At 72.6% G+C, this 56,649-nt stretch carries 57 protein-coding genes (1 of these 57 only partly in view); 36 read left to right on the forward strand and 21 right to left on the reverse strand.

Annotated elements, in window-relative coordinates:
* From ACFPL3_RS28175 to ACFPL3_RS28190, 4 genes are all read left to right on the forward strand, one after another.
* Positions 1-135, forward strand: a 135-nt coding sequence (locus ACFPL3_RS28175) for an arginine deiminase family protein (RefSeq protein WP_379589748.1), incomplete at its 5' end; no start/stop codon positions are given.
* A 16-nt stretch (positions 136-151) separates the two neighbouring features.
* Positions 152-562 (forward strand): hypothetical protein, encoded by a 411-nt coding sequence (locus ACFPL3_RS28180; RefSeq protein WP_343944647.1) that lies wholly within the window; start codon positions 152-154, stop codon positions 560-562.
* Between the two features lie 3 nt (positions 563-565).
* Entirely contained in the window at positions 566-1,465 is a 900-nt protein-coding gene (locus tag ACFPL3_RS28185; RefSeq protein ID WP_343944646.1) for a YhjD/YihY/BrkB family envelope integrity protein, read from the forward strand.
* A 56-nt stretch (positions 1,466-1,521) separates the two neighbouring features.
* Entirely contained in the window at positions 1,522-2,694 is a 1,173-nt protein-coding gene (locus ACFPL3_RS28190; RefSeq protein ID WP_343944645.1) for an FAD-dependent monooxygenase, read from the forward strand.
* 1,036 nt (positions 2,695-3,730) lie between these two features.
* Here the strand turns inward: ACFPL3_RS28190 and ACFPL3_RS28195 are convergent.
* The gene (locus ACFPL3_RS28195) at positions 3,731-3,892 is read right to left on the reverse strand and encodes a hypothetical protein (protein WP_343944644.1); all 162 of its coding nucleotides are present in this window, start codon (positions 3,890-3,892) and stop codon (positions 3,731-3,733) included.
* Complete coding sequence (locus tag ACFPL3_RS28200) at positions 3,889-4,116, reverse strand: hypothetical protein (RefSeq protein WP_379589733.1); 228 nt, start codon at positions 4,114-4,116, stop codon at positions 3,889-3,891. The genes ACFPL3_RS28195 and ACFPL3_RS28200 overlap by 4 nt, the downstream gene beginning before the upstream one ends.
* A gap of 158 nt (positions 4,117-4,274) precedes the next feature.
* Between ACFPL3_RS28200 and ACFPL3_RS28205 the strand changes: the two genes are divergently transcribed.
* Both ACFPL3_RS28205 and ACFPL3_RS28210 read left to right on the forward strand, forming a co-directional pair.
* Complete coding sequence (locus ACFPL3_RS28205) at positions 4,275-5,681, forward strand: hypothetical protein (RefSeq protein ID WP_343944642.1); 1,407 nt, start codon at positions 4,275-4,277, stop codon at positions 5,679-5,681.
* The gene (locus ACFPL3_RS28210) at positions 5,681-6,163 is read left to right on the forward strand and encodes a hypothetical protein (RefSeq protein WP_379589749.1); all 483 of its coding nucleotides are present in this window, start codon (positions 5,681-5,683) and stop codon (positions 6,161-6,163) included. The genes ACFPL3_RS28205 and ACFPL3_RS28210 overlap by 1 nt, the downstream gene beginning before the upstream one ends.
* A gap of 16 nt (positions 6,164-6,179) precedes the next feature.
* Here the strand turns inward: ACFPL3_RS28210 and ACFPL3_RS28215 are convergent, their stop codons facing one another.
* Together ACFPL3_RS28215 and ACFPL3_RS28220 are read right to left on the reverse strand one after the other, a co-directional pair.
* Positions 6,180-6,977: a transposase family protein gene (locus tag ACFPL3_RS28215; protein WP_343944640.1), complete on the reverse strand. Its 798-nt coding sequence runs from the start codon at positions 6,975-6,977 to the stop codon at positions 6,180-6,182.
* A gap of 117 nt (positions 6,978-7,094) precedes the next feature.
* A complete protein-coding gene (locus ACFPL3_RS28220; protein ID WP_343944639.1) occupies positions 7,095-7,760 on the reverse strand; it encodes a class I SAM-dependent methyltransferase in 666 nt (221 codons plus the stop codon).
* A gap of 262 nt (positions 7,761-8,022) precedes the next feature.
* On the opposite strand from ACFPL3_RS28220, the gene ACFPL3_RS28225 reads away from it, so the two are divergent.
* Positions 8,023-8,478: a hypothetical protein gene (locus ACFPL3_RS28225; protein ID WP_343944638.1), complete on the forward strand. Its 456-nt coding sequence runs from the start codon at positions 8,023-8,025 to the stop codon at positions 8,476-8,478.
* Positions 8,479-8,850: 372 nt separating this feature from the next.
* On the opposite strand, the gene ACFPL3_RS28230 is transcribed toward ACFPL3_RS28225, so the two are convergent.
* From ACFPL3_RS28230 to ACFPL3_RS28250, 5 genes are all read right to left on the reverse strand, one after another.
* Positions 8,851-9,390 carry a tyrosine-type recombinase/integrase gene (locus ACFPL3_RS28230; protein WP_379589750.1) on the reverse strand — a complete coding sequence of 180 codons (540 nt, stop codon included), beginning with the start codon at positions 9,388-9,390 and terminating at the stop codon, positions 8,851-8,853.
* A 243-nt stretch (positions 9,391-9,633) separates the two neighbouring features.
* Positions 9,634-11,109, reverse strand: a complete 1,476-nt coding sequence (locus tag ACFPL3_RS28235; RefSeq protein WP_343944637.1) for an MFS transporter — start codon at positions 11,107-11,109, stop codon at positions 9,634-9,636.
* On the reverse strand, positions 11,106-12,506 hold the full coding sequence (locus ACFPL3_RS28240; protein ID WP_343944636.1) for a sensor histidine kinase: 1,401 nt from the start codon (positions 12,504-12,506) through the stop codon (positions 11,106-11,108). The genes ACFPL3_RS28235 and ACFPL3_RS28240 overlap by 4 nt, the downstream gene beginning before the upstream one ends.
* On the reverse strand, positions 12,503-13,204 hold the full coding sequence (locus tag ACFPL3_RS28245; protein ID WP_343944649.1) for a response regulator transcription factor: 702 nt from the start codon (positions 13,202-13,204) through the stop codon (positions 12,503-12,505). The genes ACFPL3_RS28240 and ACFPL3_RS28245 overlap by 4 nt, the downstream gene beginning before the upstream one ends.
* The gene (locus ACFPL3_RS28250) at positions 13,201-13,839 is read right to left on the reverse strand and encodes a TetR/AcrR family transcriptional regulator C-terminal domain-containing protein (protein ID WP_343944635.1); all 639 of its coding nucleotides are present in this window, start codon (positions 13,837-13,839) and stop codon (positions 13,201-13,203) included. Before ACFPL3_RS28250 ends, ACFPL3_RS28245 begins: the two co-directional genes overlap by 4 nt.
* 122 nt (positions 13,840-13,961) lie before the next feature.
* On the opposite strand from ACFPL3_RS28250, the gene ACFPL3_RS28255 reads away from it, so the two are divergent.
* From ACFPL3_RS28255 to ACFPL3_RS28335, 17 genes are all read left to right on the forward strand, one after another.
* Entirely contained in the window at positions 13,962-14,888 is a 927-nt protein-coding gene (locus ACFPL3_RS28255; RefSeq protein WP_343944634.1) for an ABC transporter permease, read from the forward strand.
* A gap of 1 nt (position 14,889) precedes the next feature.
* A complete protein-coding gene (locus ACFPL3_RS28260) occupies positions 14,890-15,771 on the forward strand; it encodes an ABC transporter permease (protein WP_343944633.1) in 882 nt (293 codons plus the stop codon).
* A gap of 71 nt (positions 15,772-15,842) precedes the next feature.
* Complete coding sequence (locus tag ACFPL3_RS28265; RefSeq protein ID WP_343944632.1) at positions 15,843-17,399, forward strand: ABC transporter substrate-binding protein; 1,557 nt, start codon at positions 15,843-15,845, stop codon at positions 17,397-17,399.
* A gap of 31 nt (positions 17,400-17,430) precedes the next feature.
* The gene (locus ACFPL3_RS28270) at positions 17,431-18,450 is read left to right on the forward strand and encodes an ABC transporter ATP-binding protein (RefSeq protein ID WP_343944648.1); all 1,020 of its coding nucleotides are present in this window, start codon (positions 17,431-17,433) and stop codon (positions 18,448-18,450) included.
* Positions 18,425-19,450, forward strand: coding sequence for an ABC transporter ATP-binding protein (locus ACFPL3_RS28275; protein ID WP_343944631.1), 1,026 nt, complete (start codon positions 18,425-18,427; stop codon positions 19,448-19,450). Before ACFPL3_RS28270 ends, ACFPL3_RS28275 begins: the two co-directional genes overlap by 26 nt.
* Positions 19,451-19,476: 26 nt before the next feature.
* Positions 19,477-20,517, forward strand: coding sequence for a LacI family DNA-binding transcriptional regulator (locus ACFPL3_RS28280; RefSeq protein WP_343944630.1), 1,041 nt, complete (start codon positions 19,477-19,479; stop codon positions 20,515-20,517).
* Positions 20,518-20,579: 62 nt separating this feature from the next.
* Entirely contained in the window at positions 20,580-21,959 is a 1,380-nt protein-coding gene (locus ACFPL3_RS28285; protein WP_379589734.1) for an FAD-dependent oxidoreductase, read from the forward strand.
* Positions 21,960-22,107: 148 nt separating this feature from the next.
* Positions 22,108-23,643 carry a PAS domain-containing sensor histidine kinase gene (locus ACFPL3_RS28290; RefSeq protein WP_379589735.1) on the forward strand — a complete coding sequence of 512 codons (1,536 nt, stop codon included), beginning with the start codon at positions 22,108-22,110 and terminating at the stop codon, positions 23,641-23,643.
* Between the two features lie 3 nt (positions 23,644-23,646).
* Positions 23,647-24,306 carry a response regulator transcription factor gene (locus ACFPL3_RS28295; protein ID WP_343944627.1) on the forward strand — a complete coding sequence of 220 codons (660 nt, stop codon included), beginning with the start codon at positions 23,647-23,649 and terminating at the stop codon, positions 24,304-24,306.
* A 187-nt stretch (positions 24,307-24,493) separates the two neighbouring features.
* Entirely contained in the window at positions 24,494-26,443 is a 1,950-nt protein-coding gene (locus ACFPL3_RS28300) for an amidohydrolase family protein (protein ID WP_343944626.1), read from the forward strand.
* Entirely contained in the window at positions 26,440-27,600 is a 1,161-nt protein-coding gene (locus ACFPL3_RS28305) for an NAD(P)-dependent alcohol dehydrogenase (RefSeq protein WP_343944625.1), read from the forward strand. Before ACFPL3_RS28300 ends, ACFPL3_RS28305 begins: the two co-directional genes overlap by 4 nt.
* A complete protein-coding gene (locus ACFPL3_RS28310; protein WP_343944624.1) occupies positions 27,597-29,252 on the forward strand; it encodes a bifunctional 3-(3-hydroxy-phenyl)propionate/3-hydroxycinnamic acid hydroxylase in 1,656 nt (551 codons plus the stop codon). Before ACFPL3_RS28305 ends, ACFPL3_RS28310 begins: the two co-directional genes overlap by 4 nt.
* A 5-nt stretch (positions 29,253-29,257) precedes the next feature.
* Positions 29,258-30,184 carry a VOC family protein gene (locus ACFPL3_RS28315; RefSeq protein WP_343944623.1) on the forward strand — a complete coding sequence of 309 codons (927 nt, stop codon included), beginning with the start codon at positions 29,258-29,260 and terminating at the stop codon, positions 30,182-30,184.
* 25 nt (positions 30,185-30,209) lie between these two features.
* The gene (locus tag ACFPL3_RS28320; protein ID WP_343944622.1) at positions 30,210-31,127 is read left to right on the forward strand and encodes a fumarylacetoacetate hydrolase family protein; all 918 of its coding nucleotides are present in this window, start codon (positions 30,210-30,212) and stop codon (positions 31,125-31,127) included.
* A 12-nt stretch (positions 31,128-31,139) separates the two neighbouring features.
* Positions 31,140-32,465 (forward strand): MFS transporter, encoded by a 1,326-nt coding sequence (locus tag ACFPL3_RS28325; protein WP_379589736.1) that lies wholly within the window; start codon positions 31,140-31,142, stop codon positions 32,463-32,465.
* Positions 32,466-32,488: 23 nt separating this feature from the next.
* Positions 32,489-33,550, forward strand: a complete 1,062-nt coding sequence (locus tag ACFPL3_RS28330; RefSeq protein WP_343944620.1) for an amidohydrolase family protein — start codon at positions 32,489-32,491, stop codon at positions 33,548-33,550.
* Positions 33,551-33,655: 105 nt separating this feature from the next.
* Positions 33,656-34,927, forward strand: coding sequence for an FAD-binding oxidoreductase (locus ACFPL3_RS28335; RefSeq protein ID WP_343944619.1), 1,272 nt, complete (start codon positions 33,656-33,658; stop codon positions 34,925-34,927).
* 164 nt (positions 34,928-35,091) lie between these two features.
* On the opposite strand, the gene ACFPL3_RS28340 is transcribed toward ACFPL3_RS28335, so the two are convergent.
* A complete protein-coding gene (locus ACFPL3_RS28340; RefSeq protein WP_343944618.1) occupies positions 35,092-36,072 on the reverse strand; it encodes an alpha/beta hydrolase in 981 nt (326 codons plus the stop codon).
* 196 nt (positions 36,073-36,268) lie between these two features.
* Between ACFPL3_RS28340 and ACFPL3_RS28345 the strand changes: the two genes are divergently transcribed.
* The 9 genes from ACFPL3_RS28345 (at position 36,269) to ACFPL3_RS28385 (ending at position 45,136) form a co-directional block, all read left to right on the forward strand.
* Positions 36,269-37,363 (forward strand): helix-turn-helix domain-containing protein, encoded by a 1,095-nt coding sequence (locus ACFPL3_RS28345; protein WP_343944617.1) that lies wholly within the window; start codon positions 36,269-36,271, stop codon positions 37,361-37,363.
* A gap of 168 nt (positions 37,364-37,531) precedes the next feature.
* Positions 37,532-39,175, forward strand: a complete 1,644-nt coding sequence (locus ACFPL3_RS28350) for a flavin-containing monooxygenase (protein WP_343944616.1) — start codon at positions 37,532-37,534, stop codon at positions 39,173-39,175.
* Between the two features lie 27 nt (positions 39,176-39,202).
* Entirely contained in the window at positions 39,203-39,652 is a 450-nt protein-coding gene (locus ACFPL3_RS28355; RefSeq protein WP_343944615.1) for a nuclear transport factor 2 family protein, read from the forward strand.
* Positions 39,649-40,482, forward strand: coding sequence for a mycofactocin-coupled SDR family oxidoreductase (locus ACFPL3_RS28360; protein ID WP_343944614.1), 834 nt, complete (start codon positions 39,649-39,651; stop codon positions 40,480-40,482). The genes ACFPL3_RS28355 and ACFPL3_RS28360 overlap by 4 nt, the downstream gene beginning before the upstream one ends.
* A 34-nt stretch (positions 40,483-40,516) precedes the next feature.
* Positions 40,517-40,960, forward strand: coding sequence for a nuclear transport factor 2 family protein (locus ACFPL3_RS28365; protein WP_343944613.1), 444 nt, complete (start codon positions 40,517-40,519; stop codon positions 40,958-40,960).
* Between the two features lie 74 nt (positions 40,961-41,034).
* Positions 41,035-42,516, forward strand: a complete 1,482-nt coding sequence (locus ACFPL3_RS28370; RefSeq protein ID WP_379589737.1) for a class I adenylate-forming enzyme family protein — start codon at positions 41,035-41,037, stop codon at positions 42,514-42,516.
* Positions 42,513-43,655 (forward strand): thiolase C-terminal domain-containing protein, encoded by a 1,143-nt coding sequence (locus ACFPL3_RS28375; protein WP_343944611.1) that lies wholly within the window; start codon positions 42,513-42,515, stop codon positions 43,653-43,655. The genes ACFPL3_RS28370 and ACFPL3_RS28375 overlap by 4 nt, the downstream gene beginning before the upstream one ends.
* 16 nt (positions 43,656-43,671) lie before the next feature.
* The gene (locus tag ACFPL3_RS28380) at positions 43,672-44,088 is read left to right on the forward strand and encodes a Zn-ribbon domain-containing OB-fold protein (RefSeq protein ID WP_343944610.1); all 417 of its coding nucleotides are present in this window, start codon (positions 43,672-43,674) and stop codon (positions 44,086-44,088) included.
* Between the two features lie 40 nt (positions 44,089-44,128).
* Positions 44,129-45,136, forward strand: a complete 1,008-nt coding sequence (locus ACFPL3_RS28385; protein ID WP_343944609.1) for a zinc-dependent alcohol dehydrogenase family protein — start codon at positions 44,129-44,131, stop codon at positions 45,134-45,136.
* 59 nt (positions 45,137-45,195) lie between these two features.
* On the opposite strand, the gene ACFPL3_RS28390 is transcribed toward ACFPL3_RS28385, so the two are convergent.
* The 3 genes from ACFPL3_RS28390 to ACFPL3_RS28400 are packed head-to-tail and all read right to left on the reverse strand — an operon-like array spanning position 45,196 to position 47,196.
* Entirely contained in the window at positions 45,196-45,789 is a 594-nt protein-coding gene (locus ACFPL3_RS28390) for a hypothetical protein (protein ID WP_343944608.1), read from the reverse strand.
* 19 nt (positions 45,790-45,808) lie between these two features.
* Positions 45,809-46,042: a hypothetical protein gene (locus ACFPL3_RS28395; protein WP_343944607.1), complete on the reverse strand. Its 234-nt coding sequence runs from the start codon at positions 46,040-46,042 to the stop codon at positions 45,809-45,811.
* Between the two features lie 17 nt (positions 46,043-46,059).
* Positions 46,060-47,196, reverse strand: coding sequence for an inorganic phosphate transporter (locus ACFPL3_RS28400; protein ID WP_343944606.1), 1,137 nt, complete (start codon positions 47,194-47,196; stop codon positions 46,060-46,062).
* 211 nt (positions 47,197-47,407) lie between these two features.
* Here ACFPL3_RS28400 and ACFPL3_RS28405 point away from each other — a divergent pair, with 211 nt between their 5' ends.
* The 3 genes from ACFPL3_RS28405 to ACFPL3_RS28415 all read left to right on the forward strand — a co-directional run bounded on the left by ACFPL3_RS28405 (position 47,408) and on the right by ACFPL3_RS28415 (position 49,560).
* Positions 47,408-47,950: a TetR/AcrR family transcriptional regulator gene (locus tag ACFPL3_RS28405; RefSeq protein ID WP_343944605.1), complete on the forward strand. Its 543-nt coding sequence runs from the start codon at positions 47,408-47,410 to the stop codon at positions 47,948-47,950.
* A gap of 176 nt (positions 47,951-48,126) precedes the next feature.
* Positions 48,127-48,864: a DUF4956 domain-containing protein gene (locus ACFPL3_RS28410; protein WP_343944604.1), complete on the forward strand. Its 738-nt coding sequence runs from the start codon at positions 48,127-48,129 to the stop codon at positions 48,862-48,864.
* 3 nt (positions 48,865-48,867) lie between these two features.
* On the forward strand, positions 48,868-49,560 hold the full coding sequence (locus ACFPL3_RS28415) for a histidine phosphatase family protein (protein WP_343944603.1): 693 nt from the start codon (positions 48,868-48,870) through the stop codon (positions 49,558-49,560).
* Positions 49,561-49,623: 63 nt separating this feature from the next.
* Here the strand turns inward: ACFPL3_RS28415 and ACFPL3_RS28420 are convergent, their stop codons facing one another.
* The 8 genes from ACFPL3_RS28420 to ACFPL3_RS28455 form a co-directional block, all read right to left on the reverse strand.
* Positions 49,624-50,400, reverse strand: a complete 777-nt coding sequence (locus ACFPL3_RS28420; protein WP_343944602.1) for an aspartate/glutamate racemase family protein — start codon at positions 50,398-50,400, stop codon at positions 49,624-49,626.
* Between the two features lie 26 nt (positions 50,401-50,426).
* Positions 50,427-51,497 (reverse strand): ABC transporter permease, encoded by a 1,071-nt coding sequence (locus ACFPL3_RS28425; protein WP_343944601.1) that lies wholly within the window; start codon positions 51,495-51,497, stop codon positions 50,427-50,429.
* Between the two features lie 26 nt (positions 51,498-51,523).
* The gene (locus ACFPL3_RS28430; RefSeq protein WP_343944600.1) at positions 51,524-53,020 is read right to left on the reverse strand and encodes a sugar ABC transporter ATP-binding protein; all 1,497 of its coding nucleotides are present in this window, start codon (positions 53,018-53,020) and stop codon (positions 51,524-51,526) included.
* A 22-nt stretch (positions 53,021-53,042) separates the two neighbouring features.
* A complete protein-coding gene (locus ACFPL3_RS28435) occupies positions 53,043-54,026 on the reverse strand; it encodes a sugar ABC transporter substrate-binding protein (protein WP_343944599.1) in 984 nt (327 codons plus the stop codon).
* Positions 54,023-55,009, reverse strand: coding sequence for an isopenicillin N synthase family dioxygenase (locus tag ACFPL3_RS28440; RefSeq protein ID WP_343944598.1), 987 nt, complete (start codon positions 55,007-55,009; stop codon positions 54,023-54,025). The genes ACFPL3_RS28435 and ACFPL3_RS28440 overlap by 4 nt, the downstream gene beginning before the upstream one ends.
* Positions 55,010-55,172: 163 nt before the next feature.
* The gene (locus ACFPL3_RS28445) at positions 55,173-55,325 is read right to left on the reverse strand and encodes a hypothetical protein (RefSeq protein WP_343944597.1); all 153 of its coding nucleotides are present in this window, start codon (positions 55,323-55,325) and stop codon (positions 55,173-55,175) included.
* A 26-nt stretch (positions 55,326-55,351) separates the two neighbouring features.
* Complete coding sequence (locus ACFPL3_RS28450; RefSeq protein ID WP_343944596.1) at positions 55,352-56,113, reverse strand: DUF4386 domain-containing protein; 762 nt, start codon at positions 56,111-56,113, stop codon at positions 55,352-55,354.
* 139 nt (positions 56,114-56,252) lie between these two features.
* Positions 56,253-56,649, reverse strand: the 3' end of a protein-coding gene (locus ACFPL3_RS28455; RefSeq protein ID WP_343944595.1) for a hydrogenase large subunit. Its footprint extends 1,154 nt past the window's final position; only the last 397 of its 1,551 coding nucleotides appear in the window; its start codon lies off the right edge, out of view; the stop codon is at positions 56,253-56,255.

A 56,649-nucleotide genomic window follows, 5' to 3' on the forward strand; every position in this document is an offset into this window, starting at 1 on the left:
AACACCTACACCAACTCGTTGCTGCGCAAGGCCGGCATCGAGGTCATCACGATCGTCGGTGCCGAGCTCGGCCGCGGCCGCGGCGGCGGCCACTGCATGACCTGCCCCCTGCAACGCGATGCTGTCGACTACTGAAAGGCGCGGTGTCCCGATGACCGACCCACAACCCGGCAAGGCACCCTCCGAACCCGGCCCGGCCGAGGAGCAGGACGGCCACCGCGCCGTGCCGACCCGGCTGCGCGAGAAGGGCACTGCCGCCACGAAGAAGGTCCAGTCCGGTGTCACGCACGCCCGCGAGGTCGCCTCCGAGAAGGCGCCCGCGGTGAAGGAGGCGCTGCGCGAGAAGCGCGCCGCCGCGACCGAGAGCGTCCACGCCAGGGCCACCCACGCGCGGGAGTTCGCCGCGGAGAAGGCCCCCGCGGTGAAGACGGCGGCGCAGGAGCACCGCGGGCTCGTGATCGGTGCGATCGCGACGGTGCTGGGCTGGCTGCTGCTGCGCCGTCTCCGGGGGCGCAGGCGGCGGACGCGCGAGGCCGCCGACACGGATGAGGCCCGCCCATAGCCCGTGAGCCGCTCCTCGCCCGCGGCATCCCTCCAGGCGGTCGTCACGGAGCTGCGCGTCCGTCACGACTGGTTCGACCACCTGGTGCGCGCGGGCGCTCGGTACCACGAGCGGCGCGGCAACCACTTCGCCGCCGCGATCACTTTCTTCAGCATCCTCAACGTGGTCCCGCTGCTGATGATCGCCTACGCGACGGCCGGGTACGTGCTCGTCCTCAACCCCGCGCTGCTCGCCGCCCTCGACGCGGCCCTCGCCCGCGCCGTGCCGCCCGAGCTGTCCGACACCGTCGACCCGGTCGTCGACGCCGCGATCGAGCAGCGCAACACGGTCGCAGGCCTGGGTCTGCTCGCCGCCCTGTGGGCCGGCACCTGGTGGATGTTCAACCTGCGCGAAGCGGTCTCCGCGCAGTGGGCGATACCGCCGCGCAGTGCGGTGTCGCTGTGGCGGCTGCTCTCCGACGTCGCCGCGCTGGCCGGCCTGTGGTTCGCCGTGATCGGCTCGCTCGCGATCAGCGCCGTCGGCACGAGCCTGGGGGAGACCGTCCTCTGGGCGCTCGGGTGGCCGGCCGCGGACTGGTCGCAGTTCACCCGCGGGGGCCTGGCTCTGCTGCTGAGCCTCGCCGCCGACTGGCTGATCCTCTTCTGGGTGCTCACCCGCCTGCCGCGGACGCGGCGGCGCATCCACGGCGCCGGGCGGGCGGCGCTGCTCGGCGCGATCGGTCTCGAGGTGCTGAAGCAGGGGCTGGCGATCTACCTGAGCCGGATCACCGGTTCCCCGGGCGGGACGATCTTCGGCACGGTGTTCGGGCTGCTGGTGTTCGCCTACCTCGTCTCCCGGTTCGTCCTCTTCATGACGGCCTGGGCCGCCACGGCGCGGGAGAACTGGTGCGGTTTGACGCCTTAACAAAGTTCAGGCAGGCTGATCACGGCATTGAACTTAGTTAAGGCCGGGGAGGACCCATGCAGAAGAGGGCGTTGGTGGTGGGGCTCGGGATCGCGGGCATGTCCGCGGCGATCGGGCTCCGCCGGGCGGGGTGGACGCCCGTGATCGTCGAACGGGCGCCGGAGCGCCGGACGGGGGGCTACTTCATCTTCCTGTTCCCGGAGGGCCGACAGGCCGCGGCCGACCTGGGCATCACCGACCACCTGCACACCCGCAACCCCGAGTGGGAGCCGGGCGGGATCACGTGGACCCTGGGCCGGCGGGGCAAGCGGAAGCCGACACTGGGCTTCCTGGACCAGCCCGGCCCGGCGGCGGTGCTGCGCGGCGACATCGAGGCCGCGCTGTGGCAGAGCATCACCGGCGTCGAGGTGCGGTTCGCGACCACGCCGGTCGAGATCGTCGAGGGCGCCGACGACGTGCAGGTCGTGCTCGAGGACGCCACCGGTGTGCGGCACCGCGAGAGCTTCGACCTGGTGGTCGGCGCGGACGGGTTGCGCTCTACGGTGCGGCGCATGGCGTTCGGCCCGGACGAGGACTACCTGACGAACTGGAACGCCATCGTCTGCGCCTTCCAGCTGCCGGAGCACGTGCCCTCCTACGAGCCCAGCCACACCGTCGTCTCCGTGCGCGCCGAGCGGGCCGTGTGGGTGTTCGGGTTCGCCGACCACCCGCCCACCACGCTGCTGACCTACCGCACCGAGGACATCCCCGCGCAGTTCACCGGGTCGCGGATCGAGCGGCTGCGCTCGGTGTTCGCCGAGATGGACGACCCCGTCGTCCGCCACGTCCTGGACTCCCTCGAGCACACCCCCGACCACCTGTTCGACTCCGTGCACCAGGTGAAGATGCCGCGGTGGAGCACGCGCCGCGTCGTGCTGATCGGCGATGCGGCGTGGTGCATGACCACCTACTCCGGCATGGGCGCCTCGTCCGCCATGCGCGGTGGCGCCGCCCTCGGCGCCGCCCTGCAGGAGCACCCCGACGACCTCGGCGCCGCCCTCGACGCCTGGGAAGCCGGCCTACGCCCCTTCATCACCGAGCAGCAGGACTCCGCGCGGGTCAAGCAGCAGAGGTTCGTGCCGTCCAACCGCGTGACCGAGGTGCTGCGCTCGGTCGTCCTCGATGTGGCCCGGAGGATCATCCACCGAAGGCGGGCGGCGGAGCCGGCCGCATCGCCGGTCCCGGCGTAGGCGAGCGCGGCCTCTCCGGGGGCCAGCGGGTTCCGCGGAACCCGCCGACTGGTGAGCGGCGTGGCGCCGTGAACCGAGACGGCCACCGCGTGATCTCGACGAGTACCGACCAAGGAACTCACCGAAAGGGATCACGACGATGGCCGCACCGCACCACATCGAGCCCGCCGAGCCGTTGAGCAGAACCTGCACGGCGCGTCGCCGGATCTACTCCGGCAGATGCTCGGCGCGTTCGCGAACGGGTTCCGCGGAACCTCCCGGGGTGCTGCGGCGGGTGCGCCGTTCCCGGTGTGGGGGCACGCCGGTTCGCGACCGACGGTCCTGTGGGCGGCAACTCGACTGGCTGTGGTGCCGTTCCGGGGCCGGTGAGATCCGGGATCATGGCCTCCCGGGAGCTGGTGGGTTCCGCGGAACCCGCCGGACCTCGCCCGCGGTGGGCGTCCTCGGCAGGCTGGGCGCCGCACACGTCGGGTCGGGACGGCACACAGCGCCCGGCATGTGTGCGGACCGGCGTGGGTGTGTGCGGTGCCATCGCGTTCCGCGGAACGCCGGTGGTGGCGTTCCGCACCGCTCGGGTGGGTGTTGCTGATCGGCCTCCCGGGAGCCGGCGGGTTCCGCGGAACCTCCCGGGGGTGCTGCGGCGGGCGCGCCGTTCCCGGCGGCCGGGCGGCCCGACAGCGAGAGACCCGCGCCGCTGCATCCCCGTTGATCGCCTACTCGTGGTGATCACTGATTCGCGGAGGATGACACCGCCATGTCCACAGACGATCACGCTCGTCGGGAGCTCGCGCCCGCCGAGCCGCGCACCGTCACGGCCTCACCATCAGCAAGTCCAACGGCCAGTACGTGATCCTCGATCAGCGTCTGAATGCAGTTGTTGCCGCTGGTCGGGTGGCATTGGTGCCTGTGCGGTGGCCACCAGACGTGATACTGCCGCGAGGACACCGGCGGATGCGGGCACGAGATGTTCGTCCCCCCGCTCGTGCGAGGGCGCTGCCGACCCCAACTCAGGGGTTCGCCGCCCCGTCATCGTGATCTACCGCGCGCGGTGCCGCCCGCGCCGCCCCGGCCGAACGGTTCCGCGCCCGCGCAGCTCCACCGACGAGCGGCGCAACGGCGGAGGGCGGCGCAGCATGTAGCCGACGCCCACCCCGAGCGTGAACGCGCCGACCGCCATGGCGGCCGTGACCGCGGTCACCGTTCTGGGCGATGGTGCAACTTGCGGGCGTTGTCCGCGACCCGCCGCAGCAGGCACGGCCACGGCAGATGTGGGGTTCCGGTTCCGGGGATGCCGCACGCGATGCACCGGCCGCGTGCGTCGGGCACGTGTTCGCGCACGAGCACGGCCACGACGTCGGGCATGGCGGCGAGGGCGACCGCGAGTTCGGACGGCGTGGAGTTCACAGTGGTCAGCGTCGGCATGAGCACGCGCAGCCCGGAGGGCAACGCGCAGGGCAAGCCGGGGCAGCCGGGGGCATCTTCCAACGGCGGGGGCAACCGGGGGCAGCCTCGCTCGCGGCCCCCTGAATCGTCCCGTGCCGGACTACGATCGCCCGGTCGGGAGCCCGGGAGGGGCGCGCGTGCGCGAGCACAACGCCTCTCTACGCGCTGCCCGCAAGCGGGTCCCATCGCGTGTGACGCCCGGTGAGTACATGACCCGCGCCGAACTCGCCGACGCGGTGAACGCGTGGTTGTGGATGAACACGGGCCGACGGTTCGAACTCGACGACCACCTGATCGGCAAATGGGAACGCGGCGTCGTCCGCTACCCCATCCGGGAGTATCGCGCCGCGCTTCGAGCCGTGCTCGCCGTGGACACCGACGACGAACTGGGGTTCCGCCCGCCCGGAACCCGGGAGGTCGACACCGTCGCCGGTGAGGCCATGCCCGCACTCGGCCCGTGGGCGCGGGGCACCATCGTCGCTGAGGCGTCGGCGGCTGCGGAGTGGGACTTGATCAATCGGCGGAAGGCTCTGCGAGGAGCGGCAACGGTCGTCGGCGCGAGCCTGGTCGGTCCCATGAGCGGATGGCTCGAACCACTCGCTGACGCCCCGCTGCCGTCCCGGTCGGGCGCGTTCGCGCTCACCGAGGTGCAGGCACTGGAGCATCTGGTGGCCACCTTCCGCGAGTGGCGTTCCACCGGTGGAGGACTCGGCCGAACCGCAGTCCTCGGGCAACTCAGCGACGTGACCGAGCGCCTTCGCGACGCGCCCGCCGAAGGGCTCACCGACCGTGTGTTCCTCGTGGCCGCCGAACTCGCCAAGATCGCCGCGTCCATGGCTTTCGACGGAGGGGCCCATCGGATCGCACAGCAGCACTACGTGACCTCGGCCCGTCTGGCGAAGGCGGGCGGCAACCCCTCGTTCGGAGCGGTCGCGCTCGCCGCGCTGGCCCGCCAATCGTTCGATCTCGGCGTTCCCGAGGACGGCCTCGCCGTCGTGCAACTCGCCCAGCGCGGAACCCGCGCGACGGCGACACCGCGCCTCAGCGCGATGCTCGCCACCCGCGAGGCGTGGGGGCACGCGCAACTCGGTGACGTCCGCCGCTTCCGCACGGCCGTCGAAACCGCCGAGGACGCCCACGCGACCAGCGACCCAGCGAGCGAGCCGCAATGGATGCGCGGTTTCGACACCGCCGAGCTGGTCGGCACGATCGGGGCGCGCTACCGCGACCTCGCCCGCCACGACCGACGTTACGCCCGACAAGCGGTCGCGTACCTCGGGCGCGCCCTCGAACGCCGCGACCCGACCCGCACGCGCAACCGGGCCTTCGATCTCGTGTCGCTCAGCCGCGCCCATCTCCTCATCGGAGAACCGGACCAGGCCGCCGCCACGGTGCGCGAGGCCCTGCCACATCTCGACCCGCACCGGCCCGGCCGCCTCGGCCGCAAACTCGCCGAATGGCACCGCGAGGCCACCCCGTTCGCGACCGTTGCGGCGGTCGCGGACGTGCGAGAACAGACACGCATAACCCTTGGGAGCGACTGATCGTGCGGATCGGGATCACCGGACACTCGAACCTCGCGCGCGAATCGGTGCCGCTCGTGGCGGCCGAGCTGCGCAAGGTACTTTCCGAGTACGCGACCCCACTCATAGGGGTGAGCTGCCTCGCACGGGGTGCGGACCAGGTCTTCGCGAGGGTCGTCCTCGAACTTGGCGGTGACCTGGAGGTTGTTCTCCCGGCCGCCGACTACCGGGAGCGGAAGGTCAAGCCGGACAACCGCACCGAATTCGAGGAGCTGCTCGGGCGGGCCGCCAGTGTGCGCGTGCTGCCGTTCGACACCTCGAACCGGGACGCTTACGCCGCCGCCAACGAGGATGTGCTCGGGGGCGTGGATGCGCTGATCGGAGTGTGGGACGGCGCGCCCCCAGACGGAAAGGGCGGCACCGGCGACACGGTGCAGGCGGCCCGCACGCGGGGGGTGCCGGTCGTCGTTGTGTGGCCCGACGGCGCCCAACGCTCGCAGTGAGCCTTTGCCAACCTGATCATGCGCTGGCGATCATGAGGGTCTGAACTGCGGCGATGAGCCGGTGAGCGGTGTTCGGGCTGGAGCGGATCTTCCGCAGGACCCGCCAGTTCTTCAGCTCGGCGTTGGCCCGCTCGCCGGGTCCACGGCGGCGGGCGTGGGCGGTGTTGACGTCCTTCTGGTTCCGGGACAGGCGCCGGTAGCGGCCGGTGCCCAGATCCTTCCGACGGCGCCGCTGCGGAACCGCGACCGTCGGCCCGGCGCCCTGATAGGCGGTGTCGGCCGCCGCGGGGATCTCGTGGGTGGCCAGCGCGTCGATGATCCCGTGCTCACGGGCAGCGCCCATGTCATGTCTCGCGCCGGGCAGCGGCGGCGAGATCCACACCAGCCGGCCGATCGGGTCGGCGACGACTTGCACGTTCAGCCCGTGGGCCTTGTGCTTGCCGGAGTAGAAGGCCCGGTCACAGCCCGATGTCATGCCTACCCGGTCGATGCGCAGCAGGGTGCCGTCGAGGATCACGAACGCCTTGCGGCGGGCGACCTCGATCCCCTGGGCCAGGGTGGGAGCCATCGCGGCGAGCAGTTCGAGCGCCTCACGGATGTACCGGTACACCGTCGAGGTCCCGATGCGGAAGCCGCAGGCCAGGTCGGCGTAGGTCTCGCCCTTACGCAGGTGCGCGACCACGAGCAGCGCCTGCCGGCCGGGCGAGAGCTTCCGCCACCGGGTTCGGCGCTGGTTGCGCTGCGCTCGCAGCGCATCGGAGAGCACGCCGAGGGCGCGGCTGGACACGGTCATCCCGGACGGGTAGGACAGCACGTTGAAGCTCCTGGTGGGACGTGTTGATCTAGGCAATCGCCCGTCTACCAGGAGATTCACCTATTCGAGGTCACGCCACGCTGCACACCGCTGACTGCCCGCCCAGGTCAGCAAAATTCATTCGTTACTTCTGGCGTCATGGCGCGCCAGCAGGTATCCGGCGGGGGGCTTGCCTGGCGCCGGAGCAACGATTCGCAGGCGTCCGAGCTCAGCGAAGTCGTGCTCGCGCAGTCGGTCGGCGAGCGCGTCGAGGGTCCACAGATACGCCGGTGAGGCTCTGTGGTCGTACGGGACCCAACCGTTGGCGTCTGCGGTGTCGGTGATCTGCACACCGATCAGCAGGGGTCCGCCCGGCTCTACCACTCGGGCGAACTCGGTCAGGACGCCCGGAAGCAGGTCCGGCGGCGTGTGGATCAACGAGAAGTGCGCCAGGATGCCCGCGATCGACTCGTCCCCTGCGTCGAGATGGAGCATAGAACCGACCTCGTAGCGCAGGTCCGGACGATACCGGCGGGCGATCGCGACCATGGCCGGTGACAGATCGATCCCGTAAGCCCGGATACCGGCTCGATCCAGGTGATCGGTCCACTGTCCGGGACCGCAACCCGCATCGACCACAGCACCCATCGACCCACCGGCGCGGACGAGGTCGGCGAAGGTGTTGATCATCCCTGCTGACAGCGCATCGATGACTTGGTCGCCCTGTCGCACCATGTCGTCGTACAACTCGGCGACCTCGTCGTAGTCTCGGCGGGTCCGATCCAACGCTTCGTTCTCACTCACCCGCCGGACTCTAGGGAACAGGTCGGACGTAGGAGTGTCGGACACTCCAACCGCGAAGGCGACGCGATCGATCCGTCCGCCCAGGACGGTGGGCACCACCTTTACCACCGCCCCCACCAAGCTGTCCACGACGGCCGCAGCGCTGTTCCCAGGTTCTGTCAGGGCCTACTGCCAGGCTGGCACCTGGTCAGGTGAGGTCGTCGCCCGGCACGCACTGCAACGACGCGCCGTGGCCATGGCGTCGTACCGCAGAGGATGATCAATGAGCCAACCGCACCGCCGCTTCGGCCGTACCCGTCGCTTCTCACGCACTGGCGTGTACCACACCAGGGAGAACGAGTGGGTTGCGTTCTACCTGCCGCCCAATGGCTACGGAGGCCGAGAGCATCCGCCACGTGCAACCCGCGCAGAGGCCGAAGCCGATCTGCAGAAGGAATATCAGTACTGGCACGACCTCATCGCCCAGGTGGAGGCGAACCCGAACCGCTACGTCGTGATCGACGGTACGTGTTACGGAATCGGCCCGGAAGAGGGAGTTCAGTTGCTCCGTAACAGCCCGAAACGGTGGCGAGGTTTCGAAGGGCGCGAATTCCGCATCCGCCGACAGGATGGAACAGAGGTTGTGATTCACAACCTCTGGCTGATCGGACTTGTCCCCGCCGAGGTACGGCATCGCCTTCCGGACAACGCGCGTTGGGTACCTCGATACGGCCGGTGATATAGCCAGGCGACGGCCACACCGTGGACGACATGACACCGGAGCAGTCCCATAACGTCGCACTGCCTGACAACGACACCGACCACGTACGCGCCGACTACCAACTCATTGCACGCGCGCTACCACTCGGACCTTTTGCATGTGTCGGATACGAAGGCAGAACATTCGCCGTGATCGACGGACCACATCACTACAAAGCGAGCATGACCACCGAACATGTTTCAGTAGCATTGCGCGAGGAACGATAAGAATGGTGGCGGCCACCGAGGCCCGCCAACGGCCATCGTCACGGAGGGTGGCGGGTGCCCCCGACACGCCGGGGCCGACACGCTCGAACTTTGACGAGAAGGGGCGCTTCACCTGCGCTCTGAGCTACGTTCCGGCAATGGCGACGACCGGGGCGGGCGTCGGGATCTGCACCGCCCGCAGCGCGGCCGACAGCTCGTCGGTGGTCACGTCGGGCATGTAGATGCGGGTCGTGTTGAGGCTCTTGTGGCCCATGAACGCCTGCAACGTGCGCAGATCGATCCCGGACCTCACGAGCCGGTGTGCGCAGGCGTGGCGCAGGTCGTGGAACGTGGGGCGGCCCGCCTTGAAGGCCGTCACCTTGGCGACCTGGTAGGCCCAAAAGGTCCCGAGCGCGCGCGTCGACATCACCGCCTCACTGGGTCGGCGGACCACGAAATCCATCTCCCCCGCGCCCTGACGCAGCTTCGCCGCCCGCAACGCCGCGGTCGTGCGGTCCGACAGCGGACCGATTCGGCGTTCCTTCTCCTTGGGGTAGGCGCGGATCGAGCCGTCCGGTTCGAGGACGTCGGCGATGGTGGCCACCTTCGTCTTCCAGTCGATGCGGTGCCGGCGCAGCCCGCACACCTCGGCCTCGCGCAGGCCGGAGTCGTGGGCCAGCAGGATCGCGGGCTAGAACCAGTCCGGCATGTGATCGAGGCTCGACCCCTTCAACTCCAGCGCCCCGGTGCTGGAGTTGTCCGTGACGCTAGTGAGACTCGCCAGACAGGTCCCGGCACCACCCCGGGGAACTGTGGATCTTGTGGGAGATTTCCAATCCCACGTTCCCCGTACTGTGCCTCTGACCTGCGGTTTTGCCTCTGCTAGTGCGTTCCGCGGAACGCACCCGACCCGGGCATCGAGGTTCGGCTACCTCTGCGTCGTCGCCTCGGCAGGTCGCGGCGCGGGCACGGGGCCGACGCCCGCTGCCGTCGGGCGCTTCCGCAGCGTGCGGGTCAGGCCGACGGCGAGCGCGGTGGCGGTCGCCAGGATGCAGGCCGCGAGGCCGATGTAGCCGTGCACGCCCGCCGCGGAGTTGACGGCCGTGCCGTCGACGATCACCTGGGTGGAGGCGAGCACGGCCGCGCCCACGAACGTCATGAGCACCGTGCCGAGCGCGCCCACGATCGTGACCAGGCTGGAGACCCCGCCCTGGCGGTCGGCGGGCGCGAGGGTGCCTGCGAGGTTGAAACCGGTGGTCAGCAGCGCGCCCATCGTGCACTGCAGCAGGAAGGCGCAGGCGATCGCGGCGGGCAGCCAGGACGCCCCGGCGAGCATCCCGGCGGCGCCTGCGGTGCCGACGGTCGTGGCGGCGGCCAGGGTGGCGGCCGGTCCGATCCGGGTGGCGAGCCAGCCCGACAGTACGCCGCCGACGACGATCCCGACGGCCGGGATCCCGAACAGCAGGCCCAGCATGCCCTGGGCGTCGAGCCCGTAGCCGAGCCCCTGCTCCGGCGAGATCTGGGCGATGAGGCTGAGCAGCTGGTCCATGCTCTGCGTGGCGCCCGTGGCGATCACGATGACGAGCAGCGTGAGAAGGAGGGGGCGCCCGAGACCGCTGATGTCGATCACCGGCTCGGCGATCCGGAGGGAGTGCAGGTACCAGCACACCAGCGCGATCAGGCCGGCGGCGAGGAGGGTGAACGGGACCGTGCCGAACCAGCCGATCTCCGGTCCCGTGCTGATGTAGCCGAGCACCATGGCGAGGCCGGCGCCGAGCAGGACGGCGCCGCCGACGTCGAGCCGGCCCGGGGTCCTGCGTGTCGACTCGGGGACGACGGCGCGGACGGTGACGGCGGCGACGGCGCCGAGCACCGCGGCCGTCACGAAGACGACGCGGAAGCCGTACGCGGCCGCCAGCGGCTCGAGGACGAAGGCGGCGCCGAAGTTGACCACCGCGGAGCCGGTGGTGACGACCCCGACCGCGGGCATCGCGATCCGCGGTTCGCAGATCTCCCGGACGATCGCGGCCGAGAGGAAGATCGATGCCATGACGGCGCCCTGGGCCATGCGCCCGAGGACGAAGACCCAGAGGTTCGGGGCCAGCAGGCAGACGACGGAACCGGCGCAGCCGACGAGCAACGTGATCACGAGCATCCGGCGCTTGCCGTGGATGTCGGCGGCGCGGCCCAGCAGGGGCGCCCACATCGCACCGGCCAGCATGGCGCCTGCGCTGATCCAGGCGGCCTGATCGGTCTGGAAGTGCTCGAGCATCTGGGGGAGGAAGAGCAACGGCGCCACTGCGACGGAGTCCGCCATCAGGTTCCCGATGAGGAGGGCGGCGATCTGCGCGGCGAGGCGCGGGTTCCACCGTGCGTGCCGGGTGGTGTTCGACGTGGTGTTCACGCAACCACGGTGTCGGGCGCGGGTGAATCGTGATCATGATGCGGGTCGGAATCCGGTAAGAGCCGGGCCGCACCGATCGTGATCCCGATCGAGGCGCCGCCGCCGGGCCGGTTGCGGGCGAACGCGGTGCCGTCGTGCGCCTCGGCGATGTCGGCGACGATCGCCAGGCCGAGTCCCGAGCCGGGCAGCGACCGGGCGGTAGCCGCGCGGTAGAACCGGTCGAAGACCCGCTCGGCGTCGTCGGCCGCGAGTCCGGGCCCGCGGTCCGCGACCGTGATCGTGCCGCGGCGCACGACGACGTCGATCGTGCCGGTGCCGCTGGTGTCGAACTTGGCCGCGTTCTCCAGCAGGTTCCCGACCGCCCGCTCCAGCGCCTGGCGCCGCCCGCGCACCCGGGTGCCGTCGGAGTCGACGACGATCGCCCGCCCGGTCCGCCGCCGGGTCCGCTCGGCGGCGGCCCGGACGACCTCGGTGAGGTCGACGTCGTCGTCCTCCTCGTCGGTGCGCCGGGCCAGCGCGAGGGTGATCAGCTCCTCGACCAGGTGGGACAGCTCGCGGGTCTCGCCATCGACGTCGGCGAGCAGCCGCCCCCGCGCCTGCGGGTCGAGCCGGTCGAGGTGGCGCAGCACGCCGGCGTTGGTGCGCAGGCTCGTGAGCGGGGTGCGCAGCTCGTGCGCCGCGTCCTGGATCAGACGCTCCTGCGCCTCCCGCGATTCCGCGAGCCGGCGCAGCATCGTGTTGAACGACGAGGACAGGCGGGCCACCTCGTCGCGCCCGTCCACCGGGACCGCGTGGGCGCCCGGCCCGGCCGTGCTGACCTCCTCGGCGATCGTGGCGAGGCGGACCAGCCGCCGGGTGATCCGGCCCGCGAGCAGCCACCCGACCCCGGCCGCGACGAACGTGACGAGCAGGGCGAGCAGGGTGATCTGCTTCGCGAGCCCGCTCAGCACCTGGCGGGACAGGTTGACGTCGACCGCGACCTGCAGCGCGCCGCGCCCCTCGCCCAGCGCGGTGGTCAGCACGCGGTAGGCGGCGCCGTAGTCCTCGTTCCCGATGGCCAGCTCGGTGGTGCTGGTCGCGCCCCGCTCGGGACTGGAGGCCAACGCGTGGTCCGTGTCGAGGACTGGGAGCGTCCTCGTCCGGCTGCCGAGCGGCGTGACGGTGCCGTCGGGGGCGATGCGCTGGGCGACCAGGCGCTGGTCGCCGAGCCCTGACGACGGTGCCTGCAGCACGTCCCCGTAGCCGTCGACGATCGCGGCCGCGGCGGTCTGCAGGGTGTGGTCCACCTCGCCGGTGACCCGCTCGACCGCCGCGTAGAACGCGAGCACCCCGACCGCGGCGGCGACGGCGGCGGCGACCGTCGCGAATGCGAGCGACAGGCGGGTCCCGAGGTTCACGGCCTGCGCATCGTGTAGCCGACGCCGCGCACCGTGTGGATCACGGGCGGCGCACCCGCGGCGGCCAGCTTGCGCCGCAGGTATCCGATGTAGACGGCCAGGTTCTTCGAGTCGGGGCCGAAGTCGTAGCCCCAGATCCGCTCGTAGACGCGCGTGTGGTCGAGCACGACGCCCGCGTTGCGCATGAGCAGTTCGAGCAGGTCGAACTCGGTCCTGGTGAGGATCAGCTCGGTGGCCGCCCACCAGGCGCGCCGGGCCGCCGGATTCAGCCGCAGGTCGCCGACCGACAGCGGCGGCTCGCGGTCCGTCCCGTCGTCCACCGGGGCGGCCCGGCGCAGGAGCGCCCGCAGGCGGGCCAGGAGTTCGTCCAGTTCGAAGGGTTTGGCCAGGTAGTCGTCGGCGCCCGCGTCGAGGCCGGCCACGCGGTCCGGCGTCTCGACCCGCGCCGTGAGCATCAGCACCGGCACCCGGCTGCCGTCCGCGCGCAGCACCCGGCACACCCCGAGCCCGTCCAGGCCGGGCATCAGCACGTCCAGGACGAGCACGTCGAAGGCCTCCCGGCGCACACGGGTCAGCGCCTGCACGCCGTCGTCGACCCCGACGACCCGGTACCCCTCGAGCTCCAGCGCACGTCCCAGCGATTCGCGGATCGCGCGGTCGTCGTCGGCGACGAGCACGGTGTGGGCCACGGCCCTCAGCGCTCCAGTCCGGCGGCGAGCCCGTCGAGAACGATGCCGAGGTGGCGTTCGAACCGCGCGTCGCCGTCGTCACGCAGGTGCCCGGCCTCCTTGACCAGCTCGACGCCCTCGCCCAGCCAGGCGTCGCGCCCTTCGAGCGCGTACCGCGGCGGCTCGGTGTCGTCGGGCCGGCTGCGGTCCTGTTCCTCGATGACGAAGCCGACGACGAACGCCGTGACCAGGTCGAGGGCGTCGTCCGCGCCGGAGAGCGGGAACCCGGCCTCGGTGAGGCGGGCGAGCCAGGGCTCCTTCGCCCGCACCACGTCGGGTTCGGAGACGCGCGTGCCGCTGAACACGCGCGCGCCGTCGCGGTGGCGCAGGTACTCCGTGCGCAGGATGCGGGCGTAGGCGGCGAGGGCGTCGCGCCAGCCCACGGTCGGCGGCACCGTGGACAGCGCCTCGACGACCCGGCGCATCACGACCGTGGCCATCTCGTCGAGCAGCATCTGCTTGTTGCGGACGTGCCAGTACAACGCCGGTGCCTGCACGTCGAGCCGGGCCGCGAGCGCGCGGACGGTGATGCCCTCCATGCCCTTCTCGTCGAGCAGTTCGAGTGCCGCTTCCACGATCCGGTTGCGCGTGATCCCCTTCGCCACGACAGTTACCTTAACAAAGTTCAGGAAGCGCCACGGGCGCCCCGGCGCGCTTGACATCGGCGGCTGCGCTGATGGAGGGTGAGGAAGCAGACGCACTAATGCGTATTACTTGGAGGTCAGGGTTGACCGAGTTCCTCGTCCGGCGGGTCGCCCAGGCGGCGTTCGTCGTCTGGGGCGCCTTGACGATCACGTTCGTGATCGTGCGGTTGGTGCCAGGTGATCCGGCCGCGATGATGCTCGGGCCGTTCTCCGACGAGGCGCAGCGCGCGGCTCTGCGCGGCGAACTGGGCCTCGACGATTCCGTGCTCGTGCAGTACGGGCACTACCTGCTGGACGCCGTGCAGGGTGACTTCGGGGAGTCGTTCCGGCTGGGCGGCAGCTCGATGGACGCGGTGCTCGCGGCGGTGCCGGCCACAGCCGTGCTCGCGGTGGCCGCCATGATCGTGACCACGCTGCTGAGCCTGCCGATGGGCATCGCCGCGGCGCGCCATCCGAACGGCCCGATCGACCGGCTGGTCTCGGCGGCGTCGATGGTGGGGCAGGCGCTGCCCCAGTTCTGGGTCGGGATCATGCTGATCCTGGTCTTCGCCGGAGGGTTGGGTCTGTTCCCCACCTCCGGTGCGGGTTCCCTGCGCAGCCTCGTGCTGCCCTCGGCCGCGCTCGCCCTGCCCTACGTCGGGTGGCTCGCGCGACTCGTGCGCGCCGGGGTGCTCGACGAGCTCGGCGCGGATTACGTGCGCACGGCGCGCTCGAAGGGCATCGCCGAGCGGGCCGTCTTCTACGCGCACGTGCTGCGCAACGCGCTGGTGCCGGTCGTCACCGCGGGCGCTCTCGTGCTCGGGGTCTTCCTCGGCGGGGCGGTGATCATCGAGGTGGTCTTCGCCTGGCCGGGTGTCGGGAAGCTCCTCATCGACTCGATCTCCTACCGCGACTACGCCGTGGTGCAAGCGGCCGTCGTGCTCATCGCGGTCAGCTACGCCGTGCTCAACCTCGCCGTCGACCTCGTCTACGGCTACCTCGACCCCCGCATCCGCGTCGGAGGAAGCTGACATGGCCGACTTGCAGGCCGCCCCCGCCGGCGTCGCGCGCCCCCGCCCCCGCCGCCCCGGCGGTGGCGTCACGTTCTGGGTCGCGGCGGGCTTCACCGCCCTCTACCTGCTCGTCGCGCTCTTCGGGCCGCTGGTGGTGCCCTATGACGGGATCGCCACGAGCATCCCCGACCGGCTGCTCCCGCCGCTGTCCACCACGAGCACCGGAACGACCGCATGGCTGGGCACCGACCAGGTCGGGCGGGATCTGTTCGCCCAGGTCGTGCAGGGTGCGCGGGTGTCGCTGCTCGTCGCGGCCGGCACGATCCTCGTGGGCGGTGGCGCCGGGCTGCTGCTGGGGATGGTCGCGGGTTACTTCGGCGGCGCGGTCGACAGCGTGATCATGCGGCTCGGCGACATCCAGCTCGCCTTCCCCGGCATCCTGCTCGCGATCCTGCTCGCCGCGGTGCTCGGGCCGAGCCTGCTGAACGTGATCATCGTGCTCGCCGTGCTGCGGTGGGTGATCTTCGCCCGGCTCGTGCGCGGATCCACGCTCGCGACGCGCGGACGCGAGTTCGTCGACTCGGCGCGGGTGCTCGGGGTGGGCACACCCCGGATCCTGCGCCGCTACATCCTCCCCGCGGTGCTGACGCCGTTCGTCGTCACCGCAACCGTCCAGGTCGGGCTGATGATCGTCGCGGAGGCGTCGCTCAGCTTCCTCGGCCTCGGCGTCCCACCGGACACCGCATCGTGGGGGACGACCATCGCGAACGGCCGCGAGTACCTGACGACGGCCTGGTGGATCGCCACGCTCCCCGGCGCCGTGCTCGCGCTGGTCGTGCTCGCGCTCGGGATCCTCGGCGACCAGATGCGCGACCGGCTCGACCCCAAGCTCCGCTCCTGACCACCACCCCACCGGCAACACCGCGTTCCCGGGGACACCGCCGCCCCCGCCGTCTGAGGAGAACCACCTGCATGCACCCCCCAGCTGCCCCCGCCGTCCGCCGCCGCGACTTCCTGCGCTGGACCGGGATCACCGCCGTCGGCCTCGGCGCGCTGGGCCTGCCCGGCTGCTCGGTCCTGTCCGGCGGTGACTCCGCGTCCGGCGGGCGGGGCGGATCCGGTGTGCTGACCGTCGCCACGCAGCGCTCGCTCGACAACCTCGACCCGCACGGGCCGTTCGCGGCCACCGAGCAGATCCGCCTGTTCGGCCAGCAGGTATTCGACACCCTGGTGGCCCGCGAGGGCGGTCAGCTCGTCCCCGCTGTGGCGACGAGCTGGGAGAACCCGGAGCCGACCGTCTGGCGGTTCACGCTGCGCGAGGACGTGACGTGGCACGACGGGAGCCCGCTCACCGCCGAGGACGCCGCCTACTCGGTGCGGCGGCAGGCCGAGGCCGACTCGCCGCTGTCGAACCTGTGGTCCGCGCTCTCCGAGGTCACCACCGACGGCCCGGCGACGCTCGTCGTGCGCACGGAGCAGCCGCTGGGCACGGTGCTCGCGAACCTGTCACTGCTGCGGCTGTTGCCCGCGGGCAAGGCCGACGCGCCGGACTTCTTCCGCTCGCCGATCGGCAGCGGTCCGTTCCGGGTCACCTCGTTCGTGCCCGGTGATCACCTCGAGCTCGCGGCCCACACCACCTACTGGAACGGCGCGCCGGCGGCGGGTGGGCTGCTGCTGCGCAGCATCCCCGAGGTGACGACGCGGATCACCGCCCTGGAGTCGGGGGAGGTGCAGCTCACGTGGCCGTTGCCGTCCGACCAGATCGCCCGGCTGCGCCAGAACGGCGACCTCAGGCTCTACGACTCGCCCAGCTACCAGCACTGGTTCAACTGGTTCAACTGCAGCCGCGCCCCGTTCACCGATCCCCGGGTGCGCCAGGCGATGTGGCACGCGATCGACGCCGAGAGCCTCGTCGCGAACGTCTTCCCGGAGACGGCGGCGGTGGCGCAGGCCCCGATCACCTCGGCGGTGTTCGGGTTCGCCGCGCAGCGGCCCTACGCCTACGACCCGCAGCGCGCCCGCGATCTGCTCGCCGAGGCCGGACTCGCCGGCGGGTTCCGCACGAGCCTCATCTGGAACCGCACCCAGGCGCCCCAGATCCGGCAGGTGGCCGAGACGTTCGTCTCCTCGTGGCGGGAGATCGGCGTCGAGGTCGTGCCCCAGGAGCTGGAGGAGGCGCAGTGGCTGGAACGCCTGCTCGCCCTGGACTGGGACATGGACCTGCAGACCAACGTCACCGCCACCGGCGACGCCGACTACACGCTCGGGCGCCTCTACACCTCGGCGGCGAACCGGCTGGGCTACGCCAACCCGGAGCTGGACACGGTGCTGGCCGGAGCCCGCTCCTCGGTGGACCAGGCCGAACGCGAGCGGCTCTACGGACGGGCCTGCCAGATCCTCTGGGAGGACGCGGTCGGCATCTGGCCCATCGAGATGCGGATGAACTTCGCGACGACCACCGACGTCACCGGGTTCGAGCCCACGCCGCACGAGGCACCCGAGCTGCGGACGGTGAACCGTGCCGTCTGAGCGGTCGTCCGGGCGCGCGGCGGGCACGGCGATGCTCCCCGCGGACTCCGCTCCGTCGGCCGACCTGCTCGCGGTGGAGGACCTGACCGTCGAGTTCCGGTCCGCCGACGGGGACGTGCGGGTGGTCGACGGCGTCTCGCTGCGGGTCGGGGAGGGCGAGACCCTCGCCGTGCTGGGTGAGTCCGGCAGCGGCAAGTCGGTCTCCTCGCTCGCGGTGCTCGGTCTGCTGCCCCGGCCGGCCGGACGGGTCGTGGGCGGCTCGATCCGGTTCCGCGGGACCGAGCTGACCGCGGTGGACGAGCGCGTGTTGCGGGAGCTGCGCGGCGAGCGGATGGCGATGATCTTCCAGGATCCGCAGACCGCGCTGAACCCCGTCATGACGGTGGGCGCGCAGATCGGCGAGGCCGCGCGGCGGCGCAGGGGCCTGTCGCGGCGGGCCGCGCGGGAGAAGGCGATCGAGATGATGCGCCTGGTCCGCATCCCGGACGCCGAGCGACGCGTCGACGACTACCCGCACCAGTTCTCCGGCGGTATGCGCCAGCGCGTCGTGATCGCGATGGCGTTGGCGCTCGATCCGGAACTGGTGATCGCCGACGAGCCGACGACGGCGCTCGACGTCACCGTGCAGCAGCAGATCATGTCGTTGCTGGGGGAGCTGCAGCGCAGCCGCGGGGTCGGCCTGGTCCTCATCTCGCACGACCTCGGGGTCGTGGCCGGCGCGGCGGACCGGGTCGTCGTGATGTACGCCGGGCGGGTCGTGGAGTCCGGGCCGCTGCGCCCGGTCTACGACCGTCCCGCCCACCCGTACACGGTCGGCTTGATGCGCTCGGTCCCGGAGACCGACGGTGCCGAGCCGCTGGTCCCCATCCCGGGTTCGCCGCCGAGCCCGGGGCGGCTCCCCGACGGCTGCGCGTTCCACCCGCGCTGCGCCATGGCCACCGACCGGTGCCGGGTGGAGGTCCCGGTGCTGCGCCCGGTCGAGGACGGCAGGGCGAGTGCCTGCCACTACGCGGAGGAGGTGCAGCGTGACGGGGTCCCCGCAGCCGGCTGAGGTGCCGCTGCTCGAGGTGGACGACCTGCGCACGGCGTTCCCGATCCGCTCCGGCATCCTGCACCGGCGGACCGGCGAGGTGCAGGCGGTGGCCGGGGTCAGCCTCGAGGTGGGGCCGGGGGAGACGCTCGGTCTGGTCGGCGAGTCCGGTTGCGGGAAGTCGACGCTCGCGCGGACGCTCGTGGGACTCGTTCCGGCGTCCGGCGGGTCGGTGCGGTTCGACGGCCGCGACGTGCTCGGGCTGCGCGGGGCGCAGCGGCGGGCGTTCCGCCGTGACGTGCAGATGATCTTCCAGGACCCGTTCGCCTCGCTGAACCCGCGCATGACGGTGGGGGAGCTGGTCACCGAGGCGTGGGAGGTGCACCCGGGGCTGGTCGCGCCCGGCGACCGCGAGGCCGAGCTGTACCGCCTGCTGAACCAGGTGGGCCTCGACCCGGGTGCGGCGGGTCGCTACCCGCACCAGTTCTCGGGCGGTCAGCGCCAGCGCATCAGCATCGCGCGGGCGCTCGCGGTGCGCCCGCGGCTGCTCGTCTGCGACGAGGCGGTGTCCGCGCTCGACGTGTCGATCCAGGGGCAGATCCTCAACCTCCTCACGCGGTTGCAGGCCGAGCTGGGGGTCTCCTACCTGTTCATCTCCCACGACCTGGCGGTGATCCGACACATCTCCGACCGGGTGGCAGTGATGTACCTCGGGCGGATCGTGGAGTCCGGCACGCGGGCGCAGGTGTTCGGCAACCCGTCGCACCCCTACACGCAGGCGTTGCTGTCGGCCGCGCCGGTCGTGAAGCCGTGGGAGCACGAGGGGCGGGTGGTGCTGCCGCTGGAGGGCGATCTCCCCTCGCCCGCCGACCCACCGAGCGGGTGCCGGTTCCGCACGCGATGCCCGATCGCGACCGCCCGGTGCGCCGAGGAGGAGCCCGAACTGGTGGTCCACGGTGATCACGAGACCGCGTGCCACTTCGCCGGGAACGCGGCGCAGGTCCTGCAGGGGGCCGGGTGAGCGGCAGGCGTGCGCGGACCGGACGGGTGCGCCAGTCGGACATCGCCCGGCTCGCCGGGGTCTCCCAGACCACGGTGTCGCTGGTGCTCAACGGTGCGCCCGAGAGCGCGGCCATCCCCGAAGCCACCCGGGAGCGCGTGCTGGCGGCCGCCCGGGAGCTGTCCTACGTGGCCGACCCCGCCGCGCTCAGCCTCGCCAAGGGCAACAACCGGCTGATCGGCGTGCACACGTTCATGGCGACGTTCCCGGTCGGTGCCTCCAACACCTACTACCCCTACCTCGCCGGGGTCGAGGAGGAGACCGCGAGGCAGGGGTACGACCTGCTGCTCTTCACCGGGTCGGCCGCCGAGCCGAACGACGGTCCCGTCGAGCTGCCGCGGCTGCGGATGGCCGACGGCGCCCTGCTCGTCGGGCGGCGCTTCGCGTTGATGGGCGTCGAGGCGCTGCTCGACTCGGGCTTCCCCCTCGTCTACGTCGGCCGGCACGACGAGCTCGGCGAGCGGCTGCCCTACATCGGTGCCGACTACGTCGGTGCCACGGCCGAGCTCGTCCGCAGGCTGCACGGGCTCGGCCACCGCAGGTTCGTCTACGTGCGGGAGCACGACGACGCGATCGCGTCCGCCGACCGGGAGCGCGGCTACCGGGAGGGTGCCGCGGCGGCCGGACTGGCGCCGGACGACGCGACTGTCGTGCGCACCGACGGCTCCGACATCACGGCCGGGACCGTGGCCCGCTGGCTCGCCGACGGCCGCACGGCCCTCATCGTGGAGGGCGGCACCGACGCGCTCGCCGCCGCTCTCGCGGTCCAGCGTGCCGCCGCCGACGCCGGCCTTGCGTTTCCCCGAGACCTCTCGCTCGCGCTGGCCGGCGAGCGCGTGGGCCACGAGTGCGGCGCCCCGGTCCTCACCGGGTTCACCGTGCCCCGGCTGGAGATGGGCCGCCAGGCCGTCCGGCTGCTGGTCGACCTCATCACCGGCACCCCCGTGCCGTCCGGCGCGCGGCAGCGCCTGCTCGCCTGCAGCCCGCTCGACGGCGAGACGGCGGGACCGCCGCCCGGCCACACCTGATCCGCCGGCGGGACCACCGCCGGCCGAACCGCACACGCCCGACCGAGAGGCAGAGGATGACCTTGCAATACACGACGGATCTGCACACCGCGTCCGAGAGCGACGTGCTGGTGGTGGGAGGAGGACCGGCGGGGATCGGCGCCGCCGTCGCCGCCGCCCGCGCGGGTGCCCGGACCGTCCTCGTGGAGCGCTACGGGTCCCTCGGCGGCAACCTCACCGCCGGCCTGGTGGGCCCGTGCATGACCTCGTTCTCGCTCGACGGCCGCACCCAGCTCATCCGGGGCGTGTTCGACGAGTTCGTCCGCCGCATGGAGGCCATGGGCCAGGCGCTGCACCCGAGCCGCACGCACGCGGCGGACGCCTACGCAGGCTTCATCGAGTACGGCCACGACAAGGTCACCCCGTTCGAGCCGGAGGCCGCCAAGACCGTCGCGATGCAGATGTGCCTGGAGGCGGGTGTCGAGCTCGCCCTCCACTCGTTCGTCTGCGACTCGCTCGTGATCGACGGGCGGGTCGAGGGCGTCGTCACCGCGGAGAAGGACGGCCTGCGCGCGCGGAAGGCCGCGGTGGTCGTCGACTGCTCCGCCGACGGTGACGTCGCCGCGCGCGCCGGGGCCGCGACGGAGTTCGGCCGCGAGTCCGACGGCCTGGTCCAGCCGATGACCCTGTTCTTCCGGATCGCCGGGATCGACGACGAGGAGGTGGAGCGCTACGTGCGCTCCCACCCCGAGGACTTCCGGCCGTTCGCCTCGATCGTCGCGAAGGCCCGCGCGGAGGGCCGGTTCCCGGCCCCACGCATGGGCGTGGGGATGTACAAGACGCTGCGCCCGGGCGTGTGGCGGATCAACACCACCCGCATCCTCGGCAAGGACGCCACGCGCTCGGCCGACCTGACCGCGGCCGAGATCGAGGGCCGGGACCAGGTGCTGAAGCTGGTCGAGTTCTTCCGTGCGGAGCTCCCGGGGTTCGGTGACTGCGAGCTGCTCGACACCGCCGCGACCATCGGGGTGCGCGAGTCCCGCCGCGTGGTCGGCGAGTACGTGCTCACGCTGGAGGACCTCCAGACCGGCGTGCACTTCGACGACGTGATCGCGATGTGCGCCTACCCGGTCGACATCCACGACCCGGCGGGGAGCGGGGGCGGCTCCGACGAGAAGTGGGGCACGGCCAACGCCTACGAGATCCCCTACCGCAGCCTCGTGCCGCGTGACCTCGAGGGCCTGCTGGTGGCCGGCCGGTGCGCGTCGGCGACCCACGAGGCGATGGCCGCGATCCGGGTGATGCCCCCCGCGTTCGCGATGGGGCAGGCGGCCGGGACGGCAGCGGCGCTCGCCGTGGCCGGCGGCATCGCCCCTCGGGACGTGGACGTCGACTCGCTGCAGGAGCGGCTGCTGGCCGACGGTGCCTACCTCGGGGAACGGGTGGTCGTCGGCGCCGCCTGACCGCGCGGACGAAGAGGCCCTCCGGGCGGCTGGACGTCGAGGTGCCGACGACGGCGACCGCCCCGATCCTGCTGGGCGATGGCCACTGAACCGTAGACGGGGAGGCCCTCCGGCGTGTGACAATGCGCCGCGCCGGAGGTGACGAGCCGTGGACGACGAGGTCGAGGACGCCGGGCAGGCGGGCATCGCGCGCGGCGCCCTGCAGCACCTGATCGACGCTGCCCCGGAGGGAATCGCCGTCGTCGACGCGGCGGCCGACCGGTACGAGTACGTCAACCCGGCCGGCCGCCGCCTGCTCGGGACGTCGGTCGAGGACGCGGTCGGCGGGCCATCGGTGTTCCCGGCCCCGGTGGACGGGGCCCCGCCGGGGGAGCCGGTCACAGCGGAGCTCGTGCTCGGCAACCGCGTCCTGCAGCACGTCACCACCACGGCGCGGGTCGACGGCCGGTCGCTGCGGATGGTGCACTTCCGCGACGTCAGCCGCGATCGCGAGCACGAGCGCCACCTCGCGGCGTTCCGCCGGATCTCGGCAGGCATCGCGTTCGCGGGGCCGTTGCCCACCGTGCTCGACCGGCTGGCGGCGGAGGTGCAGCGGGCGACCGGAATGCTGTCGTGCACGTTCATGCTCATGGACGACGACGGGCGGTTGCGCCGCACCGGCACGGTCGACGGCGCCTACCCGATCTGCCCCGACTACGCCGAGCGGCTCGAGCAGTGCCGCGCGCTCGGCGCCCCGCTGCTGTCCGAGAGCGCCTTCCGGGACCGCCGACCGGTGCTGGCCCACGGCTGGCGCCGGCGGGTGCTGGCGGACCCCCGGTTCGCCCCGTTGCACGACATCGCGCGCGACGCGTCGTGGAGCACGCTCGCCACCGTCCCGGTCATCAGCCGGGGCGAGCCGATCGGGGTGCTGAACGGCTTCTACCTCGCCGGCGCGGAGCCGACGCGCGGCGACATCCCCTTCCTGAGCGCCATCGCCGACCAGGCCGCGGTGGCGGTCGAGAACGCGCGCCTCGTGGGCGAGCTGGAGAGCAGGGCGGCCGTGGAGGAGCGCCACCTGCTCGCCCGGGAGCTGCACGACTCGGTGAACCAGGCGCTGTTCTCGCTCGAGCTCCAGGTGGGCGCGCTGGAGCTCGGCCTGCAGGACGGCGCACAGCCGGAGTTCCTCGCGCAGCGCATCACGCAGATCCGGGAGCTCACCGAGTCGGCGCACAGCGAGATGCGCGCCATGCTCTCCGCGCTGCGGCCGGCGGGGCTGCGGGACGGGGGCCTGGTGCACGCGCTCCGCGCGCACGCGGCGGAGGTGAGCGCGCGCGTCGGCCTCGAGATCACCGTCGACGCCGCCGACGAGCTCGCGCTCACACCCGTGGTGGAGGAGCAGCTGTTCTGGGTGGTCCGGGAGGCCCTCCACAACGTCGTCAAGCACGCCGACGCCGGATCGGTGCGGGTGTGCGTCGACGCCGATCCCGACCGGCCGCCGGGGGTGCGGGTCACCGTCACCGACGACGGGAAGGGCTTCGACCCCGCCTCCGCGCAGCCGGGGCACCTCGGGTTCGAGAGCATGGCCGAGCGGATGGCCCAGGTGGGCGGCACCCTCGAGGTCACGTCGCGGAGCGGCGGCACCGTGGTGTGCGCCCGGGCGCCCGGCCTGCTGCGTGGGCAGGCGGCGACGGCGGGGACGCGCTGAGCGATGCCGGGCGAGACGATCTCCGTGCTCCTGGTCGACGACCACGCCGTGGTGCGGCAGGGGTTGCGCGCCTTCTTCGAGATGCTGCCCGACATCGACGTGGTGGGGGAGGCCGATGACGGCGCCGCGGCGCTGCGCGAGCTGGCCCTGCTGACCGCCTCCGGGTCCCCGCCCGACGTCGTCGTGATGGACCTCCTGATGCCCCAGATGGACGGGGACGAGGCCATCCGGCGGGTCCTCGCGCAGGCCCCGGACGTCCGCGTCCTGGTGATGACGAGCTTCCGCGAACCGGAACGGGTGCGCGCCGCGCTGGCCGCCGGGGCGTCGGGGTACCTGCTCAAGGATGCGCGGGCCGACGAGGTGGCCGCGGCGGTGCGCGCCACCCACGCCGGTGAACTGCACCTCGACCCGGCGGTGGCCCGCGAGCTGGGCCGCCACCTGCTGGCGCCGCAGCAGCGCGGCGGCGAGCTGACCACCCGGGAGCGCGAGGTGCTCGTGCGGGTCGCGCAGGGCCTCACCAACCAGCAGATCGCCACCGCGCTGCGGATCAGCGAGCGGACCGCCCGCACCCACGTGAGCAACATCCTCACCAAGCTCGGTCTCTCCTCCCGCACGCAGGCCGCGACCTGGGCGATCAGGCAGGGGCTCGTCGACGCCCGCTGACCGGCGGCGCGCCCTGTCATCGGCGCAATGACGTAGGAGCTGCTCGGGAACGTCGCCGGGTGGGCGGCCGGCGCAACGACGGTCGCTGCGGCGCCCGGCCCCGGGTTCCCTGGTGTCGGCAGGGCCGCCGGGTCACCACGGACGGCCGCCCCGCCGGTCAACGGAGGAACGGACCCGGAGGCACCACATGAGCGGACATCCCCCCACCGACCTGCCGGACCCCTTCGTGCGGTTCCGGCACGGCGACCTGCGGTGCACCGTCGTCAGCGACGGGGTGCTGCGGATGGGCCCCGCGCACGTGAACTTCCCGACCGCGGACCGCGCCGAGGTCGAAGCCCTGCTCTCCGAGCACTACCTGCCTGCCGACGAGGTGCGGCTCAACGAGAACGTGCTCGTCGTCGAGACCGGCGGGCTGCTCGTGCAGTTCGACACCGGCGTCGGGACCGACCCCGCGCTCGGGCGCGGGTTCTTCGGTCCGGGCACCGGCCACCTCGTCCCGAACATGCGCGCGGCGGGCATCGACCCGGCCGACATCGACGTCGTGGCGATCACGCACACGCACCCCGACCACGTGTGGGGGTTGGTCGACGCGGACGGCCGCCCCGTGTACCCGAACGCGACGGTCGCGGTGAGCCGTGCGGACTTCGACCACTGGACCGACCTGTCCCGCGTGGCCGACGCCCCCGACCAGCACATGGCCGACCACTACACGGGCGCCCACAAGGCCCTCATGCCCTACGCCGAGGCCGGGCGCATCGCCTGGGCCGACGACGGCACGACGGTGGCGCCGGGGATCACCGCGATCGCGACGCCCGGCCACAGCCCCGGTCACCTGATCTACCGCATCGACAGCGGCAGCATCGACACCGGTGCGGAGCCGATCGTCGTGTGGGGCGACCTGTGCCACCACCAGGTGCTGCTGCTGCAGCGCCCCGACTGGGCGTTCCAGTTCGACCACGACAAGCCCGCCGCCACCGCACAGCGCCGGCGGGTGTACGACCTGGTCCACTCCACGCGGTCGGCGGTGCTCGCCTACCACTTCCCGTTCCCCGGCCTCGGCCACCTGCGCCGCGACGGCGACGGGTACGCCTGGCTGCCGATCGAGCTGGATCCGCACCGCAGCAGCCGACGCCCCAGCCCGGGCAGGTGCGCGATGACCCGGCGCCGCGTCGACGTGCACGCCCACTTCGTGCCCGAGTGCTACCGGCAGGCGCTCGCCGCGGCCGGGATCGACCACCCTGACGGCATCGTCGCGACCCCCGGCTGGAGCGAGGAGTCGGCGCTCGCCACCATGGATCGGCTCGACGTCGAGACCGCCGTCCTGTCGATCTCCAGCCCCGGCGTGCACTTCGGGGACGACTCGGCGGCGGCCGACCTCGCCCGCGCCGTCAACGAGGAGGCCGCGGCGATCAGGGCCCGCCACCCCGGCCGGTTCGGGTCGTTCGCCAGCCTCCCGCTGCCGGACGTGGACGCCGCGGTGCGCGAGCTGCGCCACGCGCTCGACGTCCTCGGCGCCGATGGTGTGATCGTGCTGACCAACCACGCCGGGCTCTACCTGGGCGACGAACGCCTCGAGCCCGTGTACGCCGAGCTGGCGGCGCGCTCGGGCGTGCTGTTCCTGCACCCGACCACCGCGCACCTCGGCGAGCACCTCGGGCTCGGCTACCCCCGCCCGATGCTCGAGTTCATGTTCGACACCACCAGGTCGGTGACCGACCTGATCCTCTCCGGAGTGCTCGACCGGCACCCCGAGCTGCGGATCGTGGTCCCGCACGCGGGCGCGGTGCTGCCGGTGCTGGCCAACCGGATCGAGCTGTTGCTCCCGCTGCTCACCCGGCCCGGCGGCACGGCACCGGACATCCGCGCCACGTTGCGGCAGCTGCACTTCGACCTGGCCGGTGCGCCCGTCCCCGAGCTGCTGTCCGTGCTCCTCGGGGTGGCCGATGCGGCCCGCATCCACTACGGCAGCGACTTCCCGTTCACCCCGGCCGACGCCACGGTCGCGCTCGCCGAGCGGCTGGACGGTGCGCTCCGGGCCGACCCGCAGCTGCACGCCGCGATCGACGCGGGCAACGCGTACGCGCTGCTGCCGCGCCTCGCGCCCGAGGTCGCCACCTCTCGAGAGGGTCATCGATGAGCGCTGCGACAGCGACTTCCGGGGCGACCGGCACGACGCAGGCGACCGCCGCTGTCGTGCGCGAGCGCGGCGGCCCGTTCCGCCTCGAGGACGTCCGGCTCGCCCCGCTGCGACCGGACGAGGTCCTCGTGCGGATCGTGGCGGCGGGGATCTGCCACACCGACATCAGCGCGGCGAACGGGGTGATCCCGTTCCCGCTGCCCGCGGTGCTGGGGCACGAGGGCGCAGGCGTCGTCGAGCAGGTCGGGGAACGGGTCACGCGCGCCGCGGTCGGCGACCGGGTGCTGCTGACCTTCACCTCGTGCGGCACCTGCACCGGCTGCCGGTCCGGGCACCCGGCCTACTGCCTCGACCACCTCCGGCTGAACCTGCTCGGCGGCAGCCGGGCCGACGGCAGCGCGACGATCCACGACGGCGGAGGCGCCGACCTCGCCGCGCACTTCTTCGGCCAGTCGTCGTTCGCCACCCGGGTGCTCGCCGACGAGCGGGGCCTCGTGGTGCTCCCGGCCGACACGACCGACGCGGAGCTGGCCACGATGGCCCCCCTCGGCTGCGGCCTGCAGACCGGCGCCGGCGCCGTGCTCAACGAGCTGCGGCCGCGCCCGGGAGCGGTACTCGCCGTCACCGGTGCCGGCGCCGTCGGGCTGGCCGGGGTGATGGCGGCCCGGATGACCCCGGCCGCGACGGTCATCGCGGTCGACCGGGTGGCATCCCGGCTGGCGCTGGCCCGTGAGCTGGGCGCCGACGTCGTCGTCGACACCACCGACACCCCGGTCGCCGACGCGCTGCACGACCTCACCGGCGGATGCGGCGTCGACCTCGCCCTGGAGACGACCGGCAGCACCGCGGTGCTCGAAGCGCTGGTCGGCTCGCTCGCGGTGGGCGGCCAGTGCGCCGTGGTCGGGGCGCCGCCCGCAGGGGCGCGCGCCGCGTTCGACGTCAACCGGCTCCTCCCGGGCCGCGTCGTGCGCGGGGTGACGCTCGGCGACAGCGAACCGCAGACGTTCCTGCCCGAGCTCGTGCGGGCGCACCGGGCCGGGCGGTTCCCCTTCGACCGGCTCCTGCGCACGTACCCGTTCGCCGAGATCGAGCGAGCCGTCGCCGACGCGGCGTCCGGCCGGGTCGTCAAGCCCGTACTGACCTTCGAGGACCGATGACGGCCGCGGAGCACGACGTCGACGTGGTGGTCATCGGCGCGGGGCCGGTGGGGCTGACGGCCGCGCTGCTGCTCGCCGCCGCGGGTGTGCGGGTCCTCGTGGCCGAGCGAAACACCACCACGAGCGACGAGCCGAAGGCGATCAGCCTCGACGACGAGAGCCTGCGGACCCTCGCGGCCGCCGACGTCCTCGACGCGGTGTTGCCGATCATCGTGCCCGGCACCGGGACCCGCTACCACGGCGCCGACGGTGAGGCGCTGTTCCAGGCGCGCTGGCCGGTGCCCTACCGCCACGGGTACCCGTTCAAGAACCCGTTCGCCCAGCCCGCGCTGGAGCAGACACTGGCCGTCGCGGCGGCCGCGCACCCGCTCGTCGAGCTGCGGTTCGGCTGCACGTTCACCGGCCTGCGCCAGGACGGCGCGGGCGTCGCGGTGACCGTGGCCGACGGGGCGGGCGCGCGCACCATCCGCTGCGCCTACCTGCTCGGCTGCGACGGCGGCCGGTCGGCGGTGCGCCGGGCGCTCGGGATCGGGATGCGCGGCCGCAGCCACGACGACCCGTGGCTGGTGGTCGACACCGTCGGCGACACCCGCGACGAGCTGTACGGCATGCACCTCGGCGATCCCGCGCGGCCGACGGTCGTGATCCCGGGCGTCGACGGCCGGTGCCGCTACGAGCTGCGGCTGCGGCCCGGGGAGGCCGAGCCCGGGGTTCCCGTGCCATTCGCCCTGATCCGCGATCTGCTGGCCCCGCACCGCGTGATCGACGTCGACCAGGTGGAGCGCGCCGTCGTGTACCGGTTCCACTCGCTCGTGGCCGAACGGTGGTCGGCGGGCCGGGTGTTCCTGCTGGGCGATGCCGCCCACATGATGCCGCCGTTCGCGGGCCAGGGCCTGAACTCCGGGGTGCGGGACGCGACGAACCTGGTGTGGAAGGTGGCCGACGTCCTCGCCGGACGGCTCGCCCCGGCCGCCCTGGGCACCTACGAGGCGGAGCGGGCGTCGCACGCGACCGCGACGATCCGGCTGTCCGAGAAGCTCGGCCGCATCGTCATGACCACCGACCCCCGGGTGGCCCACCGCCGGGACCGGTGGGCGCGGGCCGTGCTCGCCACCCCGGAGGGGCGGGCGTTCCTCGAGGAGATGCGCTACCGCCCGGTGCCCGACGTGTCGCCGGGGCTCTGCGCCCCCGATGACCCGGCCGGCCCGCTCGTCCGCGGCCCGGTGCGCGCCGGGACGGTGCTCGGCCAACCCCGGGTGTTCGACCTCGACCGGCACCGGGTGGCGCTGTTCGACGAGGTGCTCGGCCGCGGCTGGGCCGTCCTCGGGATCGGGCTCGCCACCGCGGCGTGGGACGGGCTCCCCGCGACGCTGACCGCACCGGCGCCGCGGCTCGTCGCGGTCGGCGTGGGCGATCGGCGACCCGCCGCCCGTGCCGGCGTCGCCCGCGTGGTGGACGTCGACGGCTCCCTCGACCGCGAGCTCGCCCACCTGGAGGGCCGGTTCGCGCTGGTCCGCCCGGACCGCTACGTGGCGGCGACCTGGCGCCCGGGGGACGCGGCGCGGGTCGAGACCGCGCTCGCCCCCTACCTCGCACAGCCGGCCGCGCCGACCGCAGCCCGCACCACCCACGACCTTTCGACGACGAGGTGACCCCTGTGGACCGACTCCACCCCACGTCTCCCGCCGGCCGCGCCGACGGCGTCCTGAGCCGCACGGCCACGTCGCACATCGGCCTGCGGGTCCCCGACGTCCCTGCCACCGCCGAGTTCTACGGGCGCATCCTCGGCCTCCACACGCACACCGAGCTCCCCGGCGGCGGGCTGCGCCTCGGCTGGGGCGTCGGCCACCACGTCCTCGATCTGCTCCCCGGCCACCGCGCCCTCGACCACTTCGCGTTCGAGGTGCGCGACCGCGGCGGCCTGCCGGCCCTGCGCGACCGGCTGGCCGCCGCGGGGGTGCAGGTCGGGGACCTCGATCCCCTGTACTGCGACGACGCCGTGTGCGACGAGCCCGGGCTCGTCGTCACCGACCCGGACGGCAACACGGTCCAGTTCCACGCCGCGGTGCGCCGCCCCGGGGAGCACAGCGCCGACACCGGGCGGCGGCCGGTGCGCTACCAGCACATCACGCTCGCGACGACCGACGTCGCCCCGATGGTGGCCTTCTACGTCGACACCGTGGGCTTCCGCCTGTCCGACCAGCTGCAGGACGGGCGGTTCGCCTGGATGCGCAGCGACCGGGACCACCACACGCTCGCCGTCGTCGCCACCGGGGTGGCCGGGGACATCGACCACTACTCCTACGACCTGGCCGAGTGGGAGGACTTCAAGTCCTGGTGCGACCGCCTCACCGACGACGGGGTGGACGTGGCCTGGGGGCCGGGCCGGCACGGGCCAGGCAACAACCTCTTCGTCTTCTTCGACGACCCGGCGGGCAACCACGTGGAGCTCTCGGCGGAGATGGAGCGGTTCCACGACGACCGCGTGGCGTACGTGCCGCGCCGCTGGGAGCCGGTGCCGCGCAGCGTCAACCTGTGGGGCGGCCAGCTGCCCTCCTGGCGCCGGACAGGGCGAACCGACTGACGGCGAGGAACGAGAGGTCGACGAAATGCGATACGCCACCTTCGAGCACTCAGGTGCGCGCCACGTCGGTGAGGTCAGGGGCGACACGCTGGTGCCGCTGCGGCACCTCACCGAGATCGGCCCCGGCACCCCGCTCGACGCGCTGCGCGCCGCGCCGCGCGAGGTCCACCGCGCCGTCGGGGTCGACGAGGTCACCCTGCTGCCGGTGGTCCCGAACCCCCGCAAGATGCTGTGCGTCGGCCTGAACTACGCCGACCACATCGCGGAGACGGGACGGGAGCGGCCCACCTACCCGGTGCTCTTCCCCAAGTACGCCGACAGCCTGCTGGGCGCCTACGACGACATCGTGCTGCCGCCGGAGTCGCACCAGGTGGACTACGAGGGCGAGCTCGCCGTCGTGATCGGGGTCCCCGGCAGGCGGATCCGGCCCGAGTCGGCACTGGAGCACGTCGCCGGGTACACGGTCGCGAACGACGTCACGGTGCGCGACTACCAGTACAAGACCCACCAGTGGCTGCAGGGCAAGGCGTGGGACGCCACCACCCCGCTCGGGCCGTACCTGGTGACCGCGGACGAGGTGGACCTGGCCACCGCCGGCATCCGCACCGTTCTCAACGGCCGGCCCGTCCAGGAGTCGAGCGTCGACCAGCTGGTCCTCGGGGCCGCGGAGCTGATCAGCCTGATCTCGGAGTTCACCGCGCTCGCACCGGGCGACGTGATCCTCACCGGGACACCCGGCGGCGTGGGCTACCGCCGGGAACCGCAGGTCTTCCTCCGCGACGGCGACGTCGTCGCCGTCGAGATCGACGGCATCGGCCGCGTCGAGAACCGGGTCGTCGCCGCTGGCGGGGGGCCGGTACCCGCACCCGGACCGGCCCTGGGAGGCGGACGTGTGGACGACCTCCCCGAGGCCGGGCAGATCACCCGGAACCACGGCGCGTAGAGGACCGGAACCATGGTTGCTGTCACCGAACCCCGCGCAGGCGCGTCCATCGTCGTACGCCGCACTCCGGTGTCGATCGTTGCGATCTGCACCCTGCTGATGATCTTCGAGGGCTACGACATCTTCTCCTACGGCGTCGTGGTCCCCGCCCTGCTCGCCCACCCCGGCTGGGCGCTCACCCCCGCCTACGCCGGGCTGATCGGCTCGGCGGGCATCTTCGGGATGCTCGTCGGCGCACTGGTCGTCGGCGTCCTGACCGACCGGCTCGGCCGCAAGGCCATGTTCGTCGGCGCCGTCGCGCTGTTCTCGATCGGCATGGCGCTGTGCGCGTGGGCGCCCACCCCGGAGGCGCTGCTCGCGTGCCGCGTGCTCGTCGGGATCGGCAGCGGGGGCTTCCTCCCCACCGCGCTGGCGTTCGTCGTCGAGTCGACTCCCGCGCACCGGCGCAACTTCGTGGTCGCCGTCGTGTCCTCGGGTGTGGCGGTCGGCGGGGCAGTGGCCGCCGTCCTCGGCGCGGCGGTCCTCCCGGCGCTCGGGTACCGGTTCGTGTTCCTCGTCGGCCTCCTGCCGCTGATCGTCCTCGTGCCGATCGTCGTGGCCCGGGTGCCCGAGTCGATCTCCTACCTGGTGGCGGCCGGGCGCGTCGACGAGGCCCGCGCGACGGTGGCGCGCCACCGGCTGGCCATCGACATCGTCGACGCTCCGGCCGGCCCCGCGGGCGGGCAGCCACCGAGCGCGTTCGGCGCGTTCGCCTCCCTGTTCACCCGCGAGCACCTCGCCGCCACGCTGGTGTTCTGGTTCGGCACCGCGTTCTGCATGGTGCTGATCTTCGGCGCGAACACCTGGCTGCCCGCGATCATGCTCGCCGCGGGCTACGGCCTCACCTCGTCGCTGGGCTTCCTCGCGGCGCTGAACCTCGGGGTGGTGGTCGGCTCGCTGATCACGGCCTGGCTGGCCGACCGGCGCGGGCCGAAGATGTTCGTGCTGATCGGCTTCGCCACCTGCGTCCTCGCGCTGCTCACCCTCGCCCACCGCCCGCCCGCCGCGCTCACGTTCCTGCTGGTGATGCTCGTCGGATTCGGTGCGGGCGGCACGCAGAACCTGATCAACTCCTACCTGGCGATCTACTACGGGCCGGAGCACCGCGGCACCGGGGTGGGTGCGGCGCTCGCGTTCGGCCGCATCGGCGGCATCGTCGGCCCCATCTACGGCGGCCTCGTCCTCGCAGGCGACGTCAGCACCGCGATGCACTTCTACGCCTTCGTCGTGCCGGCCGCCCTCGCGCTGCTGACCTTCGCGCTCGGCCCGCGCGTGACCGTCGCCGAGGCAACCCCATGACCACCGCAGAGATAGGAACGACCATGCGCGTCGTCGCACTGGAAGAGCACTTCGTCCGCCCCGACCTCGTCGCCCGGATCGACCCCGAGGTGATCGCCGCCCGCGGCTGGCCCCTCGCCGCGACCGACCAGCCGGCCAGCATGAAGCGCGACGACCCGCTCGCCGACGTCGGCGCGAGCCGCCTGGCCTCGATGGACCGGGCCGGCATCTCGGTCCAGGTCCTGTCCTCGGCCACGCCGGGGCCGGAGCTCCTCCCGCCCGACGAGGCGATCGACTTCTCCCGCGCCTACAACGACGGGCTCGCCGCGACCGTCCGCGAACACCCCGATCGGTACGCGGGCTTCGCGACGCTGCCGCTGCGCGCCCCCGAGGCGGCCGCGGACGAGCTGGAACGCGCCGTCGTCGAGCTCGGGTTCGTCGGCACGATGGTCAACGGCACCACCGACGGGAAGTTCCTCGACGCCCCCGAGTTCGACTGCGTGCTCGCCAGGGCCGCGGCGCTGGACGTCCCGATCTACGTGCACCCGAACCTGCCGGTGCCCGAGGTGTTCGCGGCCCACTACGCGGACCTGCCCGGCACCACCGGGTTCACCGCGTCGATGGCCGGCTGGGGCTGGCACTCCGAGACCGCCGTGCACGTCCTGCGGCTCGTGCTGTCCGGCGCCCTCGACCGCCACCGCAACCTGAAGATCGTCGTGGGGCACATGGGCGAGGGGCTGCCCCTGATGCTCGAGCGGTTCGACGACAAGCTCACGCCCGAGGCGGGCCACCTGTCCCGCAGCGTCAGCCGGACGATCCTGGACCAGGTCTGGATCACGACCAGTGGGATCTTCAGCGTGCCCGCGTTCCTCGCGACGCTGCTGACCTTCGGCGTCGAGCGGATCCTCTTCTCCGTCGACTACCCCTACGCCGACAACGAGCGCGCCACGCGGTTCCTCGACGCCCTGCCGCTCTCCCCGGCCGATCGGCTCGCCGTCGCCGCGGGCAACGCCGACGCGCTGCTCGGGCTGACGCCCGCTGACGTCGGCGGCGGGTGTACCACCGACGAGGTAGGGCGTCCCACGAGCGTGGGCGCCGCGACGTAGGCGAGGAGCCCGCGCGGGACGGACGCGCGCGACACCCGCTCGGAGCAGCCTTTTCGTACCGGGCGCCGGTCACCAGCGGCGCCGAGACGGCCCGAGGAGACGGCGATGAGCATCCCGACCGAGCAGATGGCGCAGGCGACGGGCCCCGGCCGCACCGCGCAGGAGCTGGAGACCCGGCTGACCGGCTCCCTGTTCCTGCCCGGCGACGCCGGGTACGAGCGGCAACGGGGGAGTCTGCACGGCGCGCCGGAGGCGGTGGTCGACGCCGAGACCGTCGCCGACGTCCAGGCGGCCGTCCGCACCGGCCTCCCGCTCACCGTGGTGTCGACCGGCCACGGCACGGTCGCCTCCTCCGACGGTGGGCTGCTGTTGCGGACGTCGCGGATGGCGCAGGTGCTGGTCGACCCCAGCCGTCGCATCGCCCGGGTGGGCCCCGGCGCCCGGTGGGGCGAGGTCGTGGCGGCCGCCGAACCGTTCGGCCTCGCGCCGCTCTCCGGGGACACGCCGTCGGTCGGTGTCGTCGGGTACACGCTCGGCGGCGGGCTGTCCTGGCTGTCGCGCAAGCACGGGTACGCCGCGGACAGTCTCCTGCGGGCCGAGCTGGTCACGGCGGACGGCCGGGTGGTCGTCGTCGACCGGCACCACCACCCCGACCTGTTCTGGGCGATCCGGGGTGGGAGCGGCAACTTCGGCGTCGTCACCTCGCTGGAGCTGCGGCTCTTCCCGGTGCCGAGCGTCTACGGCGGCAGTGCCGAGTTCCCGGTCGACGGGGCCGAGCGCGCCCTGCGGTACCTGGCCGAGCACGGCGACGAGCTGCCCGACGAGCTCTCGGTCTCGGTGGTGGTCGGTCCGGAGTCGCTGGTCGTCCGCGCCGTCCACGCCGGCGCAGGCGGTGGCGACGCGCTGCAGCCGCTGCTCGACGCCGCCGGCACGCCGACCGCGAGCACGTTCCGCGACATGCGCTACTCCGAGGTCTCGACGATCGGGGGCACGCCGCCGATCACGTTCGCGATGTACGACGAGCTGTCCGCGGACACGATCGCGGCGGTCGTCCGGAGCGGCGTGACGGTGGAGGTCAAGCACGTCGGTGGCGCGATCGCCCACCCGGAGCACGACGACCCCGGCCCGGTCGGCCACCGCGACGCCCGGTTCGTCATGAAGATCGCCGCACCGGCCGCCGACGAGATCACGGCCTCGGCCACCGGCGGGTCGTTCCTCAACTTCCTGCACGACACCACCCGGACGCACACCGCGTTCACGCCGGACAACTTCCGCCGGTTGCGGGAGATCAAGGCCGCCTACGACCCGGCGAACCGGTTCCACCGCAACCACAACATCCCGCCGCTGGGCCGGCCGGGCGTCCGGCGATTTCGCTGATCATGCCCTCGCGGCCGGCCGGATCGGGTTCCGCGGAACCTGCCCTCCCCGTAGCCGGGACCTCGGTGGCGTGGCTCAGGAGCCGCCCACGGCGACCACGGCCCGGCGGTTGCGCGCCCGCCCGTCCGGGTCGTCCGAGCCGTCGGGCCGGGTGTCCGACGCGGCTACCAGGTCTCGGCCGGATGGGCCGGCACTCGCGTTCTGCCGGCCCGCACCCCGCGCCGCACCGCGCCGATCAGTTCATCGCGCATCCGGCGGGACAGCTCCGCGGTGGGGATGAGGCCGCCCGACCCGTGGAAGGCGCCGGGGTAGAGGTGCAACTCCGCCGGCACGCCGTGTTGCACGAGACGCTGGGCGTACGCGATGCCCTCGTCGCGCAGCGGGTCGAACTCGCAGACCGAGATGTAGGCAGGCGGGAGCCCCGACAGATCCACCGCGCGCGCCGGTGCGGCGTAGGAGGAGACGGCGTCGTTCCCGGCCGCGGGCCCCAGGTAGTGCCGCCAGCTGGCCACGGCGTTCGGGCGGTTCCACAGCGGGGTGTCCACGAATCGGCGCATCGACGGTGTCTCGAGCCGGTCGTCGAGCTCGGGCACGTCGAAGAACTGGAACCGCAGGGCCGGGCCGCCCCGGTCCCGGGCCAGCAGTGCCGTGCCCGCGGCGAGGCCGCCGCCCGCGCTCACCCCGCCGATCCCGATCCGCGTGTCGTCGACGCCCAGCTCGGAGGCGTGCTCGGCGAGCCACCGCAGCGCCGCGTAGCAGTCCTCGATCGCCGCGGGGAAGGGACTCTCGGGGGCCAGCCGATAGTCGACGCTGACCACGACGGCGCCGATCTCGGCGGCGAGCAGGGCGGGGAGCTCCTTGTCGCCGTCGGCGTCACCGAGGACGAAACCCCCGCCGTGCATGTAGAGCAGCGCCGGGCGCGCTTCGCCCGCCTCGGGGGAGAAGACGAGCACCGGGACGTCGGGGGCGCCCGCGGGGCCAGGCACGGTCCCCGGCTGCATGCGGATCCCGTCCGGCAGCACGTACGGCGGCATCGCCACCTTCAGCGTCGCCATCGTGGCCCGCGCGGCCTGCAGGTCCCGCAGGTCCAGGTCGGGGAGCATCGAAACCCACGGCTGGAGTTCCGGATCGAACTGGTACCTCATGACCACGCCCCCTCGCTCGGACCACGAACGAGTCTCGGGGCCGGTCGACCGCCACGTCATCATCCACCCGGCGGCGGCAGGCCCTCTCGGGATCGCCGGATGGCGACCGGCGGGTGCCGATCTCCGGCCGTGGCGGCCGGGCCGGCCGCCGGGTAGCGTCGGGCGCCCCGGGTGCGTCGAGGGCCGAGGGGGATCCGTGAACGGTCTCGTGATGAGGCTGTCGGCGTTCGACGCCGACGCCGAGAACGCCGTACGCCTGATCGGCTTCTTCGACACGCTGGTCGAGCAGCAGGTCGGCCTCGACGAGCTCCTTCGCAACGCCGCGGTCGTGGCCGAATGCGCTGTCGGCGTGCAGGACCTGGACGGGGAGTTCGCCGTGCGGGCCACCCCGCATGGGCTGGTGGACGCCGAGCGCGCGAGCGCGGGTGCCACGGTGAAGCGGATGGGCCCGGGACACCAGGTGTGGCTCGAGCGGAGCCCGGACGTGGCGCTGCCGCTCGACGAGCTGCTGCTGGAACGCCTCGTGATCGCGGGCATCGTCACCGTCGGGCGCGGCGACTCGCCGCTCCCGCAGCTCGGCGACCCCGCGTTGCTCGAACTGGTCGTGGGGCGGTCGACGGCGGCGCCCGAGCGGGCGCGCGCCCTGCACCTGCTCGGCCTCAAGCCCTGCACCCAGCTGACGTTGCTCGCGGTGCTCGGTGAGGTGGATGCCGTCGCCGCGCTGGCGGCGCTGCTGACCGGTCCGGGCCTGCGGCCGCGCCGGGCGATCATCGGCACGCTGCACGCGATGGCCGTCGTCGGCCCCCTGCCCCCGGACCTCGAGGTCCCGCAGGGGCTGCGGGTCGGCGTCGGCACCACCGACGTGGCGGTGGAGGCTCCCACGTCCTGGGAGAAGGCGGTCCGGGCCGTCCGGCTCGCCACCCCCAGGACCGGCGGCGCGGATCCGGTGGCGCACCCGGTGGTGTTCGCTGCCGACCTGGGCCCGCTGGAACTGCTGGCGGGCCGGCTGCGCAGCGCGGACATCCAGGGGGTCGCGGACATCGCCGTCCTCGACTCGTTCGCCGGGGACGCCTCCGGATCCGGGGTGCTGCAGGCCCTCGAGGTGGTCGTCGAGGCGGGATCCCTGCGCGAGGCCGCCCGCAAGCTGCACCTGCACCACAACTCGGTGGCGGCGCGGCTCGCGCGGGCCGAGGAGCGCCTCGGGTACCGGCTGAGCGACCCGAGCGGGATCGCCCGGGTCGGCCTGGCACTGGCGCTGCGGCGGCTGCGCGACACCGACCTGCTCGCCTAGACCTGGAGCCAACTCGCCGGGCGGCGACCCCGAGGCGGTCAGCTGCCGCCACGTGGCGCGTGACGCGCATCGGCGCTTTCCCGAAGACTGGTCTTCGAGCGACGGACCGGAAAGGCCCGGTTCTCGCGCGCCATTCCTCACCCGTGCGCAATCCAATGGAGGTTTGCTGTGTCCGTGGGTGCCCAGATCAGCCCGGTCCCAGATGATCCCGCCTCGGAGACGGTCGACGTCGTGGTCGTGGGGGCGGGATTCTCGGGCGTCTACGCGATCCATCGGCTGCGCCAGGCCGGGCACTCGGTGCTCTGCCTCGAGGCGGGCGACGGGGTGGGTGGCACCTGGTACTGGAATCGTTATCCCGGCGCCCGGGTCGACATCGAGAGCGTCCAGTACTCCTATTCGTTCGACGAGGCGCTGCAACAGGAGTGGGTGTGGCCGGAATTGTTCTCCCCGCAGGAGGACATCGAGCGCTACATCAACCACGTCGTGGACCGCTTCGACCTCCGCCGGTCGATCCGGTTCAACGCCCGGGTCGATTCGGTGGTGTTCGACGAGGGCGAGCGCCGTTGGCGCGTGTCGACCGAGGCGGGCCAGCGGGTGACGGCCAGGTACGTCGTCGCGGCGACCGGTCCGCTGGACGCCACGAACATCCCCCGGTTCCCCGGAGCCGACACGTTCACCGGCGCGATGCACCACACCTCGCAATGGCCACGCGAGGGCGTGGACCTGCGGGGCAAGCGGGTCGGCGTGATCGGCACCGGGTCGACCGGGGTGCAGGTGGTACCCGAGGTCGCGAGGACCGCGGGCCACCTCCACGTGTTCCAGCGGACTCCGGCGTACACCGTGCCCGCGCACAACCGGCCACTCGACCCCGATTACGAACGGGAGTGGAAGGCGCACTACGCCGAGCGCAGGCAGTTGATGCGCCACCACCCGAACGCACTGGTGCTCCCGATGACCCAGCACGGCTCGGTGTTCGACCACACCCCCGAGGTGCGGCGCGCCATCCTCGAGGAGGCGTGGGACGCACGCAGCGGGTTGCTGTTCTTCTTCCTGTTCACCGACGTGCTCACCGACATCCGGGCCAACGAGGTCGTCGCCGAGTGGTTCCGCGGCAAGATCCGCGAGATCGTGCGAGACCCCGAGGTCGCGGAGCTGCTGTGCCCGACCACCTACCCGCTCGGGGCGAAGCGGCTCAGCATCGACTCGGGCTACTACGACTCGTTCAACCGCGACAACGTCACGCTCGTGGACGTGCGCCGGGACCCGATCGTCGGGCTCACCCCGGACGGGCTGCGCACCGAGGGCGCCGAGTACGAGCTCGACGTGCTGATCCTCGCGACCGGGTTCGACGCCATGACCGGCTCCCTGCTCCGGATGAACGTGACGGGGGCGGGGGGCGTGGACCTGCGCGAGAAGTGGAAGCAGACGCCGTGGAACCACCTCGGCCTGACGGTGTCCGGGTTCCCGAACCTGTTCCTGGTGCACGGGCCGGGCAGCCCGAGCGTCCTCGCGCAGATGGTGACGCAGGGCGAGTTCCAGGTGGACTGGATCGCCGACCTCATCGCGCGGATGGAGGAGCAGGGCGCCGAGACCGTCGACACCACGCCCGAGGCCGAGCAGACCTGGTGCGCGGAGGTCACCAGGCTCGCGAACACGACCCTGTTCCCGCTGGCCGATTCCTGGCAGAAGGGCGCGAACATCGAGGGCAAGCCGCAGAGCTACATGATCTGGGTCGGTGGGTTCGACGCGTTCGCCGACCGCTGCGACGAGGTAGCCGCGTCCGGCTATCCGGGCCTCGTCTTCAAGCCCTGACCCCGCTCCCGAAGGAGAAAGACGACGATGACGCCCCTTGCCGTCGAGGACCACGTGCGGATCCACGACCTGATCGCCCGCTACAGCCGCGGCCTCGACACCCAGCGCCGTTCCGATTTCCTCGCCACCTTCTGGGAGGACGGGGTGCTGGACAGTTCGCTGGCCGGCGGTGAATTCGTCGGCCATTCCGGCATCGCCGAGTGGTACGACCGCGTGCACAGCGAACCGGAGTTCGCGCCGTTCCTCCGGGGGCAGCACCGCCCCGCCAACGTGATCATCGAGCCGGTCGCCCCCGGCGAGGCGGCCGTCTGGTGCCAGTTCGTGCTGCTGACCCAGCCTGACGGGGTACCGGGGATCGCGGCGCTGGGGGAGTACCACGACGTCGTGACCAGGAGGGGCGGCGAGTGGCGCTTCGGCAGGCGCACGATCCGGATCGCGGCGGCCGGCGCCCCGGCCGCCGCGGGGGCGGCGCGATGACCGGGCGACTCGAGGGGAAGGTCGCATTCGTCACCGGGGCGGCCCGCGGTCTGGGCCGCAGCCATGCGATCCGCCTCGCCGAGGAGGGCGCGGACATCGTGGCCGTGGACCTCTGCGCGCCGGTGGACACGGTGGACACCTACCCACCTGCGACGGAGGCCGATCTCGAGGAGACCGTCCGGGCGGTCGAGAAGCTGGACCGGCGGATCGTGGCGAGGGTGGCCGACGTGCGCGACGGGGCCGGGCTCGCGGCAACCGTGGCCGACGCGGTGGCCGAGCTCGGTGGCCTCGACGTGGCCGTCGCCAACGCCGGGATCGTGAGTTTCGGGTCGACGCTCACGCTCGGCGAGCAGGCCTGGCGCGACGTTCTGGACGTCAACCTGACCGGTGTCTGGAACACCGCACGGGCCGTGATCCCGCACCTCATCGACCGGGGTGGGGGCGCGCTGACCCTGATCAGCTCGATCGGCGGGCTCAGGGGGATGCCGAACGTCGGGCACTACGTGGCGGCCAAGCACGCGATCGTCGGGCTGATGCGCACGATGGCGAACGAGTTCGCTCCGCACGGCATCCGCGTGAACACCGTGCACCCCACGAACGCGGACACCGACATGATCCAGAACCCGGGCACCTACCGGATGTTCGCCCCGGACGCGCCGGAGGCGACCCGGGCGGATGCGCTGCCGGCCTTCCTGGCGCTCAACGCGATCCAGGTCCCGTGGGTCGAGCCGATCGACGTCAGCAACGCCGTGCTGTTCCTCTCCAGCGACGAGGCCCGCTACGTCACGGGCGTGGCCCTCCCGGTCGATGCGGGTGCGCTGATCCGGTGACGCCAGGACCCGGGGTGCACGTGAAAGGACGATCATGACGTTGTCGCACGATCTCGACCTCCCGGTGGGGAAGAGCGAGAACGGGGAGGTCCGGCGGGCCTTCGTGGACAAGCTCTTCGACGACTTCACCAACGGCCGGATCGACGAGTGCGTGGCCGCCTTCACCGAGGACCTCCGGATGGAGGTGCCGTGGCAGGCACCCGGGATGACGCGGAAATGCCGGTCCCGCGAGGAGCTGCACGCGCTGTTGACCTGGACGTACACGAATTTCGTGCCGTTCGCGATCAGCGCGTCGCAGAGCTGGGAGCTCGACCCGGACGGTCTGGTGGTGCTCTACGCCACCGACGCGGTGCGGGAGCGCACGGGACGTCCGTACCAGAACGAGTACGTCGGGTTGTTCTTCTTCGAGGACGGAAAGATCTCGCGGTGGGTCGAGTACCACAACCCGATGATCACGATCGTCGCGTTGGGGCGCTGACTCCCGTGCCGGACATCCGGGAGAGAGCGCGCGGCGGGGTGCGGTCGCCTCGCACGGGACTGGGGCTCTGGCAGGTGGTGGAGTCGCACGCCCGGTACCGCGGCGATCGGATTGCCCTGATCGACGACGACCGGTCGGTCACGTGGCGCGAGTTCGTGGACCACGTCGGCCGCATGGTGGGCGGCCTCGCTGCCCGCGGGGTCGGGCGGGGCTGCGTCGTCGCGGCCGCCGACGCCATGAGCGTCGACTACGTCACGCTCTACTACGCCACGGCGCGGCTCGGGGCGGTTCTCGTGCCGCTGAACACCAGCGTGCACCCGTCGTCGATCCGGTCGCTCCTCGAGCGGACGGACCCCGGCATCGTGCTGGTGGGTGAGGCGCACCGGGATCTCGTCGACCACGACGAGCGGGTGGTGAGCGGCGAGTGGGGGCGTGCGCTGACCTGCGCGGACGTGCCCGCCCCCGACCCGGACACCGATCCGGACGACCCGCACCTGATCATCTTCACCAGCGGGACGACCGGAGTGCCGAAGGCGGCGGTGCTCAGCCAGCGGGCCACCATGGTCGACTCCTTCGCCGGTGCGCTCGCCACCGGCGTGCGACCGGACGACCGGCTCTTCGTCTACCAGGCGCCCTACCACGGCGGGACCTGGTCGATGATGCGGCAGTACATGCTGCTCGGCGGCTCACTCCTGCTGACCCGCTCGTTCGACGCCGATCGCGCCCTCGAGCTCGTCGACCGGCATCGGTGCACCTCCTTCTTCGCCGTGCCGCTGATGCTCCAGGCGCTGGTGGAGTCGGCGCGCTTCGCCGAGGCCGATCTGTCCTCCCTGCGCACGCTCGTGTTCGCGAGCTACGACCCGAACGCCTCCGTGCTCCCGGTGATCGAGCGGATCCGGGAGCGCGGCGCGGGGGAGATGGCGGTCGAGCACATCTACGGCCAGACCGAGAACAGCGCCTTCATCGCCAGCGCGCGCCCGGAGATCTGCGACGCCCACCTCGCCTCCGTGGGCACCCCGGTGCCGGGCGTCGTGCTCTCCATCCAGGACCCATCGGGGGACGAGGTACCCGCCGGTGGGGTAGGGGAGATCTGCGTGCGGTCCCACTCGGTGATGGACGGCTACCTGGACGACCCGGAGGCCACCGCCGAGGCCTTCCGCGGGGGCTGGCTGCACACGGGGGACCTCGGCAGGCTCGACGAGCACGGGATGCTGCACATCGTCGGGCGGCTCAAGGAGATGATCAGGACCGGCGGGGTCAACGTGTACCCCCGAGAGATCGCCGCGTGGATCGGGCAGCACCCGGCGGTCCGCGACTGCGCCGTCTTCGGCGTGCCCGATCTGCGCTACGACGAGCGCGTGGTCGCCGCGGTGGTGTCCGACGACCCGGACCTCACGGCCGCGCAGGTCATCGGCTGGGCCCGCAGGCGATTGGCCGGCTACCAGACCCCGCGCCAGGTCCTGCTGCTCGACGCCCTGCCCAAGACGGCGGCGGGCAAGACCGCGGTGCGGGAACTGGTCGCGCTGGCCGCCGGCGAGGACGGAGGGGCGCAATGAGCCACGCGATCGTCGGCATCGGCGAGACCGCGGTGGGCAGACAACCGGGGCGGACGGCCGTCGACCTGCAGGCGGAGGCTGTGATCACGGCCTGTGCGGACGCCGGAGTCTCGGTCGGCGACCTCGACGGCCTGTTCGACCTCGGCCCGTACTCGCGGCCGTTCCCGATGTTCTCGGCGAGCCTGAACGAGTACCTCGGGATCCGGCTGAAGCGGCAGGGCACGATCGACGTCGGCGGGATCCTGTCGCCGCTGCACATGCTGAACAACGCGATCGCGGCCATCGAACGCGGGGAGTGCTCGCTGGTCGCGTGCACCTTCGGGGAGGCCGCGGCAACCGGGCGCAGCAAACAGGGCCGGGGCTGGACGATGGCCGCCGACGACCTGGAGTTCGAGGCCCCCTTCGGCCTCGTCGGCTCGGTCATCCCGTACGCGCTGGTCATGGCCCGGCACATGGCCGAACACCGCACCAGGTCGGAGGGCTTCGGCGCGGTGGCGATGTCCGCGCGCCGCCATGCCGCGCTCACCGGCAACGCGGTGATGCAGACGCCCATGACGATGGAGGACTACCTGTCCTCGCGCCCGATCGCGTCGCCGATCAAGCTGCTCGACTCGTCGGTGATCGTGGACGGCGCCGGGGCCGTGGTCGTCGCCTCCGCCGACGTCGCGCGCGACATCGGGGCCGTGCCCGTGACCGTCCGGTCGTCGGCGATGAACTCGTCGCACCGCAACATCGGCCAGTTCCCGGGCATCGCCGAGCTGGGGATCGAGGAGGTCGGTGCGCGCGCGCTCGCCGAGGCCGGCCTGCGGCTCTCGGACATCGATCTGCTCCAGGTGCACGACGCGTTCACGATCTCCGTGATCGTCTTCCTCGAGGAGCTGGGCTTCTGCGCGCGCGGCCAGGGCGGGGAGTACGCGTTCGACGGCAACCTCGACCTCGGCGCGCGGTGTCCGGTGAACACCCACGGTGGCCATCTCTCGCAGGGCCACGTGGCGGGGATGCTCCACCTGACCGAGGCGGTCCGCCAGTTGCGCGGGGAGGCGGGCCCGCGGCAGATCCCGGATCCCCGTTTCGCGATGGTCGCCGGGGCCGGCGGCTACTTCGGGATGAACGGCGTCATGGTGCTGGGACGGGGCTGAGAGCGTGGAGAACCGGATGTCCGTGTACGACCACGTCCCGCTCGCGCCCGCGGAGTGCGCGGCCTCGGCGGTGTCCGAACCGTACTGGGAAGGGCTCGCCCAGGGCCGGCTGCGCATCCCGTTCTGCGGGACCTGCGACAAGGCGTTCTTCTTCCCCCGGCGCTGGTGCCCAGCGTGCTGGTCTGCCGACGTCTCGTGGATCGACGCGGGTGGGGGCGGCACGCTCTACGCCCGGTGCACGGTGGACATTCCCTTCGACGGCCGGCCCGCCGAGGAGGTGCCGTACGCCGTGGCACTGGTCGACCTCGACGAGGGGGTGCGGCTGCCCGGGCGGCTGCGCCGGGCCGACGCACAGCTGCCGATCGGCGCGCGGGTGGTGCTGCGGTTCCCGGACGACCCGGCCAGGTCGCTGCCGGTCTGGCGACGCGCATGAGCAGGTCACGTGACCAGAGGAAAGGACATCGAAGGGAATCATGCTGCGCTGGGAGATGGACGGCATCGGGCGAGGTCGGCTGGAGCTGCGGCAGGTGCCGGTGCCCAAGCCGGAAGCGGGCGAGATCCTCGTGGAGGTGGCCGCGGTCGCGCTGAACCACCGGGACGCGATGGTGGTCGGCAGCGGTCGTGGGCTCCCGCTCGCCTTCCCCTTCACCCCGGGCTCCGACCTGTCCGGCACGGTGGTGGCGGTCGGCGACGGGGCCACCCGCTTCGACGTCGGGGACCGCGTGATCTCCATCCCCACCCCGGACTGGCAGGACGGCCTGCGGGGCGGGGATGCGCGTACCCCGTCGTACCGGACGCTCGGTGGGTACTACCCGGGCGTGCTCGCGGAGTACGTCGCCTTCCCGGAGAGCTGGTTCGTCGCCGCTCCGCTGACGCTGGGGCACGCCGAGGCCGCCACCCTGCCCTGCGCCGGACTGACCGCGTGGTTCGCGCTCGTCGAGCGGGGCGGGGTGCACGCCGGTGAGAGCGTGCTGGTCGAAGGCACCGGGGGAGTGGCCCTGTTCGGCATCCAGATCGCGGTGATGCAGGGTGCGGAGGTCATCGTCGTCGCGAGCGCGGACAAGCTCGAGCGCGCGAAGGCGCTCGGCGCCGTGCACGGCGTCGACCGTCGCGGCCCGGACTGGGTCGAGACCGTCCTCGGGCTCACCGGGGACCGCGGAGCCGACCACGTCCTGGAGATCGTCGGTGGGGCGCACCTGGGAAAGGCGGTGCGGGTGGTGGCGGTGGGTGGCCGCGTCTCGATGATCGGGGCGCTCGACGGCTTCGAGGCCGCCACCCCCGTGATGCCGCTGATGCTCAAGGACGTCACCGTCCAGGGCATCGGCACCGGCCACCGCCGGGCCCTCGAGGACCTCGTCCGCGCCGTCGACCGCGCCGGGCTCACGCCCGTGGTCGACAGCCGGTTCCCGCTCGCGGAGCTCCCGGCCGCGTTCGACCGGCTCGACGCCGGGCCCTTCGGGAAGGTCGTCGTCGAGGTGTAGGCGCCGGGCCGGCCGCGATCCAGCCCGAGATGCTGCACAGTCTCCCTTCCACGATCGGGCTAGGCGGCGATGGGGAGCGGCCGGTCTCCAGGGAGGAGCAGCTGGGGGACCTGCGCGAAGCGCCACCCGTCCCCGGCGCGGGCGAACACCCAGACCATGTCGTAGCGGTCGGCGGGCCACAGCGGCGGCGGTGCCGGGGTGATGGCGCCGGTGAGCCGCTCGAGGTTGCCGACGATCCTGCTGAGGGACTTGTGGTGCCAGGACACGAGGGTGGCGCCGGCGCGGCAGGCGAGCTCGGCGGCCAGCTCCGCCTCCTGGCCGGGTTCGTAGCGGTGGTCCACCTCGAGTCCCAGCCGTCTTGCGAGCGGCTCGACCGTCTCGATCGAGCGTTTGCTGCGGCCGTGGCGCGCCGCGGCGGCGTAGACGGCGGCCGGGCGCCACAGGCCCGCCGGCGGGTGGCCGCGCATCGGGGCGAAGAGTTCGACCAGTGCTCCCGCGCGCTGCCAGCCGTCGACGGTGAGGGAGCGCTTGTCCTTCCGCCCCGACGGGCTGATGCCCGCCCGGGGTCCGGTGGGCAGCGGCTTCTCCGCGTGCCGGATGATCATGATGACCTGCGGGCGGATCGGGGCCGGTGGGTTGTCGGCGTCTGCCATGGGGTTCGGTCTCCAACCGTCAGCGGGCGATGATCTCCCACAGGCCGAACAGCACGATCGCCCCCGCGACGAGCAGGCAGATCGCGCCGACGGCCGTGCCGGAGCGGGTTGAGAACGCGGTCTCCCGCTGTCCCGCCGAGGCCGGTGCCCGGGCGGACAGGCCGACCAGGGCCAGTGCGATCAGCCCGACGACCGCGACGGTCGCCCCGAACGACACGAGCTGGACGACGAGCAGCGATCCCCAGTGGATCATCGGGCCGGCTCCTGCTCTCATGCGGCCGCGCGCGCGGGCGCGGCGACGGTGGGCTGGGCGGATGGCGCGTCGTTGACGCTGGCGGCGGTGACCGGCCTGTGCCGGGCGATCAGGCGGATGAGGACGGCGAGCACGACGAGGGTGCCGCCGACCACCACGGTGCCGACGGTCCCCCGGGACGCCGTCCAGGCGGCCAGCGCCCCGAGGACGGCCGCGGCGGGCAGGGTCAGCAGCCAGCCGCCGAGCATCGTGGCCGCCACGCTCCACCGGACGCTGCCCGGACGGCCACCGGTCGCGCTGCCGAGCACGGCCCCGGTGGTGACCTGCGTGGTCGACAGGGCGAAGCCCAGGTTGGCCGAGCTGAGGATGACCGCGGTGCTCGCGGCCTCCGCCACGAACCCCTGGGTGCTCTCGATGGTGCTGATCCGGTGGCCGAGGGTCCGGATGATCCGCCAGCCACCCATCGCGGTGCCCGCGGCGATGGCCGCCCCGCACAGCAGCACCACCCAGAGCGGGGGAGCGGAGCGGGCCGGGAGCAGGCCCACGGTGATCAGCGTCAGGGTGATCACGCCCATGGTCTTCTGCGCGTCGTTCGTGCCGTGGGCCAGCGCGACCATCGACGCCGACACCACCTGCGCGTTGCGGAAGCCCCGGGCGATCGTGCGGCGGTCGCCGAGGGCGGCGATGCGGTAGGCGATCCAGGTGGCGGCCAGCGCCACCAGGCCGGCCACCACCGGCGAGAGGGCCAGCGGCACGAGCACCATGTCGACCACGGTGGAGAGGTGGATCGCGCCGGACCCGGCGAACACCCACGTGCCCCCGATCAGGCCACCGAACAGGGCGTGCGACGAACTCGACGGCAGCCCGGCCAGCCACGTGAGCAGGTTCCACAGGATCGCACCGGACAGGGCCCCGAAGATCACCTGCGGCGTGATGCGGGCCTCGTCCACCAGGCCGCTGGAGATCGTCAGCGCGACCTGCACGGACAGGAAGGCGCCGATCAGGTTCAACGCCCCAGCCAGCAGCACCGCGACCCGGGGACGCAGGGCCCCGGTGGCGATCGAGGTCGCCATCGCGTTGGCGGTGTCGTGGAAGCCATTGGTGAAGTCGAAGGCCAGCGCGGTCAGGATGACCGCGATCACCAACACGGACATGTCGTCTCCGATGCCTGGGCGTTCGGCCTGCGTGCGAGCAGGGCCGCGAAGGGCTGCTCTGCCCGCCGAACGGTCAGCGGTGGACCCGAGTCAGGACCGTGACAGGTCGACCGTGAACCACCACAGGAACGTAGCGGTTCTGACCAATGTAGGCTCATCGGTGTGACGTAAGGATCACTACTTGCCACACGGTGCCCTCAGGAGGTGTCCGATGCGCGCAGATGCAGCTCGCAATCTCGATGCGGTGCTCGAGGCCGGAGCGCGGCTGCTGGCCGACGATCCAGGAACGAGCGTCGGCGCCATCGCCGCCGCCGCGGGCGTGGACCGGCGCACCGTGTACCGGCGGTTCCCCAACCGGGATGCGCTGCTCTGTGCGGTGTTCGAGGCGAAGCTCGACGCGCTCGACGACGTCCTCGCCGAGAGCAGGCTCGCCCAGGCGCCGGTCGGGGTGGCCCTGCACCGGCTCGTCGAGGGGGTCGTCGCGGTCAACCACCGCTACCCGGTGGCCCACGACCAGATGGCGTGCTCGGACGGCCTCGCGGAGCGGTCCCGCGCGCAGCGCGCGCAGGTCGAGGCCTTCGTGCGGCGCGCCCAGGACGAGGGGCTGATCCGGGACGACCTGCCGGACGGGGTGGCGCACGCCCTGCTCTACAGCACGGTGAGCCTGCTGGCCCGGCAGTTCCCCGAACTCGACACCGGCCGGGCGGCCGACCTCGCCGTGGAGATCCTGCTCGGCGGCATCGGCCGCCGCTGAGAGCTCCTCAAGGCCGGGCGCTGACTCGCACGTCACACCTATGTGTTGCCAAACCAGCTAAGCGCTACGTTGTTGTGGTGTTTGCTCGGTGAGCTGCTACAGCGACGCGAGGGGTGACCGCGTGACGGGGTTGTCCGATTCCCCCGCACGCCGCCGATGACCTGGGGAGTCGAACGGTGAATATCGGTGTTCTGGCCGGCGAAGCCATCGCGAGGTACTCCGGCTTCGTGATCGACCTCGTGATCGACCTCGTGGCCATCATGCTGATGGCCTACGTGCTCTACTTCCGCCGGCACTGGCGTGCGGACCTGCTGCTGTCCTACGTCACGCTCAACATCGGCATCTTCGTGGTGATGTCGCTGCTGAGCACCGTGCAGGTGGACATCGCCGTCGGCTTCGGGCTCTTCGCGATCCTCTCGATCGTCCGGTTGCGGTCCAGCGCGGTGACCCAGCAGGAGGTGGCCTACTACTTCGTCGCGCTCGTGATGGGCCTGCTCAACGGGATGGACGTGGCCGACCGCGCACTGCAGGTGGTGCTCAACGCCCTGCTGCTGGTGACGATGGCCGTGTTCGACAGCAGGGCGCTGCGCGAGCGGTCGCGCCGCGTGGACGTCCATCTGAGGAAGGTGTACGACGACGACGCGGTGCTCGTGGCCGACCTCGAACGCGAGCTGGGCGGGAGGGTCATGTACCACGAGGTCACCGAGGTCGACCTGGGCCGCAGGCACACGTCCGTCGACGTGCGGTACCGACCCGGCACCGGCGTCGTCCGCCGGGACGAGCCCGAGCCGGCCGGCGAGGTGGTAATCGTCGAGGAGCCGCCCGGCCCGAGGGAGATCCCGGCAGCACCGGCGGCGGCCCTCGTCTCCAGCGGCTCCGGTGGCGAGAACCGGTCCGACCCGGTGGTGGGGTGAACGATGCGAACGGGAGTGGAACCGGTGCGGCGGGTGCTCGTGGCACTCGTCACCGTGGTGCTCGCGGCCGTGCTGGCCGCCTGCTCCGGCGGCGGGCAGCCGGTGCCCACGGCGTCGCCCGGCGGCGCGGCGCCGGACACCGCCCCGGTGGGCACCGTGGTGATGGTGATCCGGCACGGCGAGAAGCCGGACGGGTCGCACCCCGGCATCGACGCGCAGGGCGACGAGGACGACAGCTCCCTCACCGCCGTCGGCTGGCAGCGGGCCGAACGGCTGGCCGAGCTGTTCGACCCGCCGTCGGGTGCTCCGCGTGCCGGGCTCGCCCGCCCGGTGGCGATCTACGCGGCCGGGGCCAACGACGACGGTGAGGGTGCCCGCACCCGCGAGACGGTCGCGCCGCTCGCCGCGCGGCTGGGCATCACGGTGAACACCGACTACGGCAAGGGCGACGAGGAGGATCTCGTCGACGCGGTGATCGCGGGCCCGGGACCGACGCTGATCAGCTGGCAGCACGGCGAGCTGCCCGCCATCGCCGACGCCTTCCCCGGTGTCACCCCCACCCCGCCGAAGGACTGGCCGGACGACCGCTTCGACGTGGTCTGGACGTTCACCAGGACCGCCGACGGCTGGCACTTCGCCCAGGTGCCCGAACTCGTGCTGCCCCAGGACCGCAGCGACGTCATCGACGAGCGGTAGCGCGGCCGCCGAGGTCCTGCACACCAACCAGGTCGCGCTGCACCCGGGGCGGCACAGCCATCCTCAGGACCGGTACGCGGGCGGGCGGTGGACGACCGCGCTGCGGCCGAGCGCAGCCGAGACCGGCCAGCCCCTGCGCACCTTGGGCAGCGGGTGGGCGTACCCGTGGGCCCGGCCGGTCACGAGCGCCAGCCTCACCAGTCCCTCGGCGAGCACGACGGCCGCCCCGACCCCGTCGACGACGGGCACGCCGCAGTCGGCCTCGAGACGCTCGCGGAGCCCGGCCATGCCGGCGCAGCCCAGCACGATGACGTCGGCGCCGGCGGCGACGGCAGCGCGGGCCGGGCCGGCGAACGCCGCGGCGGTGCGGTCTGGGTCGGCGTCGAGCGCGAGCACCGGCAGGTCGACGGCGTCGATCGCGTGGCACCGCTCGATCAGGCCGCTGCCGCGCAGGCTCTCCTCGATCAGCGGCGCCGTGCGGCTCAGCGAGGTGACCACGGCGAAGCGCTCGCCGATCAGCAGTGCGAGGTGCGCCGCGGCTTCCGTGATGTCGACGACGGGCACGTCGAGCAGTTCGCGCGCGGCCTGGCGCCCGTGCTCACCGAACCCCGACATGACCACCGCGTCGAACGGGCCGACGGCCTCCGGAGCGGTGGTCAGCGCGTCGAGCACGGCCGCGGCGCTGATGAAGCTGTCGAGCCAGCCCTCGCAGGACTCCGGTCCCCACGCGGGCGTCAGTGCGGTGATCTCGGTCCCGGGGGTCGCGGCCGTGCGCGCGGCGGCGGCCATGTCCTCCGTCATCGCCTCGGTGGTGTTGCAGTTCGTCAGCAGCAGGTGCACGGCGTCCTCGGGGTCGGGGAGCGGGGTCAGGGGACCTTCTGGTCGTCGGGTATCCGCGCGGGCGGCGGGGCGGCGACGACGGCGGGTCCCCGGCGGTCGGGTTGGGCATCGGCGGCGGGGGCGGCGCGCAGGAGCAGGCGCGGGATGACCGTGGCGCCGAGGCGGTCGAGCGCGGCGGCGAGCACGAGAGCGACCCCGGCGGACGCGGTCTGCACGTACGGGGTGACATTGGTGAGGACGAGGCCGTTCTGCAGGGTCGCGAGGAACAGCCAGGCGATCAGCACCCCGAACAGGTTCCCCCGTCCGCCGGCGAAGGCGACCCCGCCGAGCAGGACGATCGTGAGCACGGCGAACTCCATGCCCTCACCGGTCACGGCGGGCGACACCCCGTTGAGCCGGGCCGCGAACACCAGCCCGGCGAGGCCCGCGCTGAAGCCGGTCACGACGTAGAGCGCGAACGGGAGCGCCCGCACCGGCAGCGCCGACAGGTACGCCGCGTGGCGGTTCACGCCGATCGCGAAGACGTGGCGTCCGGCCGGGGTGAGGGTCAGGAAGGCGGCGCCGAGCAGGAACATCGCGATGGCGGCGCAGAGCGTGTACGGGATGCCCAGCAGCGTGCCGGTGCCGAGGGACTCCACGAGCGGGCCGATGCCGTAGATCTGGTCCTCCTGCACCAGCAGGGTCCCTCCGCGGATCGCGCCCAGCATGCCGAGCGTGACGATGATGGGGTTGAAGCGCAGCACGACGCAGAGCACGGCGTTGACCACGCCGATGGCGGTGGCCACCAGCAGGGCGAGCGCGATCCCCGCGACCTCCGAGAGGCCCCAGCGGGTGACGGCGAGCGCGAGGACCATGCCGGACAGGCCCGCGGTCGACCCGACCGAGAAGTCGATGTTTCCGGAGATCACCAGCAGCGCGAAGGGCACGACGACGACGCCGAGCGCCGCGGCGTTGTTCGCCAGGATCACGACGTTGTCCGGCGACAGGAAGGTGCTGGTCCGGGACGTGAAGTAGGCGGCGAGCGCCACGAGCGCGACGGCGAGCACCGCGTTGGAGACCGATTGGGGCCGCAGGAGCCGGTGGTGGAGGGGGGACATCGTGTTCTCCCGTCAGTGCTGCTCCGTCAGTGCTGCTCGCCGGCGTGGGCCAGTTCGAGCAGCGTGTGTTCGTCGAGGTCGGTGCGTTGCAGCACGCCGGAGATCCGGCCGCGGGCGAGCACGATCACGCGGTCGGCCACCGCCAGCAGCTCCTCCGGCTCGGAGGAGGCGAGCAATGCGGCCGTGCCGCCCGTGGTGACGAACCGGCGCAGCGCGGCGTAGAGCTCGGCCCGGGCGGCGACGTCGACGCCGTCGGTCGGTTCGTCGAGGAGCAGGAGGCGGCAGCCGGTCCGCGGGTTGAGCCACCGCCCGATCACGAGCTTCTGCTGGTTGCCGCCGGAGTAGCGGCCGGCCGCGAGGTGGGGGCGGTTCGGTGCGAGCGACATCGCCCCGGCCACCGCTCCGAACAGGGTCCGCTCGGCGCGGCGGTCGCGGGCGGTGCCCGCCCGGGCGAGGTGGGCGTAGCTGGGGAGCAGGACGTTGTCGGCGGCGGGGAGCGTCGGGAAGATGCTCGTGCGCAGCCGGTCGGACGGCACGAGCGCCACGCCCTGGCCCAGCACCGCAGCCGGTGAACGCAACGACAGCCGCTCCCCGGCGATCCTCGCCCCTCCCGCCGTCGCCCGCCGGGCGCCCGCGAGCGTCTCCAGGAGCTCGGTGCGCCCGGCGCCGACGAGCCCGTACAGCCCGACGATCTCGCCCTCGCCGACCGTGAGGTCGACGGGGCCGAAGCCGGGCCCGGCGAGCCCGCGCACCTCGAGCGAAGGGCGGACCTCGGAGACCCGGCGGGGCCGGTCGCGGGCCTGGGCCTGCCGGCGGCCGGCGATCGCCGTGACGAGATCCCCTTTGTTCAGCTCGGCCGCGGGTGCGGACAGCACCACGCGCCCGTCGCGCAGCACGGTGACCCGGTCGGCCAGCTCGAGCGCCTCGGTGAGGCGGTGCGTCACGAACAACAACGGAAGCCCGCGCGCCTTCAACCGGCGCATCCGCTCGGCGAGCCGCTCGACCTCGCGCTCGGTCAGCGCGGCCGTCGGCTCGTCGAGGATCAGCACGCGCGGGTTTCGCACCATGGCCTTCGCGATCTCGATGACCTGCAGGCCCGCGTTGCCCAGCGTGGTGGGGTCGTCCCGCGGGCCGAGCTCGGAACCGAGGTCGGCCAGCGCGGAGGCGGCCTGCTCCCGGGCCGCCCGCCGCCGCCGGAACGGACCCCGGCGCGGCTCGACGCCCAGCGTCACGTTCTCCGCGACGTCGAGGCTCAGCGCCACGGTCGGCGTCTGGTGGATGACGGCGATGCCCTCGCGTCGCGCCTCGGCGGGGGTCAGCGCGGAATGGGTGCGCCCCGCCACCGTGACGGTGCCGCTGTCCGGCCGCTCGGCACCGGACAGGCACCTGATGACCGTCGACTTCCCGGCGCCGTTCGCTCCGAGCAGGGCGTGGATCTCGCCGTCGCCGACGGTGAGGTCCACGCCCCGCAGGACCGGCACGCCCTCGTAGCTCTTGTGCAGGGACCTGACGATGAGGGCCACTTCTCGCTCCATTCGGGGACGGCTACGCCCAGCGGGCGAGTGCCTGCTCGAGCTCCGGGCTGCCGGCGGTCGCGGGCAGGTAGCTCACCGAGTAGGTCGTCGGACCCGTGCCCTCGGCTGCGTTGGCGGCGACGTCGACCATCCCGGCCCCGATCGCGACGAGGTCGAGCGCGGCCGAGGCGCGGTAGGCGGTGTCCCCGGCGGCTATCGTCTCGAGCGATTCCTTCGTGCCGTCCATCCCGCCGAGGAACATGTCCGGGCTCTTCGGGTCGGGCAGCGCCTTCAGCGCGCCGAACGTCGCGGAGTCCTCTACCGCGAGGAAGCCGTTGAGATCCGGGTGGGCCTGCAGCAGGTTCGCCGCGGCGTCGACCCCCTCGGTCTCCGACAGGGCGTTCTGCCGGGCGACCACCTCCACCCGGGGCGCCTTCTCCCGCAGTGCCGCCTCGATGCCCTCGACCCTGGCGCGGGCCCACTCGCCCTCGTCGTAGCCGAAGATCGCGACCTTCCCGGTGCCGCCGCGCTGCTCGTTGAACCAGGTCGCGGCCATTTCACCGAGCACCCGGCCGCCGGCCTGCTGCTGCATGTCGACCTCACCGGTCTGGTTCTGCAGCGCCGAGCCGTAGGTGATCCACTTGACGCCCGCGGCGGTCGCCTGCTTGGCCACCCCCTCCAGAGCCTTCGCGTCGAGCGCCACGGCGATGATCGCCGCGTAGCGCTGCGGGATCCAGGTCTGGATGGTGCTGACCTGCTTGTCCAGATCGGAGCCCGGGTCGTCCAGCACGAGCCGGTACCCGCGTGCGGCCGCCCGCTCCTCGGCGGCCTCCATCTCGACCTGCAAGGCGGGTGTTCGTGCGTAGTTCGGGAAGGAGATGGCGATGGTCCGCTGCGCGGACTCACCACCGGAGGAGGCCGCCCCGCCGCACGCGGACAGCGCGAGCACCAGGACTGCGACGAGGACGGCGCCGAGGCGGTTGACGGTCGAAGGGGTGGACGTGCGGTGGCTCATCGGGTGTTCCCTCCACTGAAGCTCCGCTCCGTCTTGCGGATCATGTTCTCGCCGGAGGAGATCGGCGGGTACCGCGGCGGCTGCGCGGGGCCGACGCAGGACGGGAGCGCCTCGATCACGGTGTCGTAGTTCGGCTGGCAGAAGAACGGGAACGACAGGCGTCCCATCGACAGCCGTTCCGGTGGGGGGTTCTGGACGCGGTGCAGCGTCGAGATCCAGCGGTCGTTGGTCCAGCGCGCCATCAGGTCGCCGATGTTCACGACGTACGCGCCCGCCATCGGCTCCACCGGGACCCACCGCCCGCCGACGTGGACCTCGAGCCCGCCCACCTCGTCACGCTGGTGCAGCAGGGTGAGGCTGCCGTAGTCGGTGTGCTCGCCCACCCGGATCTGGCCGGGAGCGGGCTGCTCGAGGATCGGCGGGTAGTGGTTGGCGAACAGGTTGCTGATGTGCCGGTCGATCTTGTCGTCGAAGAAGTCCGCAGGCAGGTCCAGCGCCGTGGCGAACAGGCTCATCAGCTGCGCCGCCAGCGCCTGCATGGCGTCGTAGTAGGTCTCCCACACCGCGCGGAAGCGAGGGATCTCGGCCGGCCACACGTTCGGCCGGAAGTTGATGCCCGCGTGTTCCGGGGAGAAGTACGGGTCGTCCGGGACGTGCGGGAGCCCGGCGGCGAACAGTTCGACGAGGTCACCCCCGTCCATCCGCTCGCGGGTGGCGGCCAGCGACCGCACCTTGGGCGGCACGTAGCCGCGGCTGGCAGCCCGGTTCGCGGTGACGTAGCGGTTCTTGATCTCGGCGGGCAGGGCGAAGAACTCCGCGGTGACCCGGTACAGGTCGTCGACGAGGTCTGCGGCCACGCCGTGGTCGGTGAGCACCAGGAACCCGACGGTGCGGTTGGCCGCGTCGATCGCGCGGGCCTCCGCCCGGCGTTCGGAATCGCTCGAGAGTGCACGGGACAGGCTGACGAGGGGAAGTGTGGACATCGCTTCCTCACGGTCGAACGGATCCGCGCGTGTATGCCGAGCGGCACGTGCACGGATCCGGAGCGGGGAGGGGAAGGGAGGGGCCCGCCGGTTCGAGGGGCGGGAACCGGCGGTGTGGCGTCGGGCGCCGGATGGCGCGGCGACGCGGTGGAGCGTGTGGCGGTCAGGCCCGAGGGGCGACCGCGCCCATCCCTCTGCTCATCTCGACCGACAGGAGGGCCAGCCGCGGGCGCCGCAGCGACGCCGCGCGGAGGCAGTCCGCCGTGGTGAAGGTGATGCGGGAGAAGTACTTCACCCGGTCCACCTCCTCATCCACGTCGGGACCTCGTCGTGGGCAGGACTTTAGATGCGGATCGTTTCGTCGTCGTTTCCGCTGATCTCGCTCTGATTACCAAGCGGCGTCCCGGCGATGACGGGCGAGGGCCGGAATCCCGCGACGAGCAGGTAGACGCCCAGCGAGAACTCCCACACGGCGATCGGCAGGGCGCACAGCGCCGACATCGCCGAGACCTGCCCCCAGACGTCGAACAGCGTGGCGGCGACGGAGGCGAGGAGCAGCGGTGCCCCGATCAGGCCGAGCACCGGGAGCACGCGTGGCACGAGGCGCGACCGGTACAGCAGGGAGCCCAGCAGCAGGGCGTTCACGGCCGGGATCGTGCCCTGGCCGAGGAGGAAGACCCAGTCGTGGAAGGCGACCAGCGCCTGGGCGGTGGGCAACGCGTCGGCCCCGGCGCCGGCCCTGCGCAGGCTCACCACCGACAACAGGCTCACGACGCACATGACGATCGTGCCGGCCTCGAGGACCCGCGTTCCGACGAAGCCCAGCGCGGCGGCCTCGTTCTGCCGCTTCACGACCGGGTACAGCACGACGGCCGTGCCGATGCCGGCGAGCGCCACGACCATCTCCAGGACGCCGCCGACGATCACCGGGGTATCCGGGCCGGGGCCGGTGATGTACCCCGGCTCGCGGACGGGGCCGTAGAGGGCGAGGGTCGGGATCGAGACGAAGGTCAGCAGGTAGAACACCCCGGCGACCAGCGCGGTCCTCCTCAGCGGGTCCGTGCCCGCGCGGGCCGCCGCCGGGATGCCGTCACTGGTGCTCATGACGTTCTGTCTCGCCCGGGGTCCCGCGATCGTGAGCGGGTGCGGGCCCCGTGCACTCGAACGGCCGCGTCGTACGAGCGGCACTCCCGTCCGATAGAGCGGGACGAAGGTGCCGTTCGTACGGGGCGGACGAGCGGCCTCAGAGGTCGTTGCCCGCGTATGAGAGGTTGAAGCTCTTGTTGACCAGCGGGAAGTCGGGAACGATCGTGTCGGCGAGCGCCACCGGCAGCGCGGGCCAGTTGAAGAAGCTCGGGTCCACCACCTTGAGCCGGGTGAGGGTGCCGTCGGCCGCGAGCTCCACCCGGTGCACGATCGTGCCGCGCCAGCCCTCGACGATGCCCACGCCGCCGCGCCCCCGTGGTTCTGGAAAGCCACATTCAGGCCCTCTCCGGCCCTGAATGTGGCTTTCCTGAACTTCGGAGCCGGCCGCCGGCCGGGCGCCCAGGTGGTCGACCAGTGTCGTGATCATGGCCGCCGACTCGGTGATCTCGTCGGCACGCATGCAGAACCGCGCGAGGACGTCGCCGCCGGTGTGC

Source organism: Pseudonocardia zijingensis (assembly GCF_042657305.1).
GTDB classification, from domain to species: domain Bacteria; phylum Actinomycetota; class Actinomycetes; order Mycobacteriales; family Pseudonocardiaceae; genus Pseudonocardia; species Pseudonocardia zijingensis.

Excerpts from the sequence above, each read along its gene's own strand:
- ACFPL3_RS28180 (WP_343944647.1), top strand. The coding sequence starts at position 152 with ATGACCGACCCACAACCCGGCAAGGCACCCTCCGAACCCGGCCCGGCC.
- ACFPL3_RS28390 (WP_343944608.1), bottom strand. The coding sequence starts at position 45,789 with ATGGCAGACGCCGACAACCCACCGGCCCCGATCCGCCCGCAGGTCATC.
- ACFPL3_RS28340 (WP_343944618.1), bottom strand. The coding sequence starts at position 36,072 with ATGAGGTACCAGTTCGATCCGGAACTCCAGCCGTGGGTTTCGATGCTC.
- ACFPL3_RS28310 (WP_343944624.1), top strand. The coding sequence starts at position 27,597 with ATGACGGCCGCGGAGCACGACGTCGACGTGGTGGTCATCGGCGCGGGG.
- ACFPL3_RS28305 (WP_343944625.1), top strand. The coding sequence starts at position 26,440 with ATGAGCGCTGCGACAGCGACTTCCGGGGCGACCGGCACGACGCAGGCG.
- ACFPL3_RS28260 (WP_343944633.1), top strand. The coding sequence starts at position 14,890 with ATGGCCGACTTGCAGGCCGCCCCCGCCGGCGTCGCGCGCCCCCGCCCC.
- ACFPL3_RS28190 (WP_343944645.1), top strand. The coding sequence starts at position 1,522 with ATGCAGAAGAGGGCGTTGGTGGTGGGGCTCGGGATCGCGGGCATGTCC.
- ACFPL3_RS28320 (WP_343944622.1), top strand. The coding sequence starts at position 30,210 with ATGCGATACGCCACCTTCGAGCACTCAGGTGCGCGCCACGTCGGTGAG.
- ACFPL3_RS28200 (WP_379589733.1), bottom strand. The coding sequence starts at position 4,116 with ATGCCGACGCTGACCACTGTGAACTCCACGCCGTCCGAACTCGCGGTC.
- ACFPL3_RS28405 (WP_343944605.1), top strand. The coding sequence starts at position 47,408 with ATGCGCGCAGATGCAGCTCGCAATCTCGATGCGGTGCTCGAGGCCGGA.
- ACFPL3_RS28400 (WP_343944606.1), bottom strand. The coding sequence starts at position 47,196 with ATGTCCGTGTTGGTGATCGCGGTCATCCTGACCGCGCTGGCCTTCGAC.
- ACFPL3_RS28425 (WP_343944601.1), bottom strand. The coding sequence starts at position 51,497 with ATGTCCCCCCTCCACCACCGGCTCCTGCGGCCCCAATCGGTCTCCAAC.
- ACFPL3_RS28225 (WP_343944638.1), top strand. The coding sequence starts at position 8,023 with ATGAGCCAACCGCACCGCCGCTTCGGCCGTACCCGTCGCTTCTCACGC.
- ACFPL3_RS28435 (WP_343944599.1), bottom strand. The coding sequence starts at position 54,026 with ATGAGCCACCGCACGTCCACCCCTTCGACCGTCAACCGCCTCGGCGCC.
- ACFPL3_RS28360 (WP_343944614.1), top strand. The coding sequence starts at position 39,649 with ATGACCGGGCGACTCGAGGGGAAGGTCGCATTCGTCACCGGGGCGGCC.
- ACFPL3_RS28300 (WP_343944626.1), top strand. The coding sequence starts at position 24,494 with ATGAGCGGACATCCCCCCACCGACCTGCCGGACCCCTTCGTGCGGTTC.
- ACFPL3_RS28330 (WP_343944620.1), top strand. The coding sequence starts at position 32,489 with ATGCGCGTCGTCGCACTGGAAGAGCACTTCGTCCGCCCCGACCTCGTC.
- ACFPL3_RS28335 (WP_343944619.1), top strand. The coding sequence starts at position 33,656 with ATGAGCATCCCGACCGAGCAGATGGCGCAGGCGACGGGCCCCGGCCGC.
- ACFPL3_RS28270 (WP_343944648.1), top strand. The coding sequence starts at position 17,431 with ATGCTCCCCGCGGACTCCGCTCCGTCGGCCGACCTGCTCGCGGTGGAG.
- ACFPL3_RS28385 (WP_343944609.1), top strand. The coding sequence starts at position 44,129 with ATGCTGCGCTGGGAGATGGACGGCATCGGGCGAGGTCGGCTGGAGCTG.
- ACFPL3_RS28415 (WP_343944603.1), top strand. The coding sequence starts at position 48,868 with ATGCGAACGGGAGTGGAACCGGTGCGGCGGGTGCTCGTGGCACTCGTC.
- ACFPL3_RS28325 (WP_379589736.1), top strand. The coding sequence starts at position 31,140 with ATGGTTGCTGTCACCGAACCCCGCGCAGGCGCGTCCATCGTCGTACGC.
- ACFPL3_RS28395 (WP_343944607.1), bottom strand. The coding sequence starts at position 46,042 with ATGATCCACTGGGGATCGCTGCTCGTCGTCCAGCTCGTGTCGTTCGGG.
- ACFPL3_RS28365 (WP_343944613.1), top strand. The coding sequence starts at position 40,517 with ATGACGTTGTCGCACGATCTCGACCTCCCGGTGGGGAAGAGCGAGAAC.
- ACFPL3_RS28265 (WP_343944632.1), top strand. The coding sequence starts at position 15,843 with ATGCACCCCCCAGCTGCCCCCGCCGTCCGCCGCCGCGACTTCCTGCGC.
- ACFPL3_RS28295 (WP_343944627.1), top strand. The coding sequence starts at position 23,647 with ATGCCGGGCGAGACGATCTCCGTGCTCCTGGTCGACGACCACGCCGTG.
- ACFPL3_RS28450 (WP_343944596.1), bottom strand. The coding sequence starts at position 56,113 with ATGAGCACCAGTGACGGCATCCCGGCGGCGGCCCGCGCGGGCACGGAC.
- ACFPL3_RS28380 (WP_343944610.1), top strand. The coding sequence starts at position 43,672 with ATGTCCGTGTACGACCACGTCCCGCTCGCGCCCGCGGAGTGCGCGGCC.
- ACFPL3_RS28355 (WP_343944615.1), top strand. The coding sequence starts at position 39,203 with ATGACGCCCCTTGCCGTCGAGGACCACGTGCGGATCCACGACCTGATC.
- ACFPL3_RS28375 (WP_343944611.1), top strand. The coding sequence starts at position 42,513 with ATGAGCCACGCGATCGTCGGCATCGGCGAGACCGCGGTGGGCAGACAA.
- ACFPL3_RS28440 (WP_343944598.1), bottom strand. The coding sequence starts at position 55,009 with ATGTCCACACTTCCCCTCGTCAGCCTGTCCCGTGCACTCTCGAGCGAT.